The organism is Flavobacterium celericrescens (assembly GCF_011392075.1).
In the GTDB taxonomy this organism is placed as follows: domain Bacteria; phylum Bacteroidota; class Bacteroidia; order Flavobacteriales; family Flavobacteriaceae; genus Flavobacterium; species Flavobacterium celericrescens.
Genome location: NZ_JAAJBV010000013.1, coordinates 1 through 57,671 on the forward strand (window position 1 = coordinate 1; position 57,671 = coordinate 57,671).

Consider the following 57,671-nt stretch of genomic DNA (forward strand, 5'->3'; position numbering starts at 1 on the left):
GTGCATCATTTGTTACACTAACTACCGAACAATTGTCTGTAGTTACAGCATTTCCTAATACCAAGCCTGTTGTTGTACAACCTGTATTAGTAGTTGTATTGATAGCAATTGGTGCTACGATAGTAGGCAACTCGTTATCTTCTACCGTTACAACTTGAGTAGCTGTTGCAGTGTTACCTGAACCATCAACTACCGTCCATGTTACAGTTGTATTACCTATTGAGAATGAAGCTGGTGCATCATTACTTACACTTACTACTGAACAGTTGTCTGATGTAACTGGTGTACCTAAAACAACGTTTATTGCATAACAATCATCATTTGTATTGATCGTAATAGCTGCTGGTGCTGTAATTGTTGGTACAACAACATCTGTTACTGTAACTAATTGTGTAGCAGTAGCCGTATTACCTGAACCATCTACTACAGTCCATGTTACAGTGGTTGTGCCTAATGGGAACACTGCTGGTGCATCATTGCTTACACTTACTATTGAACAGTTGTCTGATGTAACTGGTGTACCTAATGTTACTCCTGTTGCTGTACAATCTGTATCTGTATTTACGTTCACTGCTGATGGTGCGGTGATTGTTGGTAAAGTTGTATCGCTTACTGTTACTGTTGCTGTTCCAGTTGAGGAATTACCATTTGTATCGGTTACCGTTAATATTACTGTATTAGCTCCTAAGTCATCACATGTAAATGCATTTGGGCTAACACTCATACTTGCTATTTGAGCATTATCGGTTGAACCATTATTTACTTGATTTGCAGTAACACTAACTAAACCATTACTATCTAAATTGACATTAATATTTTGAGTATTTACTACAGGATTTACTGTATCAATTATTGTTACTTGAACAGTAGTATAATCTGTGTTTCCAGAAGAATCTGTTATTACAAGAATTACATTATTTACACCAACATTTGATGGTCCAAATATATTTGGAGATGCTGTTAGTGTATAGTTACAATTGTCATTTGAGCCATTATCAATAAGTGCTGGATCTAATATTAATTGACCATTTACGTCTAATGATAACGTGATATTCTGTCCGATTGCTATAGGATTAATAACATCAACCACAGTAACAGTTACCGATTGAGTTGAACTATTTCCGTTGTTGTCTACTACTGTAATATCTATAGTATTAGTTCCTAAGTGAGAACAATCGAAATTCGTTTGACTTAAAGACATTGAAGCTATGCTACAATTATCATAGCTACCTGTGTTAATATCATTAGCTGTGATAGTAGCTGCTCCAGCAGCATTGAGTTGAATCGTAATGTTTTGAGCCAATATAGTTGGGTCAATATTGTCTTCAACAGTTACTACTGCGGTATTTGAGCTTGAGTTACCTTTTACGTCAGTCACTGTTAATGTTACGGTATTATTACCCACATTAGAACAGTTAAAAGAAGTGGTGTCTAGAGTAATACTGTCAATATCACAATTATCTGAAGAACCGCTATCAATCATTCCTGTAGTAATATTTGCATTACCACTAGAATCAAGTTGTATTGTAACGTTTTGTGTTACTACAGTAGGAACCACTGTGTCGTCAATTGTTACAGTGAAACTTTCAGAAACTGATAATCCTTCTTGATCTTCTACTACTACAGTAATAGTTGTTGTTCCAAACTGTCCTGATACAGGAGTTACTGTAATATCTTTAGTAGCACCAGTACCTGTGATGGTAATTTGATTGTTAGGAACTAAACTTGTATTAGAAGAAGTTGCTGTTACTGTCATGTTAGCAACAGGCGTTGTATCGTCGCTAATTGTAAATGATTGAGCCGAAGTTGTTTGATTAAAACAACTATTGAAATCATTAATAGAAGTTACCGTTGGAGGTATATTTAAAATTCTAGTTAAACAACTTTCTATTAATCTAACAGCGTGTGTATTTACAGCACCACCAGTAGCAGCAGTAAATCCGAAATATGCGTTTTGATTACCGCTAAATATGCTATTTACAATATCAATAGTTTGGTTGTATCTTAAACTTCCATCGTAATATACTTTTAAGTTATTAGTACCAGCTGTCCAGCTAACTTCAAAATCATGCCATACATTATCTTCAATATTTCCAAGATCAATAGGGCTAGTATGATTTGCTGTATCCCCATTAGTCATAATGGCCATATGGTCATTTGAGTAAGGGTCTCCTGGACTGTTATAATAAGTATCAAACTCAACTGCAATAGAAGGATTAATACCAGCATATCCAATTCCTCCACCTGCAGAACCTTCGTTACTACTTAGCGGTTGAATTACAAATGCTAATCCATCTGCTCCTGCATCACTATTTCCAAAATATAATTGAGATTTTACTCTAAAATCTTTGGTTAAATCTAAACGGTCGGTGCTCCATAATGCGCCAAATTGATTTCCTGTAGCTGTAGTCAAAGTTACATCGCTACCTGATATAGATGCGTTTCCTCTTAAAATCATATCATCTGCATTAAAACCATAACAAGTTAAAGCATTTAATTCTAGAGTAGTAGTATCCATACAAGAACCGTTAGTTCCAGTAATAGTATAAGTAGTATTGTTAAAACCATCTGCTGGTGTTCCAGAAATTATACCTGTGCTAGCATTAATTGTTAATCCTAAAGGTAACGCTGGAGAAATTGTCCATGAAGTTACAGCACCACCTGAATTAGAAGGTGTAATAGGAGTAATTGTATTTCCAGAGAATAGTGTATAAGCACTTTGAGCGTATGAAATATTTGGGTCTGGAATTGCTGTTATTGTGAATAATTGAGAAATTTCACAACCATTAGCATCAGTAACCGTCACCGTATAAGTACCTGCTGTTAATCCTGTAGCAGAAGCGGCAGTACCTCCAGAAGGTGACCAAGAATAGGTGTATGCACCAGTACCACCAGAAATTGTAACAGAAGCTGCTGCATTATTAGCCCCAGGACATGATTCTTGAGTTTGTGAATTTGATGCAACCACTAAAGCAGTAGGTTGTGTCACTGTGAAATTCTGTGAAGTTGTACATCCGTTAGCATCTGTAACTGTACATGTCCAAGTACCAGCCGTTAAACCAGTTACGGAAACTGTTCCGTCTCCTGTTGGATTTCCTGGTGTCCAGTTATATGTATATCCTCCTGCTCCACCTGTAGCTGTGTTTACACTAGCAGCTCCATTTGAACCACCAAAACAAGATACGTTAGTTTGTGAAGCTGCTGTTAATGCTAAAGCCGCTGGTTGTGTTACTGTGAAATTTTGTGAAGTTGTACATCCATTAGCATCTGTAACGGTACATGTCCAAGTACCAGCCGTTAAACCAGTTACGGAAACTGTTCCGTCACCTGTTGGGTTACCTGGGGTCCAGTTATAAGTATATCCTCCTGCTCCACCTGAAGCTGCATTAACACTAGCTGCTCCGTTTGAACCACCATTACATGACACGTTGGTTTGTGAAGCCGCTGTTAAAGTTAGTGCAGTTGGTTGAGTTACTGTAAAGTTTTGAGATGCAGTACATCCGTTAGCATCTGTAACAGTACATGTCCATGCCCCGGCTGTCAATCCAGTCACAGAAGCAGTTCCATCACCTGTAGGGTTACCTGGTGTCCAATTATATGTGTAACCAGTAGTTCCTCCAGAAACTGATACAGAAGCTGCTCCATTCGAACCTCCAAAACAAGATACGTTAGTTTGAGATAAAGCAGATACTGCTAAAGCAGTTGGTTGTGTTATGGTAAAATTTTGTGTAGCTGTACATCCGTTGACATCAGTTACAGTAACTGTATATGTTCCTGCGGATAAACCTGAAGCTGTTGCTGCAGTTCCGCCAGATGGTGACCACGAATAAGAGTAAGGCGCAGTAGTACCTGAGGCACTTACTGTAGCAGAACCGTTTGTCCCTCCATTACACGAAACATTTGTTTGTGAAACCGCACTAGCTATTAATGAAGAACAAGGAGGTAATGTTGTAAATGTACCATCACCAATATTTGTAGTTCCAATCGAATTTGTTGCGTAAGCTCTAAAATAATATACTGTTCCTGGTAAAAGTCCTGTCAAATTTGTTGACATAGCACCTGTAGTTCCAGTAATTATAGTATTATTAGATGTTGGGTTTGGGGTTAATCCATAATAAAAACCCCTACTTGTTACAGTTGTACTTCCCTCACTTGTGACATTAGCATTTAAAGTCGCTGTTGTAAAAGATACATTGGAAGCACTAAGGCTAGACAGTTGTGGTGGTGAATTCTGAGCAAAATTAGCAGTAATTGTTTTTGCCTGATCTACAGTAACTGTTAAGGGATTTGTACTTCCCGAAGCATCACCAGACCAACCTATAAAAGTTTGAGGAGCAATAGGTGTTGCAGTTAAAGTTACATTTGTGTTTAATCCAAAATTAGCAAAATTTAAATTTGTTGCTGTATTAATTCCTGAAGGGTTACTCACAACATTTCCAGTACCTGTTTTATTAACTGTTAGCTGTATAGGATCAACTCCACCTTGAACAGATGTACCAAAATCAAATGTATTACCATAAGGATAATTACCACACAATTGAGGTGAAGCACTATACTGCATAATCAATCGCATTCTAACAGGGCCATTAAATGCTCCAAGCGGTACAGTTATATTTCCTGAAAAAGTATATGTTGTATTATTTACAACATAATTTTGATCAAATACTAACTCACCAGCATCTTCTAAATTCCCATTATTATTAAAATCAATCCACAACTTTACGAATTGCTGGTAAGGTCCATTTGTTTGAACAACCACACTCAATGGCACAATAGTTCCAGCCTGTAATATTGGCATAGGTGTACTAGAATAATCATAATATCCTGGGCCAGTATAAGTGGTGTTCCCTTGAAAATAAACACCATTTAACGTAACAGAATTTACTCTTTCATAACCAAAACTTGTTGAAGTAGATGCACACAATGCTGTTTGTGCGTAATTGTTTTTAAATGCAAAAAACAAGATTATTAATAAAATAATTTTTCTTTTCATCTTCTTAATTTGATTTATTTGATAACCAATTCTCTTTTTCAGATTTACTCATCTTTATAGAAACTGCTTTAGTTTCTGTAATTAATTTTTCTATCTGTGAGTAAGTGATTTTATTCTCATTTTTATTTTCAGAAATAATCCATGCTACATTTAAAGGTAGTCCATGGTCGATTTGAATAAAAAAGTTTAATTTAACAATACCTTTAAAAAAATAAATTCTTTCAAAACTATCTTCTAAAACGGATAGATTAAATAAATAAAAATCATTATTCTTATCTGTCAAAAGATGTATTAAATTTCTATTTTCAAATTTAATTTCAGAAATCTGAGAAATTACAGATGGATTTAAACTTTCGAAATTTCCATCATACTTTATGGGTTGATTTAATCCCGAACTCAACTTTAAGTCAGAACTTGATAAAGTTGAATTTGAATCTGTAACAATGTAAGCTTTACTATCCGTTTGCTTGCCATTTTTCTCTTGTGCCTGTATACTGATGTATAACAACAAAAAGAGAATTTTGAAAATTTGTTTCATAGTTATAATTTAATTTTGTGAGATTTTTTTTATAATATGTATTCTAAATTGTGTGAGTTTATCTTTACATTCTTCTAAGCTTTGAGTTGCTTATTCATGTTGACATTTCCATTCACAATTGAATTTTATAGGAGTTTCAATTCAATTGAAAGTGATTTTTTGTCATTAACTAGGGTAGTTATCTCCATGACATAATTGTGCTTATGAAGTCATTTTTTTTCGCATAATTGTTTTTTGTTTAGTTTGATTTATATATCAAAGCTATTCGATATTTTAACAAATGCATTCTAAATGAAGGGGAATCTAACTGCTTAATTTACAGCTAGAAAAATAGAAGTATAAGTGTATTAATTTTAAGAATAAGTGTGTAATTTCCTATTTCATAATCGATTTTACTGCTTTTTTAACACTAAATATCTGATTTTGTGCTATTTAGACACTAGTCATTTTTTTAGTGAGGGCGAAAATAGATTAATAAGATAAAAATTACAGCATATTAGTAAATGTAAAAAAAAAATGTATGATTGATTTAAAAAATGTTTTTTTGATTTTTATGATCTAAATTAAAGTCTACTGAAAAAAGATCGTTTTTATCTTAACTCTTAATTTTTGGAATTTATCGCTAAAAGCTATTATTTTGATCTTGATAAATCATTTTCTATCATTTTTTTGATAAGCATAAAAACTTGACAATAAAGCCCTAAAAAAAAAGTACAGAATTTTGAAAAAAATTACTTTTTTTATTTCATTAAAATCGTTGCGACTGTCATATTTTTCAGGTGCTTACAGTGTTTCGTATTTTTTTTTAAATTTATAAACTATTAATATACAGCTCTTTAAAAACCTGTATCATTTTACTAACAATAATCATCTTTGTTAAAAAAACACACGAATTGTGAATAAGTTTGCCTTTCTTTTTTCCTACAAAATGATAAACTTTGTAAACGTCAGTTAGGCACAAAATCCGAAGCTAGTGTACTATGACAAAAAATAATTTATTCACTTCTAACACTAAAAATTATGAGTGTGAAGTATAAAGTTCTTCCAAGAAAGAACCCACAGGACTTATTAGCGCCTGAAAAATTTTATGCCGCTGCTATTGCAGATGGGGAAACTGATTTAGACAAATTAGCCGAGCAAATTTCGTATCAATGTACGGTAACCGAATCGGATTGCTATGCTGTATTGCTATCATTAGAGCGCAATATTATCAGCGAATTAGAGCAAGGCAGAATTGTTAAATTAGGACGTTTAGGTAATTTTCAAATTGGTGTAAGCTCTGAAGGTAGAGATACAGCTGAAGAAGTAACTTCGGGTGCCATTACCAAAACCAGAATTTTATTCCGTCCAGGAAAAAGATTGCGTTCTTTATTGAATGACTTGTCATTCAGAAAAGCGAGCTAGAACCCCGATTTTTGAGCGTAATTGTGTAGTAAGACCTCGAGTATTCCAGTGCTCGGGGTCTTTTTTTGTTATAATTATAACAATTTCATGCGGACGAACCGTTTCCTTTGTCCTGACAAAACATTTCCTTCGTCAGGACGTTCCAATTATTTCATCGGGACAAAACTTTCAACTGAAATTTTGAGGACTTTTTTTGATTTCTTTCTAAAAAAATAAAAAAAATGGTCAAAAAATATCTTTCAATCCATTCGTATCAAAAACTTTTTATCGAATTTTTTATTCTTTTCATCGAATTTTTTCTCTTCAAAAGGCATAAAAAAAGCTCAAAAAAACTGGCTAGAACCCCGATTTTTGAGCGTAATTTTGTAATAAGACCTCGAGTAGTTCCAGCTACTCTACCGAAATTATAGTGTAAATATAGTATTTATTTTGATTGTGCATGCACGATTTTATAAAATTTAACATTGAAAATAACAACTTTTTTATTCCCTTTTTTCTCTTTTTTTTTACGTATGCTGTGAGGCTTTTTTAGTGCTTTTAAGTGCATTGAACTTATACTATTTTTGGCTATTCCCTATTTTATTTATACGTATTTATACCCAAAAAATCCTTGTACACTTGCATATTTTTCATTATGTTTGGGGATATTAGAAATTAATTATTTGCCTAATGACACTTACACAATATATCGATAAGATAAATACGCTTTATAAAACAGGAAACGCCAGAGAACATTCGTATCGTGGGGATTTACAAAATCTTTTAATGCATTTATTACCAGATGTTTTGGTAACCAATGAACCCGCTCGTGTTGACTGTGGTGCACCTGATTATGTGTTAACTCGCAAAGATGTTCCTATTGGTTACATTGAAGCAAAAGATATTGGGGTAGATTTAGGTAGTAAAACGCTAAAAGAGCAATTCGACCGTTATAAATCGGGATTATCTAATTTGATTTTTACCGATTATATGGATTTCCATTTTTATAAAGATGGCGAATTTATAACTAAAATTGCCATTGCTAAATTAACCACCCCGCCCAATGGGCACCCCTCCAAAGGAGGGGAAGTAAAAACTGAAATTGTTCCGATTACGGAAAACTTTGAGCAATTTACAAACCTTATTCAGAACTTTGCTGTTACTGTAAGTCAAACGATTAAGTCGCCTACAAAATTGGCACAAATGATGGCTGGTAAAGCCCGTTTGATGGCTGATGTAATTGAGAAATCATTAAACAATGACGACCTAGAAGGCAAACGTTCTCAAATAAAATCGCAAATGTTGGCATTTCAACAAATGCTGATTCACGATATTGATAACAAATCATTTTCGGACATTTATGCGCAAACTATTGCTTACGGAATGTTTGCAGCTCGTTATCACGACCCTACATTGCCTACTTTTTCAAGAGAAGAAGCTGCAACTTTGATTCCAAAAAGTAATCCTTTTTTACGCAAGTTGTTTCAAGATATTGCAGGCTATGATTTAGATAACCGTTTGGCTTGGATTGTAGATGAATTGGTAAACATTTTCTTGGCTTCTGATGTCGCCTTAATTATGAAAAACTTTGGTAAAAGCACCAAGCAGGAAGACCCTGTAGTACACTTTTATGAAACGTTTTTGGGTGAATACAATCCTTCTTTGCGAAAAGCACGAGGCGTTTGGTACACGCCGCAACCTGTTGTAAACTTTATTGTACGTGCGGTAGATGATATTTTAAAAACGGAGTTCAATTTGCCACAGGGTTTAGCCGATACCAGTAAAATAAAAATTAAGAAAAAAGCAGTTACAAAAGCAACAGCAGATAAACGCTCAAAATTAACCGAAGTAGAAACTGAACAGGAAGTACACAAAGTACAAATCTTAGACCCTGCAACAGGAACAGGAACATTTTTAGCCGAAGTAGTAAAACACATTTACAAAAAGTTTGAAGGACAACAAGGTATTTGGAGCAAGTATGTAGCCAATGATTTAATCCCACGATTAAATGGTTTTGAGTTGTTAATGGCAAGTTACGCCATGGCACATTTGAAAATGGACATGCTATTAACCGAAACAGGTTACAAACCAACCACCCCGCCCGATGGGCACCCCTCCAAAGGAGGGGAATCTCAGAGATTGAAAATATTTTTAACCAACTCATTAGAAGAAGCCCACCCTGATACACAAACCTTATTTAGCAGTTGGTTAAGCGATGAAGCCGACCAAGCCAATGCCATAAAGCGTGATGCGCCTGTTATGGTGGTGATGGGAAATCCGCCATATAGCGGTGAAAGTGCTAATAAAGGAGAATGGATTATGAACCTCATGGAAGATTATAAAAAAGAGCCCGGAGGCAAAGAAAAATTAAAAGAACGAAATCCAAAATGGATAAATGATGACTATGTGAAGTTTATGCGTTTTGGGCAACATTTTATTGATAAAAACGGAAGTGGAATTTTAGCATTCATAAATCCTCATGGCTTTTTAGATAATCCAACATTTAGAGGAATGCGTTGGAATTTATTGAAAACGTATGATAAAATTTACACCATAGATTTACACGGGAACGGAAAGAAAAAAGAAACTGCGCCTGATGGTTCAGTTGACCAAAATGTATTTGACATTATGCAAGGGGTTTCTATAAATCTATTTGTAAAAACAGGAAAGAAAAAAGAAAATGACTTGGCAGATGTTTTTCATTATGATTTATTTGGAAAAAGAGAATTGAAATATGATTTTATAAATAACAATAATCTAAAAAGTATTGCTTTTGAAACTGTAAATTCTAGCTCACCAAATTATTTTTTCGTAAAAACTGATGAAGAAACATTGAATTTTTATCAGAAAGGGTTTTCTGTTAATGAATTTTTTAACAAAAATTCATCTGGGATAGCAACAGCAAGGGATAGTTTTACAATTAAAAATTCAATCGAAGAAATAAAGGAAGTAATTAATGATTTCATTCTTTTGGATGATGAAATCGCAAGAGTAAAATATAATTTAAGAGAAGATGTTAGAGATTGGAAAGTTTCTCTAGCGAAAGAAGACGTTTTGAAAAATTATAAAGATGATTCTAAATATGTGAAAATTCTGTATAGACCATTTGATATAAAATACACATTCTATACAGGAAAATCAAAAGGATTTCATTGTATGCCAAGAGGAGAAATAATGAATAATTTTTTCAATAAAGATAATATTGGTTATATTTTCCCAAGGCAATGCAAAGGAGAGTCAGGTTTTAATCATGGTTTTATTTCAAAAAACATTATTGATGTAGCTTCAGGAGATGCTCATTCAGGTTCAGGTACAAATTTTTTTCCACTCTATCTCTACCCAGAAAAAACAACCCAACAAAGTTTATTAGATGAAGTCGTTCGCACACCTAATCTCAACATGGAAATTGTCAATCAAATGGCTGAGCAGTTGGGTATTCCGTTTGTAACTGAAAAAGACCTAACAAGTTTTGAAAACCTGTCAGGTCTGCCTAAAGATTTTGCACCCATTGACATTTTAGATTATATCTATGCCATATTACACAGTCCTAATTACAGAGAAAAATATAAAGAGTTTTTAAAAATAGATTTTCCACGTGTACCCTATCCAAAAGACAGAGCAACGTTTTGGCAACTAGTAGAACTAGGTAGTGAGTTAAGACAAATTCATTTATTGGAAAGCGACGTTGTAGAAAAGTACATTACAAAATATCCTGAAGATGGCGATAATGTAGTGATGAAACCACGCTTTGAAAATTCCCCTCCTTTGGAGGGGAATTTAGGGCGTGTGTATATTAATGAGACGCAGTATTTCGCCAATGTTCCTGAAGTGGCTTGGAACTTTTACATTGGTGGTTACCAACCTGCTCAAAAATGGCTTAAAGACCGCAAAGACCGTGAATTAAGTACAGATGATATTTTCCATTATCAAAAGATAATTGTAGCGTTAACAGAAACGGATAGGATTATGAAACTTATTGATACAATACAATTGTAAAGTATCTATATTTAGTGAGGTACAAATCCAAAAGATAATGATTAAAAAAAAGGTAGGTCGCGATGACCTACCTTCTATTTTGGTAAATGTTGTGCTATTTGTTCTTGCAAATCTTTAAAAGTAAATGGTTTCCTGATGTATGCTTTTACACCTAAACTTAAGCCATATTCTTCATCTTTTTGCTCCACCTTAGCTGTTAGAAGAATTACTGGAATGTGTGCATGAGATGAACTTTTATGCCGCTCCATAAATCCATAACCATCCAATTCTGGCATCATTACATCACAAATAATGATATCGGGTTCAAATTCAATTACTTTTTGTAAACCGTGGATGCCATCTTGAGCTAAACAAATATGGTACCCTACATAAGATAGCATCTCTGCAATTGTTTCTCTTAAATTGACCTCATCGTCAATAATTAATACTTTTGTCATGATTTCTATTACTCTTTAATTATTCAAAGGAAACGTCAATGTAACTTTGGTACCTTTTCCTAATTGGCTTTCTAATTTTACTTTTCCTGAATTTTTTTTGGTAAACATTTTAATGATATAAAGTCCTAAACCTGTACCTTGAATACCATTAGAATTGCTAGCACGAAAGAAGGTATTGAATAATTTAGGTTGGTCTTCTTGAGGAATACCAATCCCGCTATCAATTACTTCAACAAACACTTTTTTATCTTGGGTAAATAAATTCAATTTTACATTACCACATCCTTCCGAGTATTTGAATGCATTATTCAATACATTGAATAAGGTATATTTAATTAGATTACTATCTGCAAAAATAATTGCATCATTCGTATCAAAAGTGATATCCACCTTTCTATTATCTTTTTGATGGTTAAAACTGGTTTCAATAACATCTAAACAAATTTCTTTTAAGTCGCAACTTACTGGATTGAAACTTGTTTTACCAGCATCATCTTTTGAAATTGTTAATACGGCATCCATCAATTCAACAATTCTGTCAATTTCTTGCGTAATGGTATCTACTCTCTTTTCTACTAATGGCGCTTGAGCAAAATCGTTATTTTGTAAATACATTGTAATCAATTCTGCACTAGTTCTGATAGTTGTCATAGGTGTTCTAAACTCGTGTGAAATAGTAGATACCAAATTGGTTCTTAATTCGTTCAATTGACGCTCTTGAATCAAAGTATCTTCAATGATTTTCTCTGCTTTTTTACGTTGTGTAATGTCCCTTGTACTCGATTGAAAACCAACTGGAATGTCATTTTCAAATACTATTGCCGCATTGGTTTCAAACCAAGCATATTCGCCTTTACTATTCTTTAAACGTACTTGCTCTAAGAAAGGGCTTCTACTATTAATACTGCCTCCTATTCGTCTTTTGAATCGTTCTAAATCATCAGGATGCACGTATGCTTCAGGAAGTTTACCTATTAAATCTTCGGGTTCATACCCTAATAAAGCATGAATTGAAGGCGAAACATATTTAAAAGTTGCATCTAAATTATGTAAACAAACTAAGTCAATTGTATTATCCGCTAAAAGACGGTACCAGTTTTTGGCTTCGATAAGTTGTTGTGCTTTATTACGATTGTTTTCTTCAATTAATATTCGGTTTTCCTCTTCCATTCGTTTACGCTCAGAAATATCAAGAACTTGTGCTACATAATGTTGAATTTCACCTACGCTATTTTTTACTAAAGAAACCGATAAATGCACCCAAACAAGAGATTTATTTTTATGAATATACCTTTTTTCCATATTGAAACTAGGCATTTTTCCGCTTTCAATTTGCGATTTATAGTATAAATCTTCCTCTAAATCACCTTCATAAGTAATATCCAGAAAAGTAAGCTTACTAAATTCTTCTTTGGTATATCCCAAGATTTGAGACATACGATCATTAACCTCAATCCAATATCCCTCTAAATTTACAATTGCCATCCCAAAAGAAGAATGATTAAAAGCTCCTTTAAATCTTTCTTCACTTTGCAATAGCTCATCTTTAAGTTGCCTTTCTTGCGTAATGTCTTGCATAGCACCAATCATACGAACAGCATTACCTTTACTGTCTCTAATAATGATTGCTTTATCGCTAACATAGGCATAATTGCCGTCTGCCTTTAAATAGCGGTATTCATAAGACCATCTTTGTTTTCCATCAGCTATTGCTATATCAATAGACTCTTCGTATTTTTCCTTATCCTCAATATGTACTAAGTTTTCACAAAATTCACCAGGAATAATATTATTTTCAAATTGATAACCAAAAAGCGAAGCATAACTTTCTCCAACAAAAATTTCGTTTGTTATCATATTCCAATCCCATAACGCATCTGATGTTGCTTCGCTGGCATATGTAAAACGCTCATTACTAACTCCTAAAGCATCTTCTGCTTTTTTTCTGGCGGTAATATCGTTAAATGTACAAATCACATATACTAATTCTCCCGCATCTCCAAAAACAGGAATGGCGTCAACTAATAACCATACCAAATCATTAGTAATTGGTCGGTGCACGCCCATAACAATATTATTGATAGGCACAAGCTTGCTTATTGCTTGAGGAACAGGATGTTCTTCAGGCTTAAATTCAGAACCGTCTTTATGTATTACTCTCCAATGAGAATCAAAAGAAGTTTTACCAAGCATTTGATCCTCAGTCAAGCCAAGCATCTCGCAAGCCGATTTATTGTATTCTAAAAATTCAGAATTGGGTCCTTGTACAATAATTCCAACAGCTGCATTTTGGATGACATTTGTAATTAATTGTCTACTTCTAAGAATTTCTTCGTTGATTTTTTTACTTTCAGTAATGTCAATTCCATAACCAGTCATCATATCAAACGAACCGTCCTCATTATATATAGGTATAAACTTTCTAGTATGAAAAAATTGTTCGCCATTTTGTGCAATAATAGTGTCCTCCCACTCAGAAACTTGTTTGCTTTCTAGAGCTTTTAAAAATTTCTCTCTTCTACTCTTAGCAAAAGTGTCATCTCTTCCTGTGTGTTTAGCATATTCAAAATCATCCTTACCTATAATAAATTTTCTCAATTCATCATTTTTAATTGCCGCTTGATTCAAATATAAATAGCGATGATTTTCATCCCAAACGCCTAAATCTATTGGAAGTCTATCCAATATTTTTCCGTAGAATTCTTTTTGATTTGTTACTTCTTCTTGTGCGTTAATAAAGGCTGTAACATCTCTACAATTTCCTATAAAAAAACACTCACCATCTTTAGCTATTAATTTAACATTTGAAGAATGCCAAACATAATGCCCTTTCTTGTGCTTGATTCTATAGGTAATTATCTCATTGCATTTTTCATTAGGCACTAACCTACTTAGAAAATTACCAACATATTCTTGGTCATCAGGATGCAAAAAATTTACCGTATTTTTTCCAACACCTTCATCAATTGCATATCCCATTTCGGTAATCCAACTATCAGATAGTGAAAGAAAATTTCCTTCAAGACTAAGTTCAAATAATATTTCTTTAGAATTCTCGGTAAATAAATCAAATTTATGTTGCTGATTAACAATGCTTTTTTGCAAACTCAAATTATTACAACAAGACATTATTAAAAATTGAATTTGTTTTACACCAAACTCAATTGTTTTGATTTGTGAAGTAGGTATTAATTTGAAATCACTATCAAGAAAACACAGTGTTCCTATTCTTTTTTTATCATTTTGATGAATTGGAAATCCAGCTAAAATTGCAAAGGATAAATCATTAGCTATTGAAAACGATAATTTTTCATTAATCGAATCCTTATGAATTCCTTTTTCAATAGAAGTATGAAAAGATGGTATGGTATTAAAATCAATATTTCCTTTAGAAATACAAATAATAGAATTTTCAATATTAATATATAAATATGCATAAGCAATATCACATTGATCCATTATATAGGTCAATACAACATCTATTGATTCTTCAAAACTTTTAATACTTTGGAAATCCCCAAGTAAATTGCTTCTCTGTATTCTATTCATAGGGCTTATGATGCATAATTAATAATTATGTAATACAATAGAAAAAGCAGTTGGGGGATGGGCGCAAGTTAATACATATTTTTTCTATAATAAAAAACACGCTTCATTTTTGAGTATATTTTAATTATTTTGCAAAAAAACTGATTATTTTTTAAGTTTTTTAAATTATAAGTAAAATATTTTCAATCATAAGTCAAAAATAGAACTAAAAAGTAATGATTTCACAAAACAATAACATCCTATTTAAAATATTGAAATCTGTTTCTAAACATTTAATTTAGGATTAGTAACATTTATCTGATTTCTACTACTTATCTTTACGCTATAACTTTTATATTATGAAAAAACTACTTTTAATTGGTTTAATTATCATTGGAACACAAGAAATTAATGCTCAAGAAACAACTCGAAGAGACACATTACAAGGTGGATTACGATTTGAAAGAACTTGTTTTGATGTGTTGCGCTATAATTTAGATATTCAAGTATTGCCCAGAACTAAAAAAATTGAAGGACATAACGAAATCGTTTTTAAAGTAGTTGAAAACACCTCCACTATTCAAATTGATTTGTTTGAAAACATGAAAATAAATTCGATAGAATGGAATGATAAAAAGTTATCTTATAAAAGAGAATTTGATGCAATATTTATAAAATTTCCTTCCGAGTTGACTAAAGAAAGTACACAATCGATAAAGATATTTTATGAAGGAAATCCAAGAATAGCAAAAAATGCCCCATGGGATGGTGGATTTGTATTTTCTTCTGATGCAAAAAAACAACCATGGATAGGTGTTGCTGTGCAAGGTACAGGCTCAAGCCTATGGTATCCAGTAAAAGATACTCAAACAGATGAACCAGATAATGGAGCATCTGTAAAAGTTGCTGTTCCTGATGGATTAATGAATGTTTCAAACGGGCGCTTTTTAGGCTCAGAAAAATTAGCAAACAACTTTACGCGTTGGGATTGGGAAGTTAAAAATCCGATTAATAATTATGACATTACTATTAATATAGGTGACTATGTACACATTCACGACACACATAACGGGTTAGATTTAGATTATTATGTATTGCGTGAAAATGAAGAAAAAGCGCGCAAACACTTTGCAGATGATGTAAAACCTATGCTAGATTGTTTTCAATCTAAGTTTGGAAAATATCCTTTTTGGGAAGATGGTTATAAATTAGTAGAAACACCTTATTTAGGTATGGAACATCAAAGCGCCGTTGCTTATGGAAATAAATATAAAAAAGGCTACATGGGTTTTGATATGTCTGGAACTGGTGTTGGAATGAAATTTGACTACATCACCATTCACGAAACTGGGCATGAATGGTTTGGTAACAGTATAACAAGTAAAGACATTGCAGATATGTGGATTCATGAAGGATTTACTACTTATACTGAAACCGTATTCATAGAATGTACACAGGGCTATGAAGCTGCTATGAAATATATTAATGGTCAATCAAAAAACGTTAGAAATGACAAGCCAATTATTGGACAATTTGGCGTAAATCGTGAAGGTTCAGGCGATATGTATTACAAAGGTTCACTCCTATTAAATACACTTCGACATGTGATTGATAATGATGATAAATGGTGGGCCATTTTATTAAAATACTCAGAAACTTACAAAAAACAAATTATTGATACACCAACAGTAATTGCTTTTTTCAATAAAGAAACAGGTAAAGATTTATCTCCAATTTTTAATCAATATTTGAATTACACGGCTATTCCTCATTTAGAAATTAAAGGATATAAAAACCGCTTTCAATACCGTTGGAAAACCAATGTAACAGAATTTAACATGCCTGTTGATATTATTATTGGTGATAAAAAAATACGACTTGCACCTACTAATGAATGGAAAAAAGCTGGCGAAGTGATTAATAGTGTAAATGACATTAAAGTGTTAACAGATAAGTTCTATATCAAATTTAATTAAATTTTAAGCAAAAAAACATTTTAATTATTTAATTATCACTAACTTAGTAGTGTATAATCAATATTTATTTATTATGGCTACAATTAGAGAGTTAAATAAATGGGCTAATACACACACTTATTATCCTATTGATATTTTGAGAATTGGGTATGGGATCTTTTTGTTTTTGAAAGGTGTTGAGTTTATTACTGAACATAGATATTTGCATGATATTCTAAGTATCATGGGGAATTTTGCTAGTGAAATGTTATTAATTCATTATGTCGCATTAGCACATATGGTTGGAGGCGTAATGATAATTATTGGATTTCTTACACGATGGTCTATTGGCGCTCAAATGCCAATTATTTTATGTGCTTTTTTACTGAATTTTATAGACCAATTTAATTATTCCGAATTTATACAATCTAGTATTGCCATGGTTTTAGGCATTACTTTTTTATTATATGGCAGCGGAAAACATTCTGCAGATTATTATTTAAAAATGGAGCAATAAATTGATTAACATACTACAACCCTATTTTAGATAGGGTTTTTTTTATGTTTATTTTATTGGTTTCGGTCATATAAAAATTTGGTACAAAATGAATTTCTTTAGGTTGTTCATATTTATCCAAATTTTTAAATAATGCTCTATCAATAGTATATTCTTCTCCTTCAATTACAAGCACTACTTTCTGACCTAATGTTTCATCTGATACACCAGCAATAAAAAAACGTTGAGAAATTCCTGATGCCAATTTAGCGGCAATTTGTTCTGGAAATAGTTTAACTCCTGCGCTATTGATAACATTATCAAATCGACCTAACCATTTGAATTCATTTTTATTACTAATCTCAACTATATCATTAGTAACTATTGGAGTTGATGAAATATCAGGAGCCGAAATAATTAAACAATTTCTATCATCTGTAGCAATGGTAATGTTTGGTAAAACTTTAAATGTTGGCTCATCAATTTTTCTTGCAGCAATATGAGTAATGGTTTCGGTCATTCCATACGTTTCATAGGATTCACCCTTTATATTTTGCAATGCTTCAGAAAGGACTGTAGAAACGGGTGCTCCACCAATAATTATTTTTTTGAATTGGTTCAATTTTGATAGACTTTGTTGCGCTTGCATTGGAACTAAAGCCACAAAATCATACACATTTTGAGGTAATAAATTATCTAAATGTGAACTTGAAGGCATAATGTCTAACTCTAACCCAATTGTAAATGCTCTAACTAGCATCATTTTTCCAGCAATATAACGTGTAGGTAAACAAAGTAAAGCTTTATTTCCAGGATGCAAATCAAAAAAATTTGCAGTAGCAATAGCTGAATGTACCATTGCTTGTTTTTCTAAAGTTATCAATTTAGGCTCACCTGTAGTACCAGAAGTCATCAACTGAATGGTTTCAGAATCATCTAACCAATCCAATAAAAATGATCCTATTTCTTTTTCAAAAATTTCTCCTTCTTTAATAAAACTATATGCTAATTGAAATAAGGCCTCTTTATCTAAATGAAAGCCATTAATTTTAAATCGATTGTGAATATTTTTATAATTTGGTATCATTCCTAAAAAAGTTATTGGTTAAAATGTGCATTTTCTTCGGGCTGTAAATCTAGTTTGCTACCTATCAATTTTTCTTTCCAATTCGTCCATTTATAAATTTTTGAAAATACAAATATCAATATTGGAAATAAAACCAAAACAGGAAAAAACACCTCAAAATTCATCGAAGGTTCTGACATATCTTTAAAAATAGAATGCGTTTGAAAAACAGTATAATCAGAAGTAATTAATAATGATGCAACTATATTATTTGCGGCATGAAAGCCTAAAGCTAATTCAGTACCTTCATCCATTAAAGTTATAATTCCTAAAAACAAACCTGTACCTATATAATACACTAAAATAATATACCCCATTTTTTCTACCTCGGGATTCATGATGTGCATTGTACCAAAAATTACAGAAGTCATTAATAAAGGAAACCATTTATTTCTGGCTAAATTAAAGAAACCTTGCATTAAATAACCCCTGAAAATAAGTTCCTCAGTACTTGTTTGAATAGGCATAAATAACAATGTAATTCCAACTAAAATTAAAAAAGGCACCAGATTAAACTGCATAATAATTTCGCTTGAATCATAAAAATAAGCGGATAAAATTAATACTGTTGACACTACAACCCATATTCCAAAAGATAGAAATACTCGCTTCCAATCAACCTTCTCTCTTGATGTAATAATGGTAATAAATTTTTGACGATGTATTTTTACAACTACAAAATACAATCCTATCATTGCAAAAACAAATGAAAGTAAAGCAAGAAATAGAAACAAATTAGAATCAAATAATTTATAAATATCACTTTCTGAATTTGGTGTTTTTCCAGAAAATAAAATCGCTATTCCTAAAGGGATTTGTCCAAATAAAGAAGCAAAAAAAACAATAATTGATCCTATCAAATATTTCAGAAAATCTAATAAGATAAGTGAGAAATCAGTTTCTTTTTTGAAAGCTTGAGTTATAAACATTTTTTATCTGTTACTTTTGTACATTAATTATAACAAAAATACAAAATGATAACCATTTACCATAATCCAAGATGCACCAAATCAAGAGAAGGTTTGTGCGAATTAGAAATTTTGAATCAACCGTTTCAACTTCGTAAATATCTAGACGAACCTTTTACTAAAGATGAACTTGAAGAAGTCATTAAAAAACTAAACATAAAACCTATAGAATTAGTTAGAACCAAAGAGTCTATTTGGATTGAAAACTATAAAAGCAAAATATTATCTGATGCTGAAATCATAAATGCAATGTTAGCACACCCTAAACTAATTGAAAGACCGATTGTAGTAAAAGGAGATAAAGCCATAATTGCAAGACCCAAAGAAAAGATTAAAGAATTGCTGTAAGAGTTTTAACAAACATTTAGGAAATTAAGGCTAAACCAAAGAGTAAATTTGCAGTCTTATCGAAAAAAACATTTATGAATAAGAATTTTCTATTAGTCGTATTTACATTATTACTAAGTTTTACTGCCCTAGCGCAAAAACCAGCAGATAAAAAAATTAAAATCTCTGGTAAAGTATTTGAAAAAGGAACCAATCTTCCTGTAGAATATGCTCCCGTTTCATTTCAAAATGTAACAACTAAACAACTTTTTGGTGCTATGACTGATGGTACCGGTTCATTTTCATTTGAAATTGCGCCCGGAGAATATACAGGAGCCATAGATGTTGAATTGATTTCTTATAAAAAAGTTACAATTCCTCAAAAAGCATATATGGCAGATACAGTTATAGGTCCATTTTATTTGGAAGCTGATATAGCACAACTGCAAGATGTTGTAGTCATTGCAGAAAAATCTACCGTAGAAATTAAACTAGACAAAAGAGTTTACAATGTAGGAAAAGACATGATGGTAAAAGGTGGAACGGTAAGTGATGTTTTAGATAACGTCCCTTCTGTAACAGTTGATGCTGAAGGAACAGTTGCCCTAAGAGGAAATGAAAATGTAAAAATATTAATTGATGGAAAACCATCAGGATTAGCAGGAATTAATGTTGCGGATGCCTTAAAATTATTACCAGCTGATGCCGTTGAAAAAGTAGAAGTAATTACTAATCCATCTGCTCGATATGACGCAGAAGGTGGTGGTGGAATTATTAATATTGTAATTAGAAAAGGAAAATCTAATGGCGTTAATGGTTCTATTATAGTATCTGCAGGTGATCCTGAATCATACGGTGTAAGCACTAGTTTAAACAAAAAAGGAACCGATTTTAACCTTTTTTCAAACATTGGTTACAATTATAGAAACAGTCCAGGAAACTCGTTAACCGATGCAGAGTACTTCAATTCTGATGGCACTACAAGTAGATTTATTAATGAAAGAAGAACCAACAAACGTTTTAGCGAAGGCTATAATGCAAATTTTGGTATCGATTTGAATTTGAGTAAATCATTAACTTGGACCAATGCAATTACTTTTAGAGAGAACAATGGTAAAAATCCAGATAATGTTTTCTTCTATAATTTTGATGCTTTAAACAATCCTACCTTTGTAAGAAACCGTTTAAATGATTCAAAAAGTGATGAATTTAGTATTGAATATTCTACCAATTTTACTAAAAAATTCAAAAAAGATGGACATCAATTAACCGTTGATGTAGCAGTTTCTCAAAACAGAGAAAATGAAAGTTCTACAATCTATGATGAAATTGTAGGAGATGCTTCTTCCCTTTTTACAGAAACTACAGTAAATAATCAAAAGCAACAACGTAACTTATTTCAAACAGATTATGTTTTACCAATTGGAAAAGACGGTCGTTTTGAAGCTGGTTATAGAGGAAGTTTCCAAAAGAATTTAACTGAATTTGAAATTTTACCAACTTCATTATACTCAAACACATTAGAATATAATGAAAATGTAAATGCACTTTATGCACAATATGGTTCAAAAATTAATAAGTTTTCTTACTTCTTAGGAATGCGTTTTGAAGACAGTAATATTGATGTAAATTCAATTACAGCAAATGATTATAATAACAAAAAGTACAATAACTTTTTTCCATCAGCTACAATAAATTATGAAGTTTCAGATAAAAGTTCTGTAAGTTTAAGCTATAGCAAAAGGATAAATCGTCCAAGAGGTCGTTTCTTAAATCCTTTTTCTTCTTATTCAAGTAATATTAATATTTTTCAAGGTAATCCTGATATTAATCCTTCATTAACTGATGCTATTGACATTGGTTATTTAAACAAATGGGATAAACTTACTTTTAGTACGTCAGCTTATATTAACTTAACAAACGATACATTCCAATTCATTAGAAAAGAATCTGGTTTGTTTGTTGATGGTGTTCCAGTTATTATCAGTACTCCTATAAACTTAGCTAAAGAATATAGAGCTGGTTTTGAATTCAATTTAAACTATACACCATACAAATGGTGGAGATTAAATGGAAACTTCAATTTATATAGAAATGAAACACAAGGGGATTACACCTATACTGATTATTTAGGTAATGAAATCAATCAAAATTTTGATAATATCGCTTTGAGTTGGACATCTAGAATAAGTTCTAAAGTTACGTTACCATATAAAATTGATTGGCAAACTAATGCAACTTACAATGCACCACAAACTACGGCTCAAGGGAAAATTCTTGGAAATGCTTCAGTTAATTTAGCCTTTAGCAAAGATGTGTTAAAAGACAAAGGAACGATTGCATTAAATGTGAGCGATTTATTTAATTCAAGAAAAAGATTAATGGAAACTAACATTGAAAATGTAGTAAGTTCATATAGTGAAATGCAGATGAGAAAACGTCAAATTACTTTATCATTCACCTATCGTTTCAACAAACAGAAAAACGAAAGAGAAAAACAACAAAAACGCGAAGATAATGGTGAAGGAGATTTTGTGGGGCAACCATAAAACACATTAACATACTGTATAAAAAAAGTCCCGATAAATTCGGGACTTTTTATTTTTAAAAACTAGAAAAAATTAATTTTCTGAGTCATTTTGTCTTTTAGCTCTTTTCTCTTTAATCAATTCTATGATAGCACCGCCCAACCAATATTGTACGAAACCTACTAAGAATATCATCAACCAAAAACCGATAGTTAATATGGTTAAGAAAAGTAAAAAACCTAGGTACTGTTGAAATTCAAACATGATTTTTCCGGAATTAATGAATTCTTGTCAAAGATAATGGGAATATTTATTTTGAACAATATAATATTGATTTATTTTATAGATTAATTTTTAATCTAAAACCATTTTTTAATCTTAAAGTAGGTAAACATAAAAATTACTATTAAAATCATTACACCCCAAATTATAAAATAGCCATTCTCCCACTCTAGTTCTGGAAAATTTTTAAAATTCATTCCATACACACCTACAATAAATGTTAAGGGTAAGAAAAACATCGAAACCACCGTTAGGGATTTCATCACTTCATTCATTTTATGATTTTGTGCCGAAAAGAAATAGTTTGATGCGCTATCCAAAGTACTTAAATCGGATTCGATTTGTTCTAACAATTCTAAACATTTTTGATGCAAACGTGAAAAAAAAGAATAATTCTCTTGCTCAATAGAATTAAACACATTGTCATCTTTTATGGTTTTAATCGAATATAAAGAATCTCTAAGTGGAATAATTGAACGTTTCAAGAAATTCAGATTATCTCGGTGCTTTTCTAAATGCTCTAAGGTTTCTGGTTTAGTATTTACTTTGATCGAATTAATCAAATCATCAACTTTATCTTCTTCACTTTCTAGTGTGATGTAAAAGTTTTCAATAATTGCATCTAATAATAAATACAACAGAAAATCAGCTTTCTTTGTTCTTACAATACCCGAATTTGTTCTAATTCGCTCTCTTATATGAGTAAAAAAATCGCTACGCTTTTCTTGAAACGATAATAAAACACTGTCTTTTAATAAAAAACTAATCTGCTCAACACTAATATTATCGGATGCCGCTAATGGCAAAAGAGACTTCACATTAAAGAATAAAATATCACTATATTCTTCTAATTTTGTTCGCTTAATTGTATTTAAAATATCACCAATTATAAAATTATCAGCGCCAAAATCATTTCCAATTTTTTGAATTGCTTCTGCATCATTTAACCCATGTACATTTAACCAGTTGACTTTTTCAATGTCTATATTCTCTTTAATGTCATTAACTAATAATTGATGAAATTCTGTAATATCATCATTATTGTATACAAACAATTGTATTTCTGTTGGTGTATCTTTATGACTACCAGTATATTCTAAAATTACTGGTTGAACTTTTCTTCCTTTTTTATACTTTATTTTTCTCAAAACAAATAAATTTTGACATAAAGATAGGAGTTTTTAAAAATGAGAAGTATTTTTACTCAAATTTATTTTTAATGCAAACATTATTCATCAATATAAAAGAACTTTTACAAGTTAGAGAACAACATGTTGACAAAGTAGCTGGTCCTGATATGTCAGTTTTACCAAAAATTGACAACGCTTTTCTTTTAATCGAAAATAATTTAATTGCCAATTTTGGTGTTATGGAAAATTGTCCAAATCTACCAAATGCAACAATTATTGATGCAACTGGACGTGTTATTTTACCTACTTGGGTTGATAGTCATACACACATTGTTTATGCAGGCAATAGAATACAAGAATTTGTAGACCGAATCAACGGATTAACATATGAAGAAATTGCTAATCGTGGTGGTGGAATTTTAAACTCTGCAAAAAAACTCAACGAAACTTCTGAAGACGAAATTTATGAGCAATCAAAAATTCGATTAGAAGAAATAATTCAACAAGGAACTGGAGCTGTAGAAATCAAATCGGGTTATGGTTTAACAATTGATGGCGAATTAAAAATGCTTCGAGTTATTAAACGTTTAAAAGAAAATTATCCAATTGCTATCAAAGCAACTTTTCTTGGAGCACACGCTTTTCCATTAGACTACAAAGAAAATCATTCAGGGTATATTGATTTAATAATCAACGAAATGCTTCCGAAAATTGCTTCCGAAAATTTAGCAGATTACATCGATGCTTTTCTAGAAACTGGTTATTTTTCTGTAGATGAAACCATAAAAATCATGGAAGCAGGTAAAAAATATGGATTAGAACCAAAAATTCATGTGAATCAATTTACTGCAATTGATGGCATTAAAGCTTGTGTAGAAAATGGTGCACTATCAGTCGATCATTTAGAAATAGTTACGGATGAAGATATTGAGGTTTTAAAAAATAGTAAAACAATGCCAGTAGCTTTACCGAGTTGTTCTTACTTTATTAGTATTCCCTACACGCCAGCTAGAAGAATTATGAACGCTGGTTTGCCATTAGCATTGGCTACCGATTATAACCCTGGAACAACTCCTTCTGGAAACATGAATTTTGTAGTTGCAACAGCTTGTATAAAAATGAAAATGACTCCTGAAGAAGCTATAAATGCTGCTACCATAAACGGAGCATATGCAATGGGAATATCAAACACTCATGGAAGTATTACAAAAGGAAAAAAAGCGAACATATTACTAACACAACCTTTAACTAGTTATTATCAATTGCCATATTCTTTTGGTACTAATCTTATTGATAAAGTAATGGTTGAAGGAAAATTTATTTAATATGATAAAAACAATTTTATTAGTTGGTATTGGTGGTGCTATAGGTAGTATATTTCGCTATTTATCGAGTTGGTTAGCGGCTAAATTCTTTCAAAGTTCTTTCCCGTTGAGCACTTTATTAATTAATGTTTTTGGCAGTTTATTAATTGGTGTATTCATTGGACTATTTTCAAAATATTATCCAGAAAATCATCCATTGAAATTTCTTTTAATTGTAGGCTTTTGTGGTGGATTTACCACATTTTCAAGTTTTGCTTTGGAAAATTATAATCTGTTTCAAAACAATCAGCAACTAACAGCATATCTTTATATTATTGCCTCCATAATTCTTACCATAACAGCAGTAGGAATTGGCAATTATTTATCAAAATTCATATAAAAAAATCCCGATAAGAAATGAACTCATCGGAATTTTATATTTTTAAAAGATAATTTTTGGGGTTAATTATCTCAAACTAAAACTTGTTTTAGAAACTAATTCAGCATTTTTATCGAATACATTCACAAAATAAGTTCCTGCTGCAAAATCTTTTCCTGAAACTTCTTCGTTTACCTGAACTGTTTTATTTTCATATTTTACAGTTGAAATAAAACTATAAGTTAATGTTTTATCACCTGTAGGAATTGTTTTCTTTTCACCAAGAATATTATTTTTACTATCAATAATTTGAACATAATATTCTCTACTACCTGTTTTTGCAATTTGATTTTCTGCGATTAAGAAACTTACTTTCAACTTATCAGCTCTACCAGCTTTGTCTGTTTCAATTTGTTTTCCAGAACTTCTTTCTTTAACAGCTAAAACTTTTAAATTTAACACAGCTAATTTAGAACCTTTTTCTACCGTTTTGGTTAATCCTTCATTTTGAACTAACAAAGTATCATTGAATTTTTTAGCTTCATCCAAAACTACTTTTGTACTATCTAAACTAGAAGTAAGTGTAACATTTTGTTCTTTTAACAATTTATTTTCTGCAACTAAATTGTCCATCTCACCTTTTAATTTAAGGTAAGCTCCTTTATATTTTGCCATAGCAGCTGCATCGCCTTTAGACTTTTCAACTTGCTCTAGCAATTCAACCATTTTTGCTTGTTCAGCTTGCAATTCATCTTTAAGTGCCGTGTTATCAGCAATCATAGTGTCATACTCAGCAATTTTTGCTTTAAGCTCTTCTGCTAATGTTTCTTTTTCTGTGGTTAAACCGGTAACAGTTTCTTTGTTATCTGAAGTAATCTTATAGATGTACCCGACACTTCCTAAAAGAAGTAACGCTAAAACAACGATTGCTGCCTTTAAACCTGAATTGTTTGACTTGTTTTCCATTTGTATTGTAGGTTAAATAAATTAGTTTTTCAAAATTACAACTAAAAAAAGAATTTTATAAAAATATAACGAGTTTTATTTTAAAATAGTACATTTGGGATGCTTATTTTTTAACATTTTATGGAAAACATTACGATTCTAACTCCATTTGAGTTGGCAAAAATTACAAGCCACAGAAGTGGTGAAATTAAATTTGGAGAAAAAATTATTACCGTTCCAAAAGACGTCGATGTTTTTGATTTTATGTCAACTTGTGAAGCTAAATTTGTACTTATTGGAATTCCTGAGGATATTGGAGTTAAAGCTAATTTAGGAAGGACGGGAACAGCATCTGCATATGATAGTGCTTTAAAAAATTTGGTTAATATTCAACACAATAAATTTTGCAAGGGAAGTAATCTGTTAGTCTTAGGACAACTAAATTTTGAAGATGAAATTCAAGCAGCTAAAGATTTAGATTCTAAAAATAAAGAGCATCGTAAAGAGCTTTTCAAACTAGTTGAAAAAATTGATAAAGAAGTTTCTCATATTGTACATCAAATAGTAAAAGCTGGTAAAATTCCAATAATCATAGGTGGAGGTCATAACAATGCTTATGGAAACATCAAAGGATTGGCTTTAGCAAAAGGAAAAGCTGTAAATGCAATTAATTTTGATGCACATACAGATTTTAGAATTCTTGAAGGGCGCCATTCTGGAAATGGTTTTAGTTATGCGTATGAAGATGGTTTCTTAAAAAAATATTTTGTCTTTGGCCTTCATGAAAACTTTGTTTCAAAAAGTGTTTTTAATACTTTGAAAGAGCTTACTTCAAGAGTAAAATTTGTAACTTATGAAGAAGTTGAAGTAAAACGTGAAAAACAATTCGAAGCAGAATTAGAACAAGCTTTAGAATTTATAAAAAATGAGCCTTTTGGGGTAGAACTTGATCTTGATGCAATTCCAGGTATTCCATCAAGTGCAATGACATTAAGTGGCTTTAGTGTTGATAAAGCTAGACACTATATTTATTATATGGGGAAACATCAAAATGCTTCCTACCTACATATTTGTGAAGGAGCACCAGAACTAGATAATTCTATAAACTGCCATTTAACTGGAAAATTAATTGCCTCAATGATTACTGATTTTATGAAAGCGAAATCAGTTTAAAAGCAAAAATCAACTTTATTAAAATTACACTACCTTTGTAACCTTATTGAACATCTTTAATAGGGCAAATAATATTATATGACATTTAACGATTTAAAATTATACAACAATATACAACAAGCCTTGGAAGAAGAAGGATACACAAATCCTACTCCCATACAAGAACAAGCCATTCCTGAAATTTTATTAGGGCAAGATTTAGTTGCTTGCGCACAAACAGGAACTGGAAAAACAGGTGCTTTTGCTATTCCTATCTTAAATTTAATTCATCGCATTGTAGGTTCTGCAAAAAAAACCAAACATATCAGAACACTAGTTGTTACTCCTACTAGAGAATTAGCCATTCAAATTGATGAAAGTTTTAAAACCTATGGAAAATATACCAATGTAAAATCATTAGTAATTTTTGGAGGCGTAAATCAAGTTCCACAAGTAAACGAGCTAAAAAATGGAGTTGATGTATTAATTGCAACCCCAGGAAGGCTTTTAGACCTTCACAAACAAGGTTTTATTGATTTGAATCATATGCACCATTTGGTTTTAGATGAAGCTGATCAAATGCTAGATATGGGTTTCATTAACGATGTAAAAAAAATTATCAAGCTTACACCAGAAAATAGACAAACATTACTTTTTTCTGCAACTATGCCTTTAGCAATAAGGGAACTAGCTGATACTTTTTTAACAAAACCAAAATATATTTCAGTCACACCAATATCAAGTACTGCAGAAAATGTTTCACAAAAAGTCTATTTTGTAAATAAAGAAGACAAACGATTATTACTGAAACAACTGATTATTGAAGAAAGTTTAAGCAATGCTTTAGTATTTACAAGAACAAAACACGGTGCAGATAATATCGTAAAAGTATTAAAGAAAGCACATATAAAAGCAGAAGCCATTCATGGTGACAAATCACAGAATGCGCGTCAACGTGTTCTTGATCAATTCAAAAATAAAGAAATTGATATTTTAGTAGCAACAGATATTGCAGCAAGAGGAATTGATATTGAACAACTTCCATTTGTGATAAACTTTGATATTCCAAATATTTCTGAAACCTATGTTCATAGAATCGGAAGAACCGGTCGTGCTGGAAATTCAGGTTTAGCAATTTCATTTTGTGGCAAAGATGAAAAAGCATATTGGTTAGATATTGAAAAATTAATCCGTATGAAAGTTAAAGTGATTACGAATCACCAATACACTTGGAAAGACGATGAAGTAAATCCCAATGCAAAACCAGATTTAAGAAATAAGAATAAAATGAATCCAAATTCTAATTCAAGAAAATCAGAAGCTTCCAAGAAAAACAAAAAACGCTGGTATTAACCAGCGTTTTTTGTTTAATAAAGTACTTTTATTTTGCTTTTAAAGCTTTGTATTTTTCTGTCATTTCTAAGAAACTATATACTTCCAGAAGATTACTTTTAACAGATTCATTAGCTGAATCTAATTCGTAAGCTTTTTCTAACAATGGTAAAGCTGCATTAAATAATTTAACTCTCTCTGCTTTCAAAGCATTGTATTTTTTTAAATCATTAGCTGATGTGCCTAATTTATTCATTTCATCAACTAACTTAACATCAGGAGATAATTTAAGTGTTGATAAATTTAAGTATGCATTTACATAATTTGGATTTATTTCTAAAACCTTTTTGTAATATTTTTCAGCATCTTCAAGTTGATTTGAATTTTGACTAACTACACCTAAATTAAAAACTAAATCAGCATCATTAGGGTTAATTGACAAAACTTCATTTATTAACTTTTTATAAGTAACTAAATCATTCAACTTCAAATATAAATCGGCTTCAACTAAAATTAAAGAAGTGTCTTTTGGACTTACTTTTCTAGCTTCAGTAATTGCAGTTTTTGCTTCTTCTGTCTTACCTTTTTCTAATAAAAGCATTGCATATGTTTTAAAAATATCTCCTCTTTTAGAAGGTATTTTTTCTTCTCTAGGTAAATTATGCGAACCTATTCTTACAAATGAATCTCTTGTTGCTTTGTCAGAATAAATATCTTCAGTTCCAGTTGATTTATTTTTTGCATAGTAAAGTGTTCCTTCTCCAGTATAGTTAATTGCAATCAATTCCTTATGAAAATCAATTGCTCTATCATAATTATTAGCATTGATGGCATAACTAGCTGCTAAATATAATTTTTCTTGATCATTTTTATCCAATTGGTATATAGAATATAAAATTTCTGAAACTTCATTATATTTTTTCTGACCATCTAAAGCAACTACAAAATCCCAAAACATTGGTTTGTAAGATTGAATGGTTTCATTAATATCATCAGTATATATTTTCTTTCCTGACTTTTTTTCAAAATCTAAAGTTTGATTCAAACCATCAGCTAAAATAGAAATATTTTTTGCACTAATTAATTTTGCCACTTGAGCAGGATTTGGAGTAGCTCCTTGAGAGCTTAGTTCCAAAATTGGAAGCATTACTTTATAAAAGTTAGTGTATACTTTGTCTGATTCTTCAGTTGCAAGAGTTTCTAATGCTGTTAAAGTCGTTTTATACGTTTGAATTTCTTCAGCTGAAGGAGCATCTTTAGCATAAATTTTTTTCAATGTTTTCAACTCATCTTTCTGAGCGAATGTTGCAACTGATAGTAGTAAAGTTGCACTTAAAATTAGTTTTTTCATTTTATGTAAACTTGGTTAAACAAAAGCCCAAAATAAATTTGGGCTCTTTACTCTAATTTATTCTTGTGTATCTTCTGATGTTTCAACATCTGTGCCAGTTTCTGCATCTCCCTCTAATTCTTCTGAAATTTCTTCAGCTTCATCTTCACGAAGTACTTTTGTAACAGCAGCAATTGAATCGTTTCCTTTGATATTAATTAGTCGAACTCCTTGTGTTGCTCTTCCCATTACTCTCAAATCAGAAACCATCATACGAATAGTTAATCCAGATTTGTTTATAATCATTAAATCGTCAGCGTCCGTTACATTATTGATAGCGATTAACGCTCCCGTTTTCTCAGTGATATTTAATGTTTTTACTCCTTTACCACCACGATTCGTAATTCTGTATACATCTTCTCCATCGTCGTCAACTAATTTCGTACGTTTTCCGTAACCATTTTCGGTAACAACTAAGATTTGTGATTCAGCAACTGTATCTTTATCTATAGACACCATTCCAATTACCTCATCTTTATCATCAGCTAGGGTAATTCCTCTAACTCCTGATGCGGTTCTTCCCATTGGACGCGTTTTTTCTTCTTCAAAACGAACTAATTTTCCTGACTTAACCGCTAATAAAACTTGGCTATTTCCGGTAGTTAATTTTGCTTCTAATAATTCATCATCCTCTTTGATAGTTATGGCATTGATTCCATTTTGACGCGGACGAGAATATTGCTCTAAAGGTGTTTTCTTAACTTGACCTTGCTTAGTAGCCATAATCACATAGTGACTATTGATATATTCTTCATCTTTTAAGTCTTGCGTACAAATAAATGCTTTTACTTTATCATCACTTTCAATATTGATTAAGTTTTGAATAGCACGTCCTTTACTTGCCTTTGTTCCTTCCGGAATTTCGTACACACGCATCCAATAACATTTCCCTTTTTGGGTGAAATACATTAAATATTGGTGATTTGTTGCCACAAATAAATGCTCTAAGAAATCTTGATCTCTAGTTCCCGCAGATTTTTGTCCAACTCCTCCTCTATTTTGTGTTTTGTATTCTGATAATGAAGTACGTTTAATGTAACCGGCATGAGAAATCGTAATTACAACACTTTCATCAGCAATTAAGTCTTCGATACTAACGTCACCACCAGAATATTCGATTTGAGAACGACGCTCATCACCATATTTATCTCTGATTTCAGTTAATTCGTCTTTAATTACCTGCATTCTCATTTCTTTACTTGCCAATAATTCTTTCAAGTAAGTAATCAATTTCATTATTTCTTCATATTCTGCACGTAATTTATCTTGCTCTAGACCGGTTAGTTGTCTTAGACGCATTTCAACAATAGCTCGTGCTTGAATTTCAGAAAGTTTAAAACGCTCAATTAAGTTTGATCTAGCTTCATCACCATCTTTTGAAGCTCTAATAATTTTGATTACTTCGTCGATATTATCAGAAGCAATAATTAAACCTTCTAAAATATGTGCTCTTTCTTCTGCTTTTCTTAAATCATATTGCGCTCTACGAACCACTACATCATGACGGTGTTCAACAAAATAATGAATCAAATCTTTAAGATTCAGCATTTGTGGGCGACCATTAACCAATGCAATATTATTTACACTAAATGACGACTGTAGTTGCGTATATTTATAAAGAGTATTTAAAACTACATTTGGAACTGCATCACGCTTTAATTCATAAACTACACGCATACCATTTCTATCCGATTCATCTCGAATATTTGATATCCCTTCGATTTTTTTATCATTCACTAAATCGGCAGTATGCTTAATCATATTTGCCTTATTAACCTGATATGGGATTTCGGTAACAATAATAGCTTCTCTACCGTTAACTTCTTCAAAACCGACTTTTGCACGCATAACAATACGTCCTCTACCTGTTTTGAATGCTTCCCTTACACCTTCATATCCATAAATGATACCTCCTGTAGGAAAATCAGGAGCTTTAATATAGTTTATTAACTCATCAATTTCAATATCATTGTTATCGATATAAGCCAAAGTACCATCAACTACTTCAGTTAAGTTGTGAGGTGCCATATTAGTAGCCATACCTACTGCAATACCCGAAGCTCCGTTTACTAACAAAGTTGGTATTTTAGTTGGCATAACTGTTGGTTCTTGTAATGTATCGTCAAAGTTTAATTGAAAATCAACTGTTTCTTTATCGATATCTGCCAACATTTCTTCCGAAATCTTTTTCATTCTGGCTTCCGTGTAACGCATTGCAGCTGGACTATCTCCATCGACAGAACCAAAGTTACCTTGACCGTCAACCAATAAATAACGCATACTCCATTCCTGAGCCATACGTACCATAGCGTCGTAAACTGAGGAATCTCCATGTGGGTGATACTTTCCTAAAACCTCTCCGACAATTCTCGCCGATTTTTTGTGGGCAGATCTTGAGTTAACTCCCAAATCATACATTCCATAAAGTACTCTTCGGTGAACAGGTTTTAAACCATCTCTAACATCTGGAAGTGCTCTTGACACAATAACTGACATAGAATAATCGATGTAAGCTGATTTCATTTCTTCCTCAATGTTAATAGGAATTAACTTTTCTCCTTCTGACATAAGTATTTATATTAAAATTATAATTATTACTAAAACGTGCCAATATACGGCTTTTTGAACTTTTATAACGCTTTTTTGAAGACTAATTTAGATATTTTATTAACAATTTTGTTTACAAATTGGTTATAAATCAACCTATAAATTCTTTTATTTTCCATTTATTTTTCGTCATTTAGCAATATAGTATGTTTATTAGGTATAGTTTTTGCTTTTACCTATACAATTTTGTACTTTTACTAATATTATTAATGCAGTATGGACGATAATTTTTCACCAAGAGTTAAAGATGTAATTTCCTTTAGTAAAGAAGAAGCTTTGCGTTTAGGTCACGATTTCATTGGCACTGAGCATTTAATGCTTGGTATTCTTCGTGATGGTAATGGAAAAGCGATAAATATTTTAAATAATTTAGCTGTAGACTTATCTCATCTAAGAAAAAAAGTAGAGATATTAAGTCCTGCAAACCCTAATGGCATTCAAAATATTGAAAAGAAAAACTTACACTTAACAAGACAAGCCGAACGCGCACTAAAAACAACTTTTTTAGAAGCTAAATTGTTTAATAATTCAGAAATAAGTACAGCTCATTTACTCTTATGTATCTTAAGAAATGAAAACGATCCTACTACAAAATTATTGAATAAGATTAAAATTGATTATGAAACCGTTAAAGAACAATATACAGCCATGATGACAAACGAAGACGATTACTTAGAAAATTTGCCAAAAGCTGAATCTTTTAATGACGATTCAGGACAAGATGACAGTTTAAAAGATAGCGGTTTTAACAACCCTCCATCTGGAAATAAGACAAATAAAAAATCAAAAACTCCTGTTTTGGATAACTTTGGGCGAGATTTAACCGAAATGGCTGAAGAAGGAAAATTAGATCCTGTTGTAGGACGCGAAAAAGAAATTGAACGTGTTTCTCAAATCTTAAGTCGTAGAAAGAAAAACAACCCACTTTTAATTGGAGAACCTGGAGTTGGAAAATCAGCTATTGCTGAAGGTTTAGCTCTACGAATTATTAAAAAGAAAGTATCGCGAAATTTATTCAACAAACGCGTAGTTACACTTGATTTAGCAAGTTTAGTAGCAGGTACAAAATACCGCGGACAATTCGAAGAACGAATGAAAGCCGTAATGAATGAATTAGAGAAAAATGATGATATCATCTTATTCATTGACGAAATTCACACTATTGTTGGTGCAGGTGGGGCAACTGGATCATTAGATGCTTCTAACATGTTCAAACCAGCATTAGCTAGAGGCGAAATTCAATGTGTTGGAGCTACAACATTAGATGAGTATCGTCAATATATTGAAAAAGACGGTGCATTAGAAAGACGTTTTCAAAAAGTAATTGTAGAACCAACATCTGTTGAAGAAACCATTACAATTTTAAACAATATTAAACCAAAATACGAAGACCATCATAATGTAATTTACACTCCTGAAGCTATTGAGGCTTGTGTAAAACTAACAAATCGCTACATGACCGATCGATTCCTTCCAGATAAAGCGATTGATGCGTTAGATGAAGCGGGTTCTCGTGTACATATTATTAATATTGATGTTCCAAAACAAATTTTAGAATTAGAACGTCAATTAGAAGAAGTTAGAGAATTAAAAAATACTGTTGTTAAAAAACAGAAATATGAAGAAGCAGCTAAACTTCGTGATGATGAAAAACGCATCGAAAAAGATTTAGCAATTGCGCAAGAACAATGGGAAGAAGATTCAAAAAACAACAAAGTAACCGTTACTGAAGACAATGTTGCAGATGTAGTTTCAATGATGACAGGAATTCCTGTAAATCGTATTGCTCAAACCGAAAGTAACAAATTAGCTCACTTACCCGAACTAATTAAAGGTAAGGTAATCGGACAAGATGAAGCCGTTCAAAAAATTGCAAAATCTATCCAGAGAAATCGTGCTGGCTTAAAAGATCCAAACAAACCTATTGGTTCGTTTATTTTCTTAGGTCAAACTGGAGTTGGTAAAACACAATTAGCGAAAGTTATTGCAAAAGAATTATTCGATTCTGAAGATGCGTTAGTTCGTATCGACATGAGTGAATACATGGAAAAATTTGCTATTTCTCGTTTAGTTGGAGCGCCTCCAGGATATGTTGGATACGAAGAAGGTGGTCAATTAACTGAAAAAGTAAGAAGAAAACCATATTGCGTAGTACTTTTAGATGAAATCGAAAAAGCTCATCCAGATGTGTTTAATATGATGCTTCAAGTTTTAGATGACGGACATTTAACAGATAGTTTAGGTCGCAAAATTGATTTTAGGAATACAATTATCATCATGACTTCAAATGTTGGAGCTCGTCAATTAAAAGATTTTGGAACAGGAGTTGGATTTGGAACTGCTGCAAAAACTGCACAAACCGAGGAACATTCTAAAGGAATCATCGAAAATGCTTTAAAGAAAGCATTCGCTCCTGAATTCCTAAACAGAATTGATGATGTAATTGTGTTTAATGCTTTAGAAAAACATGATATCGATAAAATTATTGATATTGAAATGGATAAATTGTATGCTAGAGTTAAAGATTTAGGATATACTTTACAACTTTCTGAAAAAGCAAAAGATTATATCGCTGAAAAAGGATTTGATAAACAGTTTGGTGCTCGACCACTTAAAAGAGCTATTCAAAAATATGTTGAAGATGCGCTCGCTGAAGAAATTATAACTTCAAAAATTCATGAAGGTGATCAAATCTATATGGACTTAGATGAATCAAATCAAGAACTTACAATAGAAATTAAAAAACTAGAAGAACCAAGCTCATAGCTTGGTTCTTTTATTTGGTATAAATTAGTATTCATATCAAAAAAAATACTACTTTAGAATCTTAATTCATACGTTAAAAAATGTTAGACAAAGTTATTGTAGGTAGTGAAGAATGGTGTTCCTTCCCTACTCTAGGAATTCCAACAATTAAAGCGAGGGTAGATTCTGGAGCCAAAACTTCAGCATTACATGCAATTAATATCGTAACTTTTGAAAAAAATAGCGAAAGTTGGGTGAAATTTGACATCAACCCTATTCAAAACAACGCAAAAGCAGTAATCCACTGTGAAGCTCCACTAATTGACAAACGTGTCGTAAAAAGTTCTAGTGGATTTAGAGAACAACGTTATGTAATTAAAACCAAATTAGAAATTGGTGGAAAAACATGGGAAATCGAAGTTACGCTAACAAACAGAGATTCTATGGGATTCCGAATGCTTTTAGGTAGAGAAGCAATGTCTGGAAGGGTTTTGGTTGACCCAGAAAAACGCTACTTATTAGGTCAACCTACAACAGAAAAATTAAAAGAATATTACTATTCATCCGAAGAACCTAAAAAAGGATTAAGAATTGGGCTTTTAGCAAGTAATCCAGAACTATATAGCAATAAGCGAATCATTGAAGCAGGAGAATTAAGAGGACACGAAATGCATTTCTTAAATTTGAAATATTGCTACATGAAATTAGATGCTACAAAACCTGAAATACATTACCGCGGTGGAAAAGTATTGAATGATTTTGACGCAGTAATTCCAAGAATTCGCCCTAGCATGACATACTATGGTTGTGCTTTAACACGTCAGTTTGAAGCCTTAAAAGTTTTTGCTTTAAACAATGCCGCTGCCATTAGCCAATCTAGAGATAAACTTTTTTCATTGCAGTTACTTTTAAATAATGGCGTTGATATTCCAACGACAGGATTTGCCAATTCACCATTAGATACAGATGATTTAATAAAAATGGTTGGTGGTTCTCCATTAATTGTAAAACTATTAGAAGGTACACAAGGAAAAGGTGTAGTTCTTGCTGAAACTAAAAAAGCTGCAGAATCCGTAATTAATGCGTTTAAAAGTTTAAATGCTAACATCTTAGTTCAAGAATTTATTAAAGAAGCAAACGGAAAAGATTTACGACTATTTGTTGTTGATGGGAAAGTAGTTGCTGCTATGCAACGAGAAGCATTACCTGGTGAATTTAGAGCAAATATTCATTTAGGAGGAACTGCATCGATAGTCAAAGTAACACCTGAAGAGAAAAAAATTGCAATTAAAGCCGCAAAAGCAATGGATTTAAAGGTTGCTGGCGTAGATATCATTCGTTCATCAAAAGGGCCTTTACTATTAGAAGTTAATTCATCACCAGGGTTAGAAGGTATTGAAGGAGCAACTCAAAAAGACATTGCTGGTGAAATGATTAAAGCAATTGAGAAAAACTTTAAATGGAAATAATGTCTAGTATAATTCTTTAAATAAAAACTCTTATGAAAAAACAATATGCAATCCCTTTAGTACTATTCTTTTTAGGAATGGCAATCACAATTATTGGAGCTTTATTCAAAATTATGCACTGGCCTGGCGCTAGCATTATTCTAACTTTAGGTATGCTTACTGAAGCTGCTGCTATAATTGTATTAATAACCATTTTATTAAAAAACATGAAATGAATCCATATATTGACATTGTTTTACGAAGTATAGCTGTATATTTTTTCATGATTGCAGCATTGCGAATATTTGGCAAAAAAGAAATTTCGCAATTAAATACTGCCGATGTCATTTTAATACTTTTAATTAGTAATTCTGTACAAAACGCAATGGTTGGCAACAATTCCTCTTTAACTGGTGGATTAGTAGCTGCATTGATTTTATTCATACTTAATTATCTTCTAAAAAAAATAATGTTTACTTCTAAATTTTTTAGACAACTAATTCAAAGTAAACCAGAAATACTGATTCATAATGGAAAAATTGAATTTTCTTCTCTGTCAAGATTAGGAATCACTTCAGATGAAATGCAAGAAGCAATGCGAGAACATGGAATAGAATATTATAAAGATGTAAAGTTAGCTATGCTTGAAATAGATGGTAATATCAGTATTATTTCAGGAAATGAAAATATAAAACAAACGCACCATAAAAGAAAAGTTCATAAAAATCTTGGAACAATAAACTCTTAATGTATGAATAAAAACAGACTTGAAGCCTTTAGTGATGGTGTATTAGCAATTATAATTACAATCATGGTCTTAGAATTTAAAGTTCCAAGCGACACTACCTTTGAGGCTGTCATCAAATTATCTCACAAGTTTTTAAGCTATATTTTAAGTTTTATTTATGTTGGAATTTACTGGAATAACCACCATCATTTAATTCATTCAGCAAAAAATGTAAACGGAAAAATACTTTGGGCAAATTTACATTTATTATTTTGGCTATCATTAATTCCATTTGCAACAGCTTGGATTGGAGAACACCATTTTGCTTCTTTTCCTATGATGTTATATGGAATTGTATTACTAATGAATGCTTTGGCATATTTTATTTTACAAAAATTAATTTTAAACGACCAAGGAAAAGATTCTGCTCTTTCAAAAGCCATTGGAAAAGATTACAAAGGAAAAGCTTCTGTTGTTTTGTATTTAATTGCAGTGTTTATGACCAAATATAGTATTGAAGTTTCTGGAAGTATATATATTTTAGTGGCTTTAATTTGGCTAATTCCTGATAGAAGAATTGAACGTACTTTTAACGAAAACAAATAAAATATGCTCTTAGTTAGTAAAATTATTATTGTCATTATAGCGATATTTCACCTATATTTTTTATGGTTAGAAATGTTTGCTTGGACTACAAAGGCAAAAAAAGTTTTTAGAAGTTTACCAGAAGATTTGTTTGAAAAAACAAAAGTTTTAGCAGCAAATCAAGGTTTATATAATGGTTTTTTAGCTACTGGGCTAATTTGGTCAATATTAATCTCCGATGAAGATTGGAGTAAAAACATTGCTTTATTCTTTTTAAGCTGTGTAATAATAGCCGGGATTTATGGCTATTATTCAACGAAATCCAAAAAGATTTTTTATGTTCAATCTATTCCAGCTATTGTTGCAGTAATTACACTTTTTATATAAAAAAACACCACTAGATAGTGGTGTTTTTTTTATAATCTTACAAAGAATTATTTGATAATTTCAATTTTTAAGGCTTCTTCTCTGTTCACACTATCAAAAAAACCTTGTTCATTCATCCAATCATCACTAAATACTTTACTCATGTATCTTGAGCCATGATCTGGGAAAATAATCACAACTTTACTGTTTGCATCAAATTCACCTTCTTCAGCAAATTGCTTAACCGCTTGGAAAGCAGCACCAGAAGTATATCCTACAAATAATCCTTCTTTCTTTACAATTTCTCTTGCAGTATGTGCACTATCTTCATCAGATACTTTGATAAATTTATCAATAATATCAAAATCTGTAGCAGTAGGAATTAAATTTTTCCCCAAACCTTCAATTCTGTATGGATAAATTTCATCGTTATCAAACTCTTTAGTTTCGTGGTATTTTTTCAAAACAGAACCAAAAGCATCTACTCCTAAAACTTTAATATTTGGATTTTTTTCTTTTAAGAAACGAGCTGTTCCTGAAATTGTTCCTCCTGTACCACTACATGCTACTAAATGCGTAATTTGTCCAGCTGTTTGTTCCCAAATTTCAGGTCCTGTAGAATTATAATGTGCATCTACATTTAAATCATTAAAATATTGGTTAATATAAACCGAACCTTTAGTTTCTTCATGTAATCGCTTAGCAACATTATAGTAAGAGCGTTCATCATCCGCAGAAACGTGTGCAGGACAAACATATACCTTTGCTCCCATTGAGCGCAGCATATCAATTTTATCCTTTGATGATTTTGAACTTACAGCTAAAATACACTCATAACCTTTTATGATACTTACCATTGCTAAACTAAATCCAGTATTTCCGGATGTAGTTTCAATAATAGTATCGCCTGGCTTCAAAATGCCTCTTTTTTCTGCTTCTTCAATAATGTATAATGCAATACGATCTTTTGTAGAATGTCCTGGATTAAAAGCTTCAACTTTGGCATAGAAACTTCCTGATAAAGATTCTGCTACCCTGCTTAATTTGATTAATGGCGTATTACCGATTAATTCCAAAACATTATTATAGGCTTTTATTTCTTCTTTCATAAAAAATAAATTATTTGAGGCAGGTAATTTTTAGTTACCTCAAAACCCTGCAAATTTAACAAAAAAAGTTTAATTACTTCTTAATTTTTTCTAAATCTAATAAAAAAGTAAATTCTTTAGCTAGTTCTTTTAATGCTTCAAATCTTCCTGAAGCTCCTCCATGCCCAGCATCCATATTAGTATCTAAAAATAATTGCTTGTCATTTGTTTTCATGACACGTAATTTTGCAACCCATTTAGCAGGTTCCCAATATTGTACTTGAGAATCGTGCAAACCTGTTGAAACATACATATTTGGATAAGCTTGAGCCTTTACTTGATCATATGGTGAATAAGACAACATATAATCATAGTATTTTTTTTCATTAGGATTTCCCCACTCGTCATACTCTCCAGTAGTCAATGGGATTGTATCATCTAACATTGTTGTAATTACATCCACAAAAGGAACCTGTGCAATTACTCCATTATATAATTCAGGATTCATATTAACAATTGCACCCATCAACAAACCTCCTGCAGAACCTCCTTCTGCATATAAATGTTCTGATGAAGTATATTTTTCGGCTATCACAAATTTTGAACAGTCAATAAAATCGGTAAAAGTGTTAATTTTCTTTAAAAGTTTTCCGTTCTCATACCATTCTCTTCCTAAGTCCTCGCCTCCTCTAATATGAGCGATTGCATAAATAAATCCTCTATCCAATAAACTCAAACGAGTGGATGAAAAATAAGGATCCATTGTAGCTCCATATGAACCATAGGCATATAACAACAATGGATTTTTTCCGTCTTTTTTTATTCCTTTTCTATATACCATTGAGATTGGCACTTTTGTTCCGTCAATTGCGGTTGCCCAAACTCTTTCTTCGATGTAATTGTTCTTATCGAATTTTCCACCCAATACTTCTTGTTCTTTCAATACTTTTTTCTCCTGAGTACTCATGTTGAAATCAATCACTGAAGATGGTGTTGCCATTGATTGGTATCCATAACGAAGAATTTCAGTGTCAAAATCTACATTGGTAGTTGTGTAAGCCGTATAGGTTTCGCTATCAAATGGTAAATAATATTCTCCTTTTCCATTCCAAGGACGAATTTGAATTTTATTCAATCCGTTTGAACGCTCTTCAACTACCAAATAATCTTTGAAAATTTCGATTCCTTCTAATAAAACATCTTTTCTATGTTCAATTAAATCTTTCCAGTTTTCGGCAGCTGTTGCAGTTTCTGGCGTTTTCATTAATTTGAAGTTGGTTGCTTTGTCTTTGTTAGTAACAATATAAAAGCTATCACCATAATGCGAAATCGAATATTCTAATCCACGTGTTCTTTTTTGGAAAATCTTAAATTCACCATTCGGGTTTTTTGCATCTAAAATTTGATATTCAGAAGTTAAAGTACTTGATGAACCAATTACTAAATACTTTTTTGATTTTTCCTTATAAACAAATGTACTAAAAGTATCATCTTTTTCATGAAAAACCATAACATCTGTTGAAGCCTCTGCTCCTAAAGTGTGCTTATAAATTTTATCAGAACGTAAAGTTTGCGCATCTTTACGAGTATAAAACAATGTTTTATTATCACCAGCCCAAGTTGAACCTCCTGTAGTGTTTTCTAATTTAACAGGTAGAATTTCACCCGTTTCAAGATTTTTAATTTGAATTGTATATTGTCTTCTTGAAACCAAATCCACACCATAAGCTACCCATTTGTTATCTTCACTGATGCTTATTCCTGATAGATTAAAATAAGATTGTCCTTTTGCCATTTCGTTGCAATCAAACATAATTTCTTCTTTCGCGTCAAGACTTCCTTTTTTTCTTGAATAAATTGGATAATCTTTTCCAGTTTCATAACGTGTAATGTAATAATATCCATTGTACAAGTATGGTACAGAACTATCATCTTCTTTAATACGTGATTTCATTTCCAAAAACAATTCGTCTTGAAATTGCTTTGTATGCGCTGTAGATTTTTGATAATATTCGTTTTCTTTATTTAGATAATCAATAACTTCTGGATTCTCTCTTTCGTTTAACCAATAATAGTTATCAATCCTTTTGTCTCCGTGTTTTTCTAAAGTTTTAGGAACTATTTTAGCTACAGGAGGAACTATTTTATCTGACATTTTATTTGTTTTATTTTGACTGTAAACTGGAGTAAAAATAACACAACCCAAAAGAAAATACGTGATTTTTTTCATGAAGTTTTACAATAATTATTAACTGCTAATTTACTATTTTTGTCCGAATAAAAAAATAATAATCATGTTTGGAGACCTTATGGGAATGATGGGTAAATTAAAAGAAACCCAACAAAAAGTAGAAGAAACAAAAAAGCGTTTAGACCACGTTTTAATTGATGAAAAAAGTACTGATGGATTACTTGAAGTTACCTTAACAGCTAACCGAAAAATCAAAAATATAACTATTAGTAATGATTTGCTTCAAGACAAAGAAATGTTGGAAGACTATTTAATTAATGTTCTTAATAAAGCTATCGAGAAAGCCACTAATGTTAATGAAACAGAATTAGCAGCTGTAGCAAAAGAAGGTATGCCAAATATTCCTGGAATGGATATGTTTAAATAATTCCCATTCCTAAAGCAATTGCAACTAATAGCAATAAAACAGCAACAAAAAATTGGATAAACTTAAGGGTAACTTTCTTTAATAGTTGGTTACCCAAATATGCGCCAGTAATAGCACAAAGTGTTGCCGAAATCAACAATACTTTATTTTCATACAAGGTATAAGTCGTTATTTTTGAAGCGTAAACACTTAAACGCGTAAAATCAATAAACATCGAAACTACAATTCCTGTAGCGATGAAACTTTCTTTGGACAAACCAGCTTTTATCAAAAATGCACTTCGCAAAGCACCCTGATGTCCAGAAAGCCCACCAAAAAATCCACTTAAAATTCCGCCTAAAGGCAATTTATCTTTTCCAAATTCCAATTTACTTAAGTAAGGAATCAAGTCTAAAAGAGCAAAAATCACTAATAAAATCGCTATGATGAATTTTATGGGTAAAACCTTCCACTCTTTTCCAAATAACGAGTAACTAAACAAGGGTTCTAAATCAGAAATTTGTAATAACAACCACGAACCTAACATCGCAGCAAAAATGGCAGGAATTCCGAATTTTAGTAAAACTTCTTTGTTAGCATGCTTTCCAACTAGGAAAAACTTAAATAAATTATTAGCAAAATGCACAATTCCACACAAACCTATTGCAATATCAACTGGAAAAAACAACATGAAAACTGGAGTTAATAATGTCCCTAATCCAAAACCTGAGAAAAAGGTCAGAATAGCGGTTAAAAAAGCTACTATTGATATGATTATGATTTCCATAAAATTTTTGTTTCAAGTTTCAAGTTTGATTTTATAAATTTCTCTAACTTTTATTAATCTATGTTCCAAAAATTAAAAAGTCAATTTAGAAAACACTTCCATCACATATTCGTGCATAACTTCTTTATAATCTAAATGCGTAACAATACGAAGCTTTCCATGCCCCATTGAACTAATCGCAATACCTTTTTGCTTTAATTTCTCCATAAAAAGTTTTTCATCTACAAAAGGTTGTAAGCCAAAAATCAAAATATTGGTTTCCACAGGTTCTACATTAGCAACCCAAGGCATTTTTTCTAACAAATTGCCTAATTCTTTTGCTCTTCTATGGTCAATTTCTAAACGACTGATGTTATTCTGCAACGCAAATAATCCAGCCGCTGCCAAATATCCAGATTGACGCATATTACCGCCAAAAATCTTACGAATTCTCAAAGCACGATGCATATCTGCTTTACTGCCCAACAAAACCGAACCAACTGGTGCACCTAATCCTTTTGACAAACAAACTGAAATGGTATCAAATAATTCTCCAAACTGCTTTGGATGTTGTTTTTTAGCTACTAAAGCATTCCACAAGCGTGCACCGTCTAAATGGTATTTCAAATTATTTTCAATGCAAACTTGCTTAATTTCTTGTAAAGGTTGTAAATCGTAACAAGCGCCACCACCTTTGTTTGTAGTATTCTCAATGCTTACTAACGAAGTTAAAGGTGCGTGATAAAATTCAGGATCATTGATTCCGTTTTTAACTAAATCAGCTGTAATCATACCGCGATTTCCATCAACTAAACAACATGAAACACCACTGTTAAATGATGCTCCGCCTCCTTCATAATGATAAATGTGCGAGTATTTATCGCAAATTACTTGTTCTCCTGGTTGTGTATGCAACTTAATCGCCGTCTGATTTGCCATCGTTCCTGAAGGAAAAAACAAGGCTGCTTCCATCCCAAATAAGTCCGCCAAAGTTTCTTCTAACTCATTGACTGTTGGGTCTTGTTTATATACATCATCACCTACTTTAGCATTAAACATTACGTTTAACATCTCAACTGAAGGTTTGGTTACTGTGTCGCTTACTAAATTTATTTCCATAGAATAAAAAAGAATACCTATTTTTGTTGTGTAAAACTACAATATTTATGATAAATACAGAACAAGTCAGAGATATTATTGATCGCCTTGGTGCGTTAAGGAGGTATCTTTGACATCGATGCCAAAACGATTGAAATAACTAACGAAGAAGAAAAAACCTTTGCTCCAGATTTTTGGAACAATGCAAGAGAAGCTGAAATTATAGTACGAAACCTACGTTCTAAAAAGAAATGGGTAGAAGATTATAATAAAGGAATGGATCAGGTAGAAGAACTTCAAATTATGCTGGATTTCTTTAAAGAAGGTGCTATTTCTGAAGAAGAAGTAGAATCGTTTTATACCGAAACCATTAATCATATTGAAGATTTGGAATTTAGAAACATGTTATCCGATGAAGGAGATAGCATGAGTGCCGTATTGCAAATCACAGCAGGTGCTGGTGGAACTGAAAGTTGTGACTGGGCATCTATGTTAATGCGAATGTATTTAATGTGGGGCGAAAAACAAGGTTACAAAATCAAAGAATTAAACTTTCAAGAAGGTGATGTTGCTGGAATAAAAACGGTTACTCTTGAATTTGAAGGCGAATTTGCTTTTGGTTATTTAAAAGGCGAAAACGGCGTACATCGATTGGTGCGAATTTCTCCTTTTGATAGTAATGCAAAACGACATACTTCATTTGCTTCAGTATATGTATATCCTTTAGTAGATGATACCATTGAAATTGAAATCAATCCTGCTGATATTGAAATTACTACAGCTCGTTCAAGTGGTGCTGGAGGTCAAAATGTAAACAAAGTAGAAACTAAAGTTCAATTGGTTCATAAACCTACAGGAATTCAAATTCAATGTTCAGAAACGCGTTCACAACACGATAACAGACAACGTGCGCTTCAAATGTTAAAATCGCAATTATATGAAATTGAGCTTAAAAAACAACAAGCCCAACGAAATGACATTGAAGCAGGCAAAATGAAAATTGAATGGGGTTCACAAATAAGAAACTACGTCATGCAACCATATAAATTAGTTAAAGACGTTAGAACTGGAGTTGAGACAAGCGATGTTGACAGCGTAATGAATGGAGAAATTGACAAATTTTTGAAAGGATATCTAATGATGATGGGACAAAAAGAAGAATAAAAAAAGAGGATTAACATCCTCTTTTTTTATTTATTAAAATATCTTTTTCGCAACAAAAACGCCACGTTTACTAAAATAATCAATGCAGGAACTTCAACTAAAGGTCCAATAACTCCCGCGAATGCTTGGCCGCTGTTAATTCCAAAAACACCAATTGAAACTGCAATAGCAAGTTCAAAATTATTTCCAGAAGCGGTGAATGACAAGGCAACTGCATCTCTATAATCAGCTCCGATTCTTTTAGAAACAAAAAACATTAAGAAAAACATAATTGCAAAGAAAATCACTAATGGAATGGCAATTCTAACAACATCCATTGGTAAATCAATAATCATTTCGCCTTTTAAACTGAACATTACTACAATTGTAAAAAGTAAAGCAATTAAAGTCATTGGTGAAACAAAAGGAATAAATTTCTGATTGAAAAACTTTTCACCTAAATACTTTTTAATAGCAAAACGACTCATCACTGCCAACACAAATGGAATACCTAAATAAATTCCAACTGTTGTAGCAATTTCAGTAATTGTGATGTTTAATTCTAAACCTTTAATTCCGAAAAATGGTAACATAATCTCTAAATAGAAATAAGCATACAAACTGAAAAAAAACACTTGCAATAAACTATTAATTCCAATTAAACCGGCTGTTAATTCACGATTACCTTCCGCTAGCTCATTCCATACAATTACCATTGCAATACAAGGTGCTAATCCAATAATAATTAAGCCTGTCATATATTCTGGATAATCTTTCAAAAAGAAAGTCGCTAATAAAAACATTAAAAACGGTCCCACAATCCAAGTGATGAAAAACGAAGCGGATAATAACTTAGGCTTTTCAAACATTTGAGGCACTTTTGAAAAATCGATTTTGGTTAAGGGTGGATACATCATTAAAATCAACCCAATTGCCAACGGAACATTCGTAGTTCCTGATGAAAATGAATTGATAAAATCAGCTGAATTGGGAATAAAATAGCCTATTCCTACTCCAATTAACATCGCTAAGAAAATCCAAAGAGTTAAATAACGGTCTAAAAATCCTAATCGTTTTTTCATATCCTTATTTTATTTGAGAAAATACAAAATACATTTCAGAAGCTATTTGCAAACTTCTTTCTGTGTATTTCTCGTTCATTACATCCGTTCCATCAAATGCTTTTGGATCGTCATATTTAATTGGAAATCTTACTTCTGCACCAAAAACCATTGGACAACCTTCGTCAGCATTATTACAAGTCATGATAGCCCCAAAATTATTCTTCGGATTAAAATCATCGAAATATGTTTTAGAAAAACAAATAATTGGATGTTGATTTTCATTAAATTTTACTGTATAAACAGGATTTTGTTCTTCACTTAACTTCTGAATTTGAAATCCTTGATTTACTAATGTTTCACTAACTTTTGGAAACATTGCTGTAGCTTCAGTTCCGCCAGAATAACAAAACACATTCTTGATTCCGAATTGAAAAGCCATCGTTTGTGCCCAAATTTGAGACAAATGACTTCTCCTAGAATTATGTGTACAAATGAAATTCAATCGAATTTCTTCATTAGTATTTACTTTCTTTTGAATATAATCCACAAGCGGTTGCAAAACTGATTTACGCTCATCTGAAACTTCAATTTTCACAATAGATTCTATGGTTGTTACTAAATTTTCAAACATATTACTTCTTCATATAATGACAAAAAATGAAATTCTGAACTGTGTTAAAAGGCGTTTCATGGTCTTCTGTAAAGCAGTTTTCTAATTCAAAATCTTGACCAAAAACAGCTTCCATTTTATCAACAGAATATTGTGTTATTGGCAAACCGCTGCATTTTAACGGACCATCTTCAGAAAAAGTTCCGATTATTAAGTGCGCATTTTGATTGGTATTTGCAATGACATTATTTTTGTATTGCTCGATATCGCTAGCTTCGGTAAAAAAATGAAAAGACGCTCTATCGTGCCAAACATCAAATTTTTCATCCGAATGAAAGTGTAAACTATCTGAAACTACAAAAGTTACATGTTTAGCTTTTTCACCTAATCGTAATTTTGCACGTTTAATTGCTGCTTCTGAAATATCTAACAAGAATAAATTGGTGTAACCAAAATCAAGTAAGCTATCAATCAAATAGCTATCACCACCACCAATATCAATGATTTTGGCATCTTTAGCTACTTTACAAGCTTGAATTAATTGAATAGAAGTCTGAGGTTGCTCTTGAAACCAACTTACTTCGTTTTCTGCTTTTGTGATAAAAACAGTTTCCCAATGTTGTTTTTTAGTATTTTCCATATTAACAACAACCTGAATCTGGTGAACAACAAGAAGTCTGCTTTGGTTTCCACTCGCCTATTTTGACTTTCATTTTCTCTGGTGGAATTCCGCAATTATCTTTAGCTAAGCAATCGGTTAATTTTGATTTTAATTGGAAGTTCGTTCCATCAAAATCTAAACTAAATTTTCCTATGGTTTCCTTCATTTGATATTCTACTTCGATTTCTAAATCAGGTAAACCTAACGCTTTTTCTGAAAGCTCTATGATGTGAACTAATTTCTCCGGATGCAATCTGTGGTCGTAATCATTGGCTTCCCAAAGTTGAAAATTCACTACTTCTTCTGTTCTAACAGTTCCACCGCAATCAATGAAATGTTTCGATACTTTTCCAACCTCTGTTACATGGAAATGACTTGGCACTAAATCGCCGTTTGGCAATTGAAAAGCTATAGTGGTTAGCTTTTTTAATTCGGATTTAATTTCTGATAATTTCATTTTAGATTATTTAGAAAGTTAGATTGTTAAAGGTAAATCTCTAAAACAGTCTAACCATTTTTTTTAACAACACTTATTTTTAAGTTGTTTATTGATAGAACCAAAGTACTTCTCGATGATTTCAATTGTATCTGGATTAATGCAATAACAAATTGCGGTTCCATCAATACTTCCTTTGATGATGTTAGCGTTTTTCAATTCTTTTAAATGTTGAGAAACGGTTGGTTGCGCTAACGGTAATACTTCTACGATATCTCCACAAATACAAGTATCTACCGACAATAAATATTCTACGATAGCCACTCTAGCAGGATGTGACAAGGCTTTGAACAAGCTTGCCATTTCATTATGTGCTACTGAAAAAGATTCTGATTTTGATACTCCCATGATGTCTATAATTATTATATTGCAATATTACGATAAACAAATATAATACACAATAAAAAATCCCGAAATTTCTTTCGGGATTTAAAATATTTAGAAAATTAGAGATTATTTACCTCCTTTTTCCATTTTAGCTTTTAATTCAGCAAGAATATCGTTGTTATCACCTAAAGTAGATGTTTGAGCAGCGTTAGTTGAAGTAGTTTCAACAGCAGCTTTAACGTTTTTCTCTTCTTCTTCTCTGAAGATAGCTGTATGAGATGCTACTACTCTTTTGAATTCTTTGTTGAACTCAATAACTTTAAAGTCAGCAGTATCACCTTTTTTCAATTTTTTACCGTCTTCTTTTTCTAAGTGACGTGTAGGAATGAAAGCAACGATATCGTCACCAAATTCTACAGTAGCTCCTTTGTCAACGATTTCAGAAATTGTTCCGTTGTGGATAGTTCCAACAGCAAAAGCGTCTTCATATTTATCCCATGGATTAGCAGTAGTTTGTTTGTGACCTAAAGATAATTTACGTCCTTCAACATCTAATTCTAATACAACAACATCTAATTTTTCACCAACGTTTACAAATTCAGATGGATGTTTGATTTTCTTAGTCCAAGATAAATCAGAGATATATACTAAACCATCGATACCTTCTTCTAACTCAACGAAAATTCCGAAGTTAGTAAAGTTTCTAACGATTCCAGTGTGTTTAGAACCTACTGGGTATTTAGCAGTGATATCAGTCCATGGGTCTTGAGTCATTTGTTTGATACCTAAAGACATTTTTCTTTCGTCTCTGTCTAAAGTTAAAACAACTGCTTCAACTACATCACCAATTTTCATGAAATCTTGAGCACTTCTTAAGTGAGTTGACCAAGACATTTCAGAAACGTGGATTAAACCTTCTACACCTTCAGCAACTTCGATGAAAGCACCATAATCAGCTAAAACAACTACTTTTCCTTTAACTTTATCACCAACTTTTAATTCAGTTCCTAAAGCATCCCAAGGATGAGCATTTAATTGTTTTAAACCTAATTGGATTCTTGTTTTCTCATCATCAAAATCAAGGATAACCACGTTTAATTTTTGATCTAATTCAAGAACTTCGCTTGGGTGATTAATTCTTGACCAAGATAAGTCAGTAATATGGATTAATCCATCTACTCCACCTAAATCAATAAACACACCGTATGAAGTAATGTTTTTAACAACACCTTCTAATACTTGTCCTTTTTCTAATTGACCAATGATTTCTTTTTTCTGTACTTCAATATCAGCTTCGATAAGCGCTTTGTGAGATACTACTACGTTTTTGAATTCATGGTTGATTTTCACAACTTTAAATTCCATAGTTTTGTTCACATATTGATCGTAATCACGGATAGGTTTCACATCAATTTGTGATCCTGGTAAGAATGCTTCAATTCCGAAAACATCTACAATCATACCACCTTTAGTTCTACATTTAACGAAACCGTTAACGATTTCTCCTGTTTCGTTTGCAGCAATAACTCTATCCCATGCTTTGATAGTTCTAGCTTTTCTGTGAGATAATACTAACTGACCTGTTTTGTCTTCACGAACATCAATTAATACTTCTACTTTATCACCAACTTTTAAGTTAGGATTGTAACGGAATTCGTTTAAAGAAATAACACCTTCAGATTTAGCGTTGATATCAACGATTGCATCTCTATCAGTAATTCTTACAACAACACCTTCTACTACTTCTTCTTCTCCTGTAGAGATGAAAGTTTTAGTTACTAGATCTTCAAATTCTTGTAAGTTTTTTTCATCAACTGGGTCAATTCCTTCTTGGAAGTTATGCCAGTTAAAATTCTCTAAAAACTCTTCTTGTGTTTTGTTAATTTCAGACATGCTGATTAAAAAATTTGTATGCCGTGTTTCTTGAGTTTCTTAATGCGATAGAAAACAGCAGCAGTGTTTTACATAAATGATTGATACCTAAAGGAAACTCTACTCCGCCAAAAGGTGTGCAAAGATACTACTTTTTGTTTATTTACAAAACTTAATTAAAATATTTAAAAGCTTGAAAAGAAAGAAATTAGAAGAATTAAATTGATTTTAATAAAAAACGAATTATAATCTCTCTTTTACTAAATTTAAAACCAATTCAAATTGTTCTTTTTTACTTAAGGTAGAATTATCAATTTCGATGGCGTCATCCGCTTTTACCAATGGAGAATCTTCTCTATGAGTGTCAATGTAATCGCGTTCTTCAACATTATGCAATACTTCTTCAAAAGTAACATGTTGTCCTTTTTCTACTAATTCGTCAAATCTACGTTGTGCTCTAGTTTTTGAACTTGCTGTCATGAATAATTTCAACTCAGCATCAGGAAAAACAACCGTACAAATATCCCTTCCATCCATCACAATGCCTTTGTCTTTGCCCATTTCTTGCTGCTGTTCTACTAATTTTGCGCGTACTTCTGAAATTTCAGCTACTTTACTTACCATACGAGAAACTTCAATAGTTCTGATTTGGGCTTCAATATTTTCGTTATTTAAATACATTTCTGCAAATCCTAAATCAGAATTCAATTGAAAACGTAAATTGATATTTGGCAATTGAGAAATTAATCCTGCTTTATCTAAATGTGTTTCAGAAACTAAATCGTGTTGCATAGCATAATAAGCTACCGCACGATACATCGCACCTGTATCTACATATACATAACCTAATGCTGCAGCTAATTGTTTAGCTAATGTACTTTTTCCTGTTGACGAAAAACCGTCTATTGCTATGGTAATTTTTTTCATATTTTGCCACGAAAACGCTAGGCGCTATGTTTTATATTATTAATCTACTACTTTTTAAACATATAAGTCATATAAGTTTTTTTTAAGTAATACTTTGAAAATAATGAAGTTCATTTAAGCTAATCACTAATTACTTTTCACTAATCACTTAACTTTACTCCAATTCAATCATCAAACCAAATAAACTTGTATTGGCTGCCACCGTATATCTGGAATAAGAATAATCGAATTTAACTTTCCCAAATCGGATTCCAAAACCCGCAGAAATTCCTGAAAAACTTCTTTGTTCAAGAATTCTCAATTCTTCGCTTCTTCTAAAATTATATCCCAATCGAATATTGAATCCTTTTTCAGGAAATAATTCGGCACCAACAATTACGTGTCGAAGTGCATTATTAAAAAAAGAAACTTTCTCTTCTGTCGATCCACCATCTAAATTTCCTTCTGCTCTATTTGGATTCGAAAAAGCGATATTCCATTGTTGCAAATTTTCAAAAGTCATGTGCCAACGAATGGGAACATTTTCCATCAATTGTGAGATTCCTGCATCGATTGAAAGCGGCAATTTTTCACGCGTATCAGCATACGGTTTAATTTGGAAACCAACATTTCTAATCGTTAAACCATAATTAATATCGTTATCATAATCGACATACAAAAATCCTAAATCAACTGCGGCTCCCCAAGAATTGTAACTTTCCAATGTAGAAGAAATTAGTTTTGCATTGGCGCCAATATACATATCAGTCCAAGGTAAATTATAAGCATAACCTAAGGACAAAGCTGCTTCACTTCCTGTAAAATCTGAAGTTAAATTTCCCACTTCATCACGGCCTTCAAAAGTACCATAATTAATATAACTTATTCCCGCATGAAATGTTTGCAAATGACGATCATAAGTGTAAGCATAAGCCGCTGTTCCATAGGAAACTTCGCCATAATAACTCCCGTAATTTGCCGACAAACGGTTGTGCATTTTTTGATTAATTGTAGCAGGATTATAAAAAGCTTGATTTACATCATAATCTACTACTGTTACTGTTTTTCCACCTAAAGCCGCTTGGCGAGGAGATTGTGCTAAATTTAAAAACTGATATACATACTTACCTCCTATTTGACTAAAAACGTTAGTCGAAAGAAGTATTAAAGAAAATAATATCGTTTTTTGTAGCATTTTGTGGTGTTAACTTAATCATAACGCAACTGCGAAGATAAAATTATATACGGTAGAAAACAAAAAAAGAAATTCCAATAACTTTCTTATTAGAATTTCTTTTTATAAAGTTTAAATCAATAGTTATTTTTTAAATTCTAACGATTTTGCATTTTTAACTTTTTGATTTGTAATGGCTACATCAAGTACATCGCTCATTTTATCTACATAATGAAAAGTTAATCCTTCAATATAATCTGGTTTAATCTCTTCAATGTCACGTTTATTTTCCTTACAAAGAATGATTTCTTTAATATTTGCTCTTTTAGCAGCAAGAATTTTTTCTTTGATTCCACCAACTGGCAATACTTTTCCACGAAGTGTTATTTCTCCAGTCATGGCAATATTTTTCTTAATTCTTTTCTGTGTAAATGAAGAAACCATCGAGGTTAACATTGCAATTCCAGCACTTGGGCCGTCTTTTGGTGTAGCACCTTCAGGCACGTGAATATGTATATTATAATTGTTTAAAACTTCCGGATCTATACCTAAATCTTCTGCGTTTGCACGAATATACTCTAATGCAATTGTAACCGATTCTTTCATGACAGTTCCTAAATTTCCTGTCATGGTCATAGTTCCCTTTCCTTTTGATATAAGAGATTCAATAAACAAAATATCGCCTCCAACAGAAGTCCAAGCCAAACCAGTAACTACACCAGCAACATCATTGTTTTCATATTTATCACGCTCCATACGAGGCGATTTTAACACTTCCAAAATATCTGTATCTGAAACCTTAACATTATAAATTTCATCCATTGCAATTGATTTTGCGGCATGACGCACCACTTGAGCAATTTTTTTCTCTAAACCACGAACACCTGATTCACGCGTATAACCCACAACGATTTTTTCTAATTGTTTTTTACCAATTTGTAAATCTTTAGCAGATAATCCGTGTTCTTTTAATTGCTTTGGTAATAAATGTGTTTTTGCAATTTCGATTTTCTCTTCAATGGTATAACCTGTCATTTCGATGATTTCCATACGATCGCGAAGAGCTGGCTGAATCGTTGACAAGCTATTAGAAGTCGCAATAAACATCACTTTTGATAAATCGTACCCTAACTCCAAGAAATTATCATGAAACTCTTTATTTTGTTCTGGATCTAAAACTTCTAACAAAGCTGAAGATGGATCTCCATTATGACTCGAAGACAGCTTATCAATCTCATCCAAAACAAACACTGGATTTGATGTTTTTGCTTTTTTAATGTTTTGTAGAATTCTTCCTGGCATCGCACCAATATAGGTTTTTCGGTGACCACGAATTTCTGCTTCATCACGTAAACCACCAAGAGACATTCTTATGTATTCTCTACCTAATGCTTCGGCTATAGATTTTCCAATTGAAGTTTTACCTACACCTGGAGGACCATACAAACAAAGAATTGGAGATTTCATATCATTTCGCAATTTTAAAACTGCTAAATGCTCAATGATACGCTTTTTTACTTCTTCCAAACCATAATGGTCCCTGTCTAAAATTTTTTGAGCACGTTTTAAATCAAAATTATCTTTAGTAAATTCATTCCAAGGTAATTCCAAAAACAGCTCAATATAATTGCGTTGAATACCAAAATCAGGTGAATTTGGATTCGTACGTTGCAATTTTGATAATTCTTTTTCAAAATGTTTTGCAGTTTTTTCATCCCATTTTTTCTTCAAACCTTTGGCGCGCATTTCCTCGATTTCAGCTTCATAAGAAACACCACCCAATTCTTCTTGAATAGTTTTCATTTGCTGCTGCAAGAAATATTCGCGTTGTTGCTGATCTAAATCAAAACGAACTTTTGACTGAATATCATTGCGAACTTCTAATTTTTGAAGTTCTAAATTCATAAAGCGAAGTGTTTCTAACGCTCTATCTTTTAAATTTTTTATCGATAATAATTGTTGTTTTTCTTCCACTGAAAGATTCATATTGGAAGAAACAAAATTGATTAAAAAAGGATTACTTTCGATGTTTTTGATTGCAAAAGTAGCTTCAGTCGGAATGTTTGGACTTTCCTTAATAATTTGAATTGCTAATTCTTTTATTGACTCAATAATAGTTTTGAATTCAACATCTTTTTTATTTGGTCTTTCTTCAGAAACCTCTTTAATAGTTGCTCTAAGATAAGGTTCTTCCTGAGTAAACGCCTCAATCTCAAAACGTTTTTTACCTTGCAGAATTACAGTTGTATTCCCATCAGGCATTTTCAAAACGCGCATAATTCTGGCAACAGTTCCGATATGATGCACATCATTTGGTGACGGATCTTCTTCGTTTTCATCAATTTGAGCCACAACCCCAATTATTTTTCCTTTGGCATTGGCATCATTGATTAATTTAATAGATTTATCTCTTCCAGCGGTAATAGGAATAACTACACCTGGAAATAATACTGTATTTCGTAATGGCAGAATTGCGATATCTTTTGGCAATTCTTCATTGTTCATTTCTTCTTCATCTTCTGGCGTCATTAATGGAATCAATTCTGAATCTGGATCCATTTCCTGAAGTGACAAATTGTCAAGGGCTAATATTTTGTGATGTGGCATATGTTTAAATATGGTCTTTTTGTCAGTAAATTAATTTATAAAAACTATTCAAAGTTACTGATAACATACTTATTTTATTGATAATCAAATCATAAAATAAATTTAAATAGTATTTTCAAAGTTGATAGTTCAAGATGTATGCCATAAAAAAATCCCGAAGTATTAGTTCGGGATTTTGATAAATTTATAAACTCTTAAAAAAGAGTATAGTTTACCAATATAGAATCGTAATTAAAACCACCCGAAGAAGTTATTGACTTAATAGGTCCAACATTTTTAGCATACCAAATTTCAGAATCAACAGTTGTTGTTGGTGTTCCCATCATGCTCACATTTTGAACCATTTGTACTTTAATAACATTGTTATATGTTTCTCCATTAACTGTTACAGTAACATCTTTGGCTAAAATTGTACCCGTATAATTTGTTGTTAGCGTTATTGCTGGAATTCCAGTATAAGTTGTTGTTTGTGTGTAACTTCCATTCCAAGATGCTCCAACCGTTATATTATCTTTAAGTACAATATATTCATATCCTGTTTGTGTTCCTGTTAAACCTCCAGCGTCTATAGTCACATCATCTGTTTTTATTTTATAAACACCACCATTCTTATTTAACCATGAAGTAACTGTTCCAGATGTCGCAGTACCTGAACCAGATTGCGGTGCAAATTTGTAATATGTTTGACCTCCAAATGTACCTGTTCCAATTATTTTAATTGGATCGGTTGGAGTTCCATTTTGTTCAAAATTCCAAACATTATTAATAGCTGTTGGCCAATAATCTCCTGTAGAAGTTCCACCACCACCAGAACCTGAACCTCCTCCAGAGCCAGAACCACCTCCTGATAAAACTGGATCTACAGGTTCATCATCACACGATATTGTTGTAAAAGCTAAAGTTAAAACTAGAAGTGTTAGAATAGATTTTATAGTTTTCATAAATTTGTTTAATTAATTTTTCAAATATAATAAGTAAATTTAATTTTTAGGCACTCTTGTAAGCAAAAATAATCCTACAATAAAAAATAAAATTAGAAATAATATAGCGTTTTGTATTCTTCCCGTTATATCAGCAATATAACCATAGGTAAACATTCCGATTACAATACCTATTTTTTCAGCAACATCATAAAAACTAAAAAATGAAGTAGTATCTGTTGTGTTAGATGGAATAAATTTTGAATACGTTGATCGTGATAAGGACTGAATTCCGCCCATTACTAATCCAACAAAAAAAGCTGCAATGTAAAAATCTGTTGGAGTAATTACAAAATAAGCATAAGTACAGATTAATATCCATAAGAAATTTAAAAGCATTAAAACTCTAATATTTCCATATTTTTCAACTAACTTAGAAGTAATCCAAGCTCCAAATACAGCAACCAATTGAATCACTAAGATACTAATAATTAACCCTGTTGTTCTTTTGCTATCACTTCCCCATTCAACTTCTTTTTCACCAAAATAAGCAGCAATAATCATGATAGTTTGCACAGCCATACTGTACACAAAAAATGCAGCTAAATATCTTTTTAAAGAAAGAATACCCTTAATTTGTTGCCAAACTTTTAATAATTCTCTAAATCCATTAAAAAACACATTTTTATGCAATTTGTTATCATTTTTATTATTTGGAAGATAATAATAAGTATATTGACTAAATCCAATCCACCAAATTCCTACCAATAAAAATGAATATCTCATCATTTGGATAGCATGTTTTTCATCAACTAACATAACCATTGCTAAACATATTAGTAATAAAATAACGCTTCCAATATAACCTAAACTAAAACCTTTTGCACTAATTTTATCTTGCTGATCTTTGTGTGCAATATCTGGCAAATAGGAATTATAAAACACTAAACTTCCCCAAAAACCTATTAATGCAAATAGATAGGTTATTAAACTAAAAACAATATTTTCTAACGAAAAAAAGTACAAACTCATACAAGATATCGAACCAATATAGCAGAACAATTTTAGAAAAAACTTTTTGTTTCCTAAATAATCGGCAATGCCAGAGAGTAAAGGAGAAATAAATGCAATAATTAAAAATCCAAAAGCAGTAACATAACTTATTAATGATTCACTTCGAATCAAAAAACCAAACAATTCAATTTCCTCAATTCCTTTCAATCTAAACAAAGCCCCATAATAAATAGGAAAAATAGTTGAAGAGATAACTAGTGTATAAACAGAATTTGCCCAATCGTAGAACGCCCAAGCATCAAGTAACTTTGAATTTCCTTTTTCTAAATTTCTCATAAATTAAAAAATCCCGACCAATTAAGTCGGGATTCAAATATAATAGTAATTTTTTAATTATTTAAAAGTTACTCCAAACTTAGCCGCTTCAGCTTTAGCTTGAGGAATCAAAGCTGTTAATTCTTTAATTCTAGTTTCATTACTTGGATGTGTACTCAAAATTTCCGGCGGAGCTTGACCATTTGAAATTGCAGACATTCTTTCCCAAACTTTAACTGCATTAATAGGATCGTAACCAGCAATAGCCATTAATGTTAAGCCTATCATATCAGCCTCACTTTCATGTTTTCTGCTAAAAGGTAACATTCCTCCAACTTGTGATCCG

The 57,671-nt window shown here is 31.8% G+C and carries 45 protein-coding genes (1 of these 45 running past the window's edge); 18 read left to right on the top strand and 27 right to left on the bottom strand.

The window, feature by feature from the left end; translation table 11 throughout:
- The coding region (locus G4L40_RS12575; RefSeq protein WP_166237544.1) for a beta strand repeat-containing protein at positions 1-4,993 on the bottom strand (4,993 nt) is incomplete at its 3' end.
- 4 nt (positions 4,994-4,997) lie between these two features.
- Positions 4,998-5,531, bottom strand: coding sequence for a hypothetical protein (locus tag G4L40_RS12580; RefSeq protein ID WP_166237545.1), 534 nt, complete (start codon positions 5,529-5,531; stop codon positions 4,998-5,000).
- Between the two features lie 1,020 nt (positions 5,532-6,551).
- Here G4L40_RS12580 and G4L40_RS12585 point away from each other — a divergent pair.
- Together G4L40_RS12585 and G4L40_RS12590 are read left to right on the top strand one after the other, a co-directional pair.
- A complete protein-coding gene (locus tag G4L40_RS12585) occupies positions 6,552-6,935 on the top strand; it encodes an HU family DNA-binding protein (RefSeq protein ID WP_166236807.1) in 384 nt (127 codons plus the stop codon).
- Positions 6,936-7,604: 669 nt separating this feature from the next.
- Positions 7,605-10,910, top strand: coding sequence for a type ISP restriction/modification enzyme (locus G4L40_RS12590; RefSeq protein WP_166237546.1), 3,306 nt, complete (start codon positions 7,605-7,607; stop codon positions 10,908-10,910).
- A 74-nt stretch (positions 10,911-10,984) separates the two neighbouring features.
- Here G4L40_RS12590 and G4L40_RS12595 read toward each other — a convergent pair whose 3' ends face one another.
- Both G4L40_RS12595 and G4L40_RS12600 read right to left on the bottom strand, forming a co-directional pair.
- Positions 10,985-11,347, bottom strand: coding sequence for a response regulator (locus G4L40_RS12595; protein ID WP_166237547.1), 363 nt, complete (start codon positions 11,345-11,347; stop codon positions 10,985-10,987).
- Between the two features lie 15 nt (positions 11,348-11,362).
- Positions 11,363-14,896, bottom strand: coding sequence for a PAS domain S-box protein (locus G4L40_RS12600; protein ID WP_166237548.1), 3,534 nt, complete (start codon positions 14,894-14,896; stop codon positions 11,363-11,365).
- A gap of 338 nt (positions 14,897-15,234) precedes the next feature.
- On the opposite strand from G4L40_RS12600, the gene G4L40_RS12605 reads away from it, so the two are divergent.
- Together G4L40_RS12605 and G4L40_RS12610 are read left to right on the top strand one after the other, a co-directional pair.
- A complete protein-coding gene (locus G4L40_RS12605) occupies positions 15,235-16,851 on the top strand; it encodes a M1 family metallopeptidase (RefSeq protein ID WP_166237549.1) in 1,617 nt (538 codons plus the stop codon).
- 73 nt (positions 16,852-16,924) lie between these two features.
- Positions 16,925-17,347: a DoxX family protein gene (locus G4L40_RS12610; protein WP_166237550.1), complete on the top strand. Its 423-nt coding sequence runs from the start codon at positions 16,925-16,927 to the stop codon at positions 17,345-17,347.
- A 13-nt stretch (positions 17,348-17,360) separates the two neighbouring features.
- On the opposite strand, the gene G4L40_RS12615 is transcribed toward G4L40_RS12610, so the two are convergent.
- Both G4L40_RS12615 and G4L40_RS12620 read right to left on the bottom strand, forming a co-directional pair.
- Positions 17,361-18,413 carry an AMP-binding protein gene (locus G4L40_RS12615; RefSeq protein ID WP_166237551.1) on the bottom strand — a complete coding sequence of 351 codons (1,053 nt, stop codon included), beginning with the start codon at positions 18,411-18,413 and terminating at the stop codon, positions 17,361-17,363.
- 11 nt (positions 18,414-18,424) lie between these two features.
- On the bottom strand, positions 18,425-19,381 hold the full coding sequence (locus tag G4L40_RS12620; RefSeq protein ID WP_166237552.1) for a CPBP family intramembrane glutamic endopeptidase: 957 nt from the start codon (positions 19,379-19,381) through the stop codon (positions 18,425-18,427).
- Positions 19,382-19,426: 45 nt separating this feature from the next.
- Here G4L40_RS12620 and arsC point away from each other — a divergent pair, with 45 nt between their 5' ends.
- Together arsC and G4L40_RS12630 are read left to right on the top strand one after the other, a co-directional pair.
- The gene (arsC, locus tag G4L40_RS12625) at positions 19,427-19,768 is read left to right on the top strand and encodes an arsenate reductase (glutaredoxin) (protein ID WP_166237553.1); all 342 of its coding nucleotides are present in this window, start codon (positions 19,427-19,429) and stop codon (positions 19,766-19,768) included.
- 74 nt (positions 19,769-19,842) lie between these two features.
- Positions 19,843-22,296, top strand: coding sequence for an outer membrane beta-barrel family protein (locus tag G4L40_RS12630; RefSeq protein WP_166237554.1), 2,454 nt, complete (start codon positions 19,843-19,845; stop codon positions 22,294-22,296).
- 72 nt (positions 22,297-22,368) lie between these two features.
- Here G4L40_RS12630 and G4L40_RS12635 read toward each other — a convergent pair whose 3' ends face one another.
- Both G4L40_RS12635 and corA read right to left on the bottom strand, forming a co-directional pair.
- The gene (locus G4L40_RS12635; RefSeq protein WP_166237555.1) at positions 22,369-22,539 is read right to left on the bottom strand and encodes a hypothetical protein; all 171 of its coding nucleotides are present in this window, start codon (positions 22,537-22,539) and stop codon (positions 22,369-22,371) included.
- A 95-nt stretch (positions 22,540-22,634) separates the two neighbouring features.
- Positions 22,635-23,705, bottom strand: coding sequence for a magnesium/cobalt transporter CorA (corA, locus tag G4L40_RS12640; protein WP_166237556.1), 1,071 nt, complete (start codon positions 23,703-23,705; stop codon positions 22,635-22,637).
- 71 nt (positions 23,706-23,776) lie between these two features.
- Here corA and hutI point away from each other — a divergent pair, with 71 nt between their 5' ends.
- Together hutI and crcB are read left to right on the top strand one after the other, a co-directional pair.
- Positions 23,777-25,012: an imidazolonepropionase gene (hutI, locus tag G4L40_RS12645; protein WP_166237557.1), complete on the top strand. Its 1,236-nt coding sequence runs from the start codon at positions 23,777-23,779 to the stop codon at positions 25,010-25,012.
- A gap of 1 nt (position 25,013) precedes the next feature.
- Entirely contained in the window at positions 25,014-25,391 is a 378-nt protein-coding gene (gene crcB, locus G4L40_RS12650) for a fluoride efflux transporter CrcB (RefSeq protein WP_166237558.1), read from the top strand.
- Positions 25,392-25,457: 66 nt separating this feature from the next.
- Here crcB and G4L40_RS12655 read toward each other — a convergent pair whose 3' ends face one another.
- Positions 25,458-26,336 carry a hypothetical protein gene (locus tag G4L40_RS12655; RefSeq protein ID WP_166237559.1) on the bottom strand — a complete coding sequence of 293 codons (879 nt, stop codon included), beginning with the start codon at positions 26,334-26,336 and terminating at the stop codon, positions 25,458-25,460.
- A 120-nt stretch (positions 26,337-26,456) separates the two neighbouring features.
- Here G4L40_RS12655 and G4L40_RS12660 point away from each other — a divergent pair, with 120 nt between their 5' ends.
- Together G4L40_RS12660 and G4L40_RS12665 are read left to right on the top strand one after the other, a co-directional pair.
- A complete protein-coding gene (locus tag G4L40_RS12660; RefSeq protein ID WP_166237560.1) occupies positions 26,457-27,488 on the top strand; it encodes a formimidoylglutamase in 1,032 nt (343 codons plus the stop codon).
- A 78-nt stretch (positions 27,489-27,566) separates the two neighbouring features.
- A complete protein-coding gene (locus tag G4L40_RS12665) occupies positions 27,567-28,820 on the top strand; it encodes a DEAD/DEAH box helicase (RefSeq protein WP_166237561.1) in 1,254 nt (417 codons plus the stop codon).
- Positions 28,821-28,848: 28 nt separating this feature from the next.
- Here the strand turns inward: G4L40_RS12665 and G4L40_RS12670 are convergent, their stop codons facing one another.
- Entirely contained in the window at positions 28,849-30,150 is a 1,302-nt protein-coding gene (locus G4L40_RS12670; protein ID WP_166237562.1) for a tetratricopeptide repeat protein, read from the bottom strand.
- Between the two features lie 57 nt (positions 30,151-30,207).
- Complete coding sequence (gene gyrA / locus G4L40_RS12675) at positions 30,208-32,757, bottom strand: DNA gyrase subunit A (protein ID WP_166237563.1); 2,550 nt, start codon at positions 32,755-32,757, stop codon at positions 30,208-30,210.
- 255 nt (positions 32,758-33,012) lie between these two features.
- Between gyrA and G4L40_RS12680 the strand changes: the two genes are divergently transcribed.
- From G4L40_RS12680 to G4L40_RS12705, 6 genes are all read left to right on the top strand, one after another.
- Positions 33,013-35,562 (top strand): ATP-dependent Clp protease ATP-binding subunit, encoded by a 2,550-nt coding sequence (locus tag G4L40_RS12680; protein WP_166237564.1) that lies wholly within the window; start codon positions 33,013-33,015, stop codon positions 35,560-35,562.
- A gap of 80 nt (positions 35,563-35,642) precedes the next feature.
- Positions 35,643-37,010, top strand: a complete 1,368-nt coding sequence (rimK, locus tag G4L40_RS12685; RefSeq protein ID WP_166237565.1) for a 30S ribosomal protein S6--L-glutamate ligase — start codon at positions 35,643-35,645, stop codon at positions 37,008-37,010.
- Between the two features lie 32 nt (positions 37,011-37,042).
- Entirely contained in the window at positions 37,043-37,225 is a 183-nt protein-coding gene (locus tag G4L40_RS12690; protein WP_166237566.1) for a GldL-related protein, read from the top strand.
- A complete protein-coding gene (locus tag G4L40_RS12695) occupies positions 37,222-37,737 on the top strand; it encodes a DUF421 domain-containing protein (RefSeq protein ID WP_166237567.1) in 516 nt (171 codons plus the stop codon). Before G4L40_RS12690 ends, G4L40_RS12695 begins: the two co-directional genes overlap by 4 nt.
- Before the next feature lie 3 nt (positions 37,738-37,740).
- Positions 37,741-38,322, top strand: a complete 582-nt coding sequence (locus G4L40_RS12700; RefSeq protein WP_166237568.1) for a TMEM175 family protein — start codon at positions 37,741-37,743, stop codon at positions 38,320-38,322.
- A 3-nt stretch (positions 38,323-38,325) separates the two neighbouring features.
- Entirely contained in the window at positions 38,326-38,688 is a 363-nt protein-coding gene (locus G4L40_RS12705; RefSeq protein ID WP_166237569.1) for a DUF1304 domain-containing protein, read from the top strand.
- A 47-nt stretch (positions 38,689-38,735) separates the two neighbouring features.
- On the opposite strand, the gene G4L40_RS12710 is transcribed toward G4L40_RS12705, so the two are convergent.
- Both G4L40_RS12710 and G4L40_RS12715 read right to left on the bottom strand, forming a co-directional pair.
- Positions 38,736-39,776, bottom strand: coding sequence for a PLP-dependent cysteine synthase family protein (locus G4L40_RS12710; protein ID WP_166237570.1), 1,041 nt, complete (start codon positions 39,774-39,776; stop codon positions 38,736-38,738).
- Positions 39,777-39,849: 73 nt separating this feature from the next.
- Entirely contained in the window at positions 39,850-41,910 is a 2,061-nt protein-coding gene (locus G4L40_RS12715; RefSeq protein ID WP_207785388.1) for a S9 family peptidase, read from the bottom strand.
- A gap of 139 nt (positions 41,911-42,049) precedes the next feature.
- On the opposite strand from G4L40_RS12715, the gene G4L40_RS12720 reads away from it, so the two are divergent.
- Complete coding sequence (locus tag G4L40_RS12720; RefSeq protein ID WP_166237572.1) at positions 42,050-42,373, top strand: YbaB/EbfC family nucleoid-associated protein; 324 nt, start codon at positions 42,050-42,052, stop codon at positions 42,371-42,373.
- Here G4L40_RS12720 and G4L40_RS12725 read toward each other — a convergent pair.
- Both G4L40_RS12725 and G4L40_RS12730 read right to left on the bottom strand, forming a co-directional pair.
- Positions 42,366-43,139 carry a sulfite exporter TauE/SafE family protein gene (locus tag G4L40_RS12725; protein WP_166237573.1) on the bottom strand — a complete coding sequence of 258 codons (774 nt, stop codon included), beginning with the start codon at positions 43,137-43,139 and terminating at the stop codon, positions 42,366-42,368. The genes G4L40_RS12720 and G4L40_RS12725 overlap by 8 nt on opposite strands.
- 72 nt (positions 43,140-43,211) lie before the next feature.
- Positions 43,212-44,237, bottom strand: coding sequence for a threonine aldolase family protein (locus G4L40_RS12730; protein WP_166237574.1), 1,026 nt, complete (start codon positions 44,235-44,237; stop codon positions 43,212-43,214).
- Between the two features lie 47 nt (positions 44,238-44,284).
- On the opposite strand from G4L40_RS12730, the gene prfB reads away from it, so the two are divergent.
- Positions 44,285-45,380, top strand: a protein-coding gene (gene prfB, locus G4L40_RS12735; RefSeq protein ID WP_166237575.1) for a peptide chain release factor 2 whose coding sequence is annotated in 2 segments (ribosomal slippage) — positions 44,285-44,347 and positions 44,349-45,380 — 1,095 coding nt in all. Because the reading frame shifts where the segments join, the coding sequence is not laid out codon by codon here.
- Positions 45,381-45,406: 26 nt separating this feature from the next.
- Here prfB and arsB read toward each other — a convergent pair.
- The 12 genes from arsB to G4L40_RS12795 form a co-directional block, all read right to left on the bottom strand.
- Positions 45,407-46,441, bottom strand: a complete 1,035-nt coding sequence (gene arsB, locus G4L40_RS12740) for an ACR3 family arsenite efflux transporter (protein ID WP_166237576.1) — start codon at positions 46,439-46,441, stop codon at positions 45,407-45,409.
- 4 nt (positions 46,442-46,445) lie between these two features.
- Positions 46,446-47,054: an arsenate-mycothiol transferase ArsC gene (locus tag G4L40_RS12745; RefSeq protein ID WP_166237577.1), complete on the bottom strand. Its 609-nt coding sequence runs from the start codon at positions 47,052-47,054 to the stop codon at positions 46,446-46,448.
- Between the two features lies 1 nt (position 47,055).
- Complete coding sequence (locus G4L40_RS12750; protein WP_166237578.1) at positions 47,056-47,673, bottom strand: class I SAM-dependent methyltransferase; 618 nt, start codon at positions 47,671-47,673, stop codon at positions 47,056-47,058.
- Between the two features lies 1 nt (position 47,674).
- Positions 47,675-48,151 (bottom strand): DUF6428 family protein, encoded by a 477-nt coding sequence (locus tag G4L40_RS12755; protein ID WP_166237579.1) that lies wholly within the window; start codon positions 48,149-48,151, stop codon positions 47,675-47,677.
- Positions 48,152-48,214: 63 nt separating this feature from the next.
- Positions 48,215-48,538 carry an ArsR/SmtB family transcription factor gene (locus G4L40_RS12760; protein ID WP_166237580.1) on the bottom strand — a complete coding sequence of 108 codons (324 nt, stop codon included), beginning with the start codon at positions 48,536-48,538 and terminating at the stop codon, positions 48,215-48,217.
- 105 nt (positions 48,539-48,643) lie between these two features.
- Positions 48,644-50,410, bottom strand: coding sequence for a 30S ribosomal protein S1 (gene rpsA, locus G4L40_RS12765; RefSeq protein WP_166237581.1), 1,767 nt, complete (start codon positions 50,408-50,410; stop codon positions 48,644-48,646).
- A 222-nt stretch (positions 50,411-50,632) separates the two neighbouring features.
- Positions 50,633-51,316 (bottom strand): (d)CMP kinase, encoded by a 684-nt coding sequence (cmk, locus tag G4L40_RS12770; RefSeq protein WP_166237582.1) that lies wholly within the window; start codon positions 51,314-51,316, stop codon positions 50,633-50,635.
- 154 nt (positions 51,317-51,470) lie between these two features.
- A complete protein-coding gene (gene porQ, locus G4L40_RS12775) occupies positions 51,471-52,490 on the bottom strand; it encodes a type IX secretion system protein PorQ (protein ID WP_166237583.1) in 1,020 nt (339 codons plus the stop codon).
- Positions 52,491-52,613: 123 nt separating this feature from the next.
- Entirely contained in the window at positions 52,614-55,076 is a 2,463-nt protein-coding gene (gene lon, locus G4L40_RS12780) for an endopeptidase La (protein ID WP_166237584.1), read from the bottom strand.
- Positions 55,077-55,270: 194 nt separating this feature from the next.
- Positions 55,271-56,017, bottom strand: a complete 747-nt coding sequence (locus tag G4L40_RS12785; protein WP_166237585.1) for a hypothetical protein — start codon at positions 56,015-56,017, stop codon at positions 55,271-55,273.
- Positions 56,018-56,056: 39 nt separating this feature from the next.
- Positions 56,057-57,346 (bottom strand): MFS transporter, encoded by a 1,290-nt coding sequence (locus G4L40_RS12790; protein ID WP_166237586.1) that lies wholly within the window; start codon positions 57,344-57,346, stop codon positions 56,057-56,059.
- A gap of 57 nt (positions 57,347-57,403) precedes the next feature.
- A protein-coding gene (locus G4L40_RS12795) for a M48 family metallopeptidase (protein WP_166237587.1) crosses the window boundary here: on the bottom strand, positions 57,404-57,671 show its 3' end. 551 nt of this gene lie beyond the right edge of the window; 268 of the gene's 819 nt are visible here — the last part of the coding sequence; the start codon falls outside the window, past its right edge; its stop codon occupies positions 57,404-57,406.

Coding starts and splice junctions, on each gene's coding strand:
- G4L40_RS12580 (WP_166237545.1), bottom strand. CDS start 5,531: ATGAAACAAATTTTCAAAATTCTCTTTTTGTTGTTATACATCAGTATA.
- G4L40_RS12585 (WP_166236807.1), top strand. CDS start 6,552: ATGAGTGTGAAGTATAAAGTTCTTCCAAGAAAGAACCCACAGGACTTA.
- G4L40_RS12590 (WP_166237546.1), top strand. CDS start 7,605: ATGACACTTACACAATATATCGATAAGATAAATACGCTTTATAAAACA.
- G4L40_RS12595 (WP_166237547.1), bottom strand. CDS start 11,347: ATGACAAAAGTATTAATTATTGACGATGAGGTCAATTTAAGAGAAACA.
- G4L40_RS12600 (WP_166237548.1), bottom strand. CDS start 14,896: ATGAATAGAATACAGAGAAGCAATTTACTTGGGGATTTCCAAAGTATT.
- G4L40_RS12605 (WP_166237549.1), top strand. CDS start 15,235: ATGAAAAAACTACTTTTAATTGGTTTAATTATCATTGGAACACAAGAA.
- G4L40_RS12610 (WP_166237550.1), top strand. CDS start 16,925: ATGGCTACAATTAGAGAGTTAAATAAATGGGCTAATACACACACTTAT.
- G4L40_RS12615 (WP_166237551.1), bottom strand. CDS start 18,413: ATGATACCAAATTATAAAAATATTCACAATCGATTTAAAATTAATGGC.
- G4L40_RS12620 (WP_166237552.1), bottom strand. CDS start 19,381: ATGTTTATAACTCAAGCTTTCAAAAAAGAAACTGATTTCTCACTTATC.
- arsC (WP_166237553.1), top strand. CDS start 19,427: ATGATAACCATTTACCATAATCCAAGATGCACCAAATCAAGAGAAGGT.
- G4L40_RS12630 (WP_166237554.1), top strand. CDS start 19,843: ATGAATAAGAATTTTCTATTAGTCGTATTTACATTATTACTAAGTTTT.
- G4L40_RS12635 (WP_166237555.1), bottom strand. CDS start 22,539: ATGTTTGAATTTCAACAGTACCTAGGTTTTTTACTTTTCTTAACCATA.
- hutI (WP_166237557.1), top strand. CDS start 23,777: ATGCAAACATTATTCATCAATATAAAAGAACTTTTACAAGTTAGAGAA.
- crcB (WP_166237558.1), top strand. CDS start 25,014: ATGATAAAAACAATTTTATTAGTTGGTATTGGTGGTGCTATAGGTAGT.
- G4L40_RS12655 (WP_166237559.1), bottom strand. CDS start 26,336: ATGGAAAACAAGTCAAACAATTCAGGTTTAAAGGCAGCAATCGTTGTT.
- G4L40_RS12660 (WP_166237560.1), top strand. CDS start 26,457: ATGGAAAACATTACGATTCTAACTCCATTTGAGTTGGCAAAAATTACA.
- G4L40_RS12665 (WP_166237561.1), top strand. CDS start 27,567: ATGACATTTAACGATTTAAAATTATACAACAATATACAACAAGCCTTG.
- G4L40_RS12670 (WP_166237562.1), bottom strand. CDS start 30,150: ATGAAAAAACTAATTTTAAGTGCAACTTTACTACTATCAGTTGCAACA.
- gyrA (WP_166237563.1), bottom strand. CDS start 32,757: ATGTCAGAAGGAGAAAAGTTAATTCCTATTAACATTGAGGAAGAAATG.
- G4L40_RS12680 (WP_166237564.1), top strand. CDS start 33,013: ATGGACGATAATTTTTCACCAAGAGTTAAAGATGTAATTTCCTTTAGT.
- rimK (WP_166237565.1), top strand. CDS start 35,643: ATGTTAGACAAAGTTATTGTAGGTAGTGAAGAATGGTGTTCCTTCCCT.
- G4L40_RS12690 (WP_166237566.1), top strand. CDS start 37,043: ATGAAAAAACAATATGCAATCCCTTTAGTACTATTCTTTTTAGGAATG.
- G4L40_RS12695 (WP_166237567.1), top strand. CDS start 37,222: ATGAATCCATATATTGACATTGTTTTACGAAGTATAGCTGTATATTTT.
- G4L40_RS12700 (WP_166237568.1), top strand. CDS start 37,741: ATGAATAAAAACAGACTTGAAGCCTTTAGTGATGGTGTATTAGCAATT.
- G4L40_RS12705 (WP_166237569.1), top strand. CDS start 38,326: ATGCTCTTAGTTAGTAAAATTATTATTGTCATTATAGCGATATTTCAC.
- G4L40_RS12710 (WP_166237570.1), bottom strand. CDS start 39,776: ATGAAAGAAGAAATAAAAGCCTATAATAATGTTTTGGAATTAATCGGT.
- G4L40_RS12715 (WP_207785388.1), bottom strand. CDS start 41,910: ATGTCAGATAAAATAGTTCCTCCTGTAGCTAAAATAGTTCCTAAAACT.
- G4L40_RS12720 (WP_166237572.1), top strand. CDS start 42,050: ATGTTTGGAGACCTTATGGGAATGATGGGTAAATTAAAAGAAACCCAA.
- G4L40_RS12725 (WP_166237573.1), bottom strand. CDS start 43,139: ATGGAAATCATAATCATATCAATAGTAGCTTTTTTAACCGCTATTCTG.
- G4L40_RS12730 (WP_166237574.1), bottom strand. CDS start 44,237: ATGGAAATAAATTTAGTAAGCGACACAGTAACCAAACCTTCAGTTGAG.
- arsB (WP_166237576.1), bottom strand. CDS start 46,441: ATGAAAAAACGATTAGGATTTTTAGACCGTTATTTAACTCTTTGGATT.
- G4L40_RS12745 (WP_166237577.1), bottom strand. CDS start 47,054: ATGTTTGAAAATTTAGTAACAACCATAGAATCTATTGTGAAAATTGAA.
- G4L40_RS12750 (WP_166237578.1), bottom strand. CDS start 47,673: ATGGAAAATACTAAAAAACAACATTGGGAAACTGTTTTTATCACAAAA.
- G4L40_RS12755 (WP_166237579.1), bottom strand. CDS start 48,151: ATGAAATTATCAGAAATTAAATCCGAATTAAAAAAGCTAACCACTATA.
- G4L40_RS12760 (WP_166237580.1), bottom strand. CDS start 48,538: ATGGGAGTATCAAAATCAGAATCTTTTTCAGTAGCACATAATGAAATG.
- rpsA (WP_166237581.1), bottom strand. CDS start 50,410: ATGTCTGAAATTAACAAAACACAAGAAGAGTTTTTAGAGAATTTTAAC.
- cmk (WP_166237582.1), bottom strand. CDS start 51,316: ATGAAAAAAATTACCATAGCAATAGACGGTTTTTCGTCAACAGGAAAA.
- porQ (WP_166237583.1), bottom strand. CDS start 52,490: ATGCTACAAAAAACGATATTATTTTCTTTAATACTTCTTTCGACTAAC.
- lon (WP_166237584.1), bottom strand. CDS start 55,076: ATGCCACATCACAAAATATTAGCCCTTGACAATTTGTCACTTCAGGAA.
- G4L40_RS12785 (WP_166237585.1), bottom strand. CDS start 56,017: ATGAAAACTATAAAATCTATTCTAACACTTCTAGTTTTAACTTTAGCT.
- G4L40_RS12790 (WP_166237586.1), bottom strand. CDS start 57,346: ATGAGAAATTTAGAAAAAGGAAATTCAAAGTTACTTGATGCTTGGGCG.